Below are 57671 nucleotides of genomic sequence, written 5' to 3'. Positions count from 1 at the left end.
TCGGCGTTCTGGCTGATCGAGAAGAACCCGGTCACCGGCGCGTATTCCTGCCCCTTGGCATATGACCGTTGATAGGAGAACGCGTCATTCGAAGGGTCGGATTTCGCGAGCACCGTGCCGTCGGACGAGAGGATTGAGCCGCGGGGTGCGCCGAACTGGTAGTACAACGCCCTGCGGTTGCGTGGGTCGGCGTTGAGCTCATTGGCCCGGAACGCGGTGAACACTGTGGTGGAGCAGCCGAGAATGACGAACAGGATGACGACCACCGTGAAGATCTGCCTGAGATTCTTGTTCAACGTGCGCCTCCTTTCACCGAGCGCGGCCCTGACACCGGGAGGATCGGGGGGATGGGCGGGACGTCAAGATGCATGCCTGAAGGCTCATCGGCGGCGGCAGGGGCGTCGACATCATCCGCCGGCAGATGGCTGGTGGTCTCCATCGGGTCAGGCGCTTCACCGTCGTCCTGCCAATCCTGCCAGTCGCCCCAGTCGCCACGGTCCTCACGGGTCTGCGGCGTGATGGCTTCCGTCTGGTCGTTACTGCCCGTCTGGTTGTCGCTACCCGTCAGGTCGTTGCCGCCCGCATGGTCGGCATGGGCGGCGTGCAGACCGTGCCCGCGCCGCGCCGCGCTGTTCTTCGCCGCTTCCGCCGCGGATTTCGCACGCTCCTTGAGCTCATGGTCGCGCAGCACCGCCAGCGCCTCATACTGGAAGGTATCCGACGTCAATTCGGGTTCGGGCTTGTTGGCGGCATTCGAAATGATCAGCAGCAGCGTCACCAGGATGGAATTCGCGACCAGCGATGACCCGCCGGCCGCCATGAACGGCAGCGTCAGGCCGGTCAGGGGGATGACCAGGGTGATGCCGCCGACCACGGTGAACACCTGGACCGCCATCGTGAACACGAGGCCGGAGGCGAGCAGCTTGCCGAAACCATCCTTGATCTTCATCGCGGTGATCAGACCGGAGGCGATGATCACCATATACAATGCCAGCACCGCCAGCAGGCCGGTCAGCCCGAGCTCCTCGCCGACCGACGAGTAGATGAAGTCCGAATTCGCCAGCGGCGTCAGACTCGGATGCCCCTGGCCGAGACCCGTGCCCATCAGGCCGCCGGAAGCAAGGCCGAACAGGCCGGTCACCAGCTGTTCCGAGCCACCGGGACGGTTATACACCTTCGCGTCAAAGGGGTGCAGCCACGCGTCGATACGATTGTCCACATGCGCGAACATGCGGCTGGCGACGACAGCCCCCGCGGCGAACGCGATGATACCGATGATGATCCAGCTTTTCCGACCGGTAGCCACATACAGCATGCACACGAACATCGCGAAGAACATCAGCGACGTTCCCAGATCACGCTGGATCACCAGCACGCCCATCGAGGCCGCCCACACCACCATGATCGGCCCCAGGTCCTTGATGCGCGGCAGCTGCAGCCCCAGGACCTTCTTGCCGCCCACCGCGAGCTGGTCGCGATGGTCGAACAGGTAGGCCGCGAAGAAGAACGCGAGGAACAGCTTGGCGAACTCGCCCGGCTGCAACGAATACGAGCCTATACCGATCCAGATGCGCGCGCCACCGATTGTCCTGCCCAGCCCCGGGATCATCGGGGACAGGAGCAGCGCAATACCGACGACCATGCTCACATACGAGAAACGTCTGAGCACACGGTAATCACGAAGACACACCACCAGAATGCCGCACAGCACCAGCGCGGTGCACAGCCACACCAGCTGCCGGGAACCGGCGTGCGAGCCTTTCTGCTGGTCGATGCGCGCAATCAGCGTGATACCGATGCCGGTGAGCAGCAGCGTGCACGGCAGGATCGACTGGCTCGCATACGGCTGGAACTTCAGCAGCAGGGCCCACAACACGAGGAACAGGAACGCGACAACCCCGAGCGGCACCACATACTCGTGCGGGAACGTCCCGGCCGTACGTTCGAACATCTGGAAGAAGCCGATGAAGCTGACTCCCATGGCGAGCAGCAGCAACGACATCTGGCGCAGACGGGTGACAATCATCCGATCACCACCCCGGTGATGGCAGGCACCGGCAGCCGGAAAGGCACAGGAGCGCGCACCGAAGGCGCAGCCGCCGACGGACTCGCCGAGGAGCTGTCCGACCGGCTTGCAGAGGGGCTCGCGGAAGGGCTCGCCTTGTTGTCGCCCGCGTCATCGGTGCCCTTGTTGTTGGCTTTCTCGGTTTCCTTGAAGCTCTTCATCTCCTGTTCGATGAGCTTGACATGGCTGCGCGCCTCGTCCAGACTGTCCACGGTAATGCCTTGGGCCAGCTGGTCACGCCACGACTGCGGCAGGGACGACACCTTGATATCAGTGTCCTGGACCGCGTGGGAAAGCTCCACGCCGAACACATTGGTCGGCACGCCTTGGTAAATCGACACTACGCCGTCATGCTCGCCGATGTAATACTTGGTCTGGCTCCAGCGATACCCGGCGAACGCACATCCCACAATCGCGGCGAGCGCGAGGATGACGACGGCGGTAATACCCAGCCGCGACAGGTGCCGGCGCTTACGGTGCACCCGGTTCTGCTGCGCTTGCTCACGTTGGATGGCTTTCGCCACTTCGGGATCGTTCGGATCGGCGGACACCCGCCCGTCACGCTTCTTCACCACGGGGATCTCGCCGGTATCGGTATTCGGTATTTCCCCGTTCTCCTCACGCACCTGGGACGGCTGCGCGACCCGTGATTGCGGGCCTTGGTCCTGCTGGGCGTCGTCATCGCGCTTGCCGCGCCCCGCCCCTTGGATCAGGGCGGCCGCACGCTGGGCGGGGGAGTTCTTGCCGGCGCGCAGCACCGGGGCGGAGGCGACCGGCTTGTGCATGATGTCGGCGATTGCCTCGAGGCTGGCGCTGGCGGCGCCGCCGACCAGCGGCGTCTGGTGCGGCAGGTCGAAGGCATCGGCGTCCAACGCCAGGGTGGCATCGCCGATGACCGCGGTCACATTGTCCGTGCTGCCGGCCTTCAACGCCATGGATACCAGCCGTTGGGCGCACTCCTCCTGGTCGGAGACCGTGCCGAGCATCTCCTCGATCGTGGAATCCTCAAGCACGCCGCACAGGCCATCCGAGCACAGCAGCCAGCGGTCGGCAGGATGCGCCCGGCAGATGGCGATATCAGGATGGGGGTCGATGTCGAAATCACCCAGCACCCGCATGACCACGTTGCGCTGCGGGTGGTTGCGCGCCTCCGCGGCGGTGATACGGCCGGTATCGATGAGGTGCTGCACGTAACTGTGGTCCGTGGTCATTCTCGACAGCTTGCCGTCGCGCAGCAGGTAGGCGCGCGAATCGCCGATATGGGCCAGGACCCAGTATCCGGACACCAGGGCGACCGCGACCACGGTCGTGCCCATGCCGGCAAGCTTGCGCTCACGCTTCGCCTTGCCGACAATCGCGTCATGCGCAGCCATCACCGAGGTTTCCATCATCTTCGCCACGGTTTCCACGCTGCCCTGCTCATCATCCTGTTCGATATGGGCGAGCGAGCGGATCGCGATCGTGGACGCGGTATCGCCACCGGCATGGCCGCCCATGCCGTCGCACATGGCGATCAGGCGTTCCCCGGCGAACGAGGAGTCCTGATTGTTGCTGCGGACCGTGCCCACGTCGGAAACGGTGGTCGAGTAAAGGAACAAGGTCTGTTTGGCTGCATTCGGCATCGGCATCACCTCAGCTCAAACGTGGTGGCGCCGATACGGACAGGGATGCGCGCGGACAGCACCGTGGGCGCACTGATACGACGCTGGTTGACGACCGTGCCGTTCGTCGACCCCAGATCCTCGATAACCCACGAGCCGGAGGACGGGTCAGGGTACACGCGGGCATGGTGGGATGACACGAACTCGTCATCAAGCACGACCGTGTTGGAGGCGGCCCGGCCGAGGGTGATCGGCGCGGCGCCAAGCGGTACCGAGCTGCCGGCCAGCGGGCCGTCGATCACCACAAGCAACGACGGCTGGACCGACTGGCGGCGGACGGGAGCAGCCTGCCTGGCAGGCGAGGGGGACACGGCGGGGGTCGCCGTTTTGGCGGCTTTGCGGGCCTTGCGGTCCCTACGCCTGCTGGACAGCGACTTGCGTGGGCTGAACGTCTCGATGTCACGACGCAAAGAACGCACGACAAGCCAAAGAAACACCCACAGCAGGATGAGATACCCGTACTTGAGGATTGCAAAGGTAAGTTCGGTGGGCATAACGAAACTCGCTCTCAGGCCAGGTCAGTCCTGATCCTGCGACGAAGCCCAATACAGGATGCGGGTACGGCCGATGGTGATGGTGTTGCCGTCAAGCAACGTGGCCGCGGGAACCTGATGCCCCTCGACGAACGTGCCGTTCGTCGAACCGAGATCACGTGCGATCACGCCGTTATCGGTGATGTCGATTTCAAGATGCTTACGGGAGATGCCGGGGTCGTCGATGACGATGTCGCAGCCGGAGCCGCGGCCGATCACCGTCTTGGGCTTGGTGAGCAGGTACTGGCTGCCGTTGATCTCCAGCATCGGGCTGTCCTGCGACTGGCTGTCGGTGGTCACCGGGACGGCGTTGCCCTGCACGGATTCCGAGCTCAGCTTGAAATCGCCCTTGCTCAGGTCGAGGTCTTCCTCGAAGATCACCACGACCGGGCCCACAAACGCGTAATGCTGGCTCTTGGCGTACTGCGTGAGGTTATCGGCGAGCTCGTTGGCGAGCGCCTCGCTGCCCCACTGTTCGATGCGGTCGAAATCGGGGGTGCTCAGCTTGAACCGGTATTCGTTCGGGGCCACCGTGCGATCGCGGCCGACCGGCATGGCCTCGGTGTCGATTTCGCGCTCGAGGGCGCTTGACAGGTCAACGGGTTGCAGGTCTTTGGGCCCGAACTTCGAAAACACACCGTTGACGGCGCCTTCCACGCTCTTCTCAAAACGGTCGAGAACGCTCATAGTGATCCCTTTCTATATCCTCATCCATCCTACGCTGTGTCACCACTTCGGCCAAAATCAGGCGGCAATACTTGCAATTTCTTCATTCCGTGGTGCGTGGATGGTGATGCGGCCCAGAAAACAGTCGGGGATCGTGGCGGGGAGGACCAGAATCGGCGGGGGGCGCGCCCGGCGTACTCGGTGTGCCCGATGTGCCGCGATCGTTCCGGACAACGTGGATTGCGGCATCACCTGCATGGTGTGGAAAGGATACCGAGGAATCGGCGGCCGGGTGGAACGTGTCGCACCGGTACAGTCGTTGGTATTCCGCCGATGTTGAATCCAGGAGACCCGGGTCCGGGCCATGCGGCCTCCACGCGGCACATTTCGACCGGTGATGATGCGGGTGTGGAGGGGATAGGGGGCACCGCCGAGCGCACGACATCGCCGAGCCTTGCGCAAAACCGCATGATTCCGCCAGTGCTCCATCCTATGGTCTCGCCGCTGCCTCCTCGATTCCATGGTATCGGTTCCACACCATCGCCATCGACACTCGATACGCGCGGCACGGAGACCGGACGGGCCGGCCGAATCGCGCGCCCAACCCTTCGCAGGCCCGCACCAGAGTAGGCTGAAGGCATGAGTGAACTCCATACGCGCACCACCAACCCCAGCGGCGACACCCCGGCCAAGGCAAGCACCGACGCGCCGTCCGCCATCGAACAATTCCCCGGACGCAAGGCCCGGACCCTGCGCTTCACCTGCGGGGCACCCCGGTCGGCCACCGTCATCGGCGACGGTTCCCGCGCGTTGTTCCTGCGTTCCGACGGGCCGGAAGACACGGTCACCTCCCTGTGGCTGAGCACATTCGACCCGGCCGACGGCACCCATGACGAGATCCTGCTCGCCGATCCGCGCAATCTGCTCGCCGATGCCGACGCCGAGGAGGTCCCCGCCGAGGAACGGGCACGCCGCGAACGCGCGCGCGAGGGCGGGCAAGGCATCGTATCGTATTCGGTGGATGCGGCGGGCGACCGCGTGGTGTTCACCATCAACGGCCAGCTGTTCCTTACACAGATCGATGCGGACGGCCGCGGGGCACGCACCCGGCAGCTCGCCGCCGACGCCCTGTCCCCAGCCGACACCGCGTCCCCAGCCGACACCGAAGCCTCCAGCGCGCACGCCGCCGGACACACCTGCGCGGACGAGAACGACGAAGCCGATACCACGCCGTACGCCGATCCGAACGACCTGCTGCCGGTCCTCAACCCGCGCATCAGCCCGGACGGCCGGCACGTACTGTACACGACCGGCGAGCATCTGGTCATGGTAGACATCGCGGACCGGCCGCAAGCCGGCGAATCCCCGCTGCATGACGATATCCGTGCGATCTGGGGCGTCCACAATGACGGCACCGATCCCGCGGGACGCACATGGACCATCGGTCTCGCGGAATTCGCGGCCGGCGAGGAAATGGACCGGTACGACGGATTGTGGTGGTCGCCCGACTCGCGTTCGGTCATCTTCGAAACCTTCGACAGCGCCGCGGAACCGGTCTGGCATATCAGCGACCCTGCAAACCCGGACCACGCCACTACCGCACGGCACTATCCGCAGGCGTTGACCCGCAACGCCGACGTCTTCCTCACCCTGGTCGACCTCGAATTCGACGGGCACGGCCGGTACAGCGGCATGGACGCCCGCCGCATCGCCTGGGACCGCAAGACATACGAGTATCTCGCCGTCGTGCGGTGGACGGCAGGGCACCGCCCGCTGCTGCTCGTGCAGAACCGGCTGCAGAACCACGACCAGGTGCTCCAGGTCGAGCGCAACGACACCACCACCGTGCTCGAAGAGCACACGAATCCCCAATGGCTTGATTTGATTGCAGGCACCCCGACGTTCACGCCGGACGGGCGGCTGGTGTGTGCGTTTAACGACATGGATACCGACACCAACCGTCTCACCGTCGGCGGCTTGGCGTTCACGCCCGCCGGCTGGCAGGTGCGCACCGTGCTGGACGCCGGCGACGACGACGTGCTCGCCGTCGTGCAGCGCACACCCGACAATCCGCAGGCCGCCGACATCCCGGACGCGTGGACGGACCAGACGGACGACCATGACGCACGCAGCTTCGACGTGGTACGCCTGGGCTATGACGGCATGATCACACCGGTGACCATGACCCCCGGCGTGTGGACCGCATCCCGCGGCGCCCGGGGCATCGTCGTATCCGGCAGGGACATGGACCACGCGCAGTCCCGCATGGTCCACCTGTACGCCCTCGACGCCGACGGCGATCCGGCAACCCCCGACCGGTTCCCTTCGCTGGACAACCATGTGCGCGCCGAACTCGCCAATCATGCGGCGACCCCCGGATTCACACCGAATACGCGGTTCGTCAGGCTCGGCGAACACCGGCTGTATACCGCCATCACCCGCCCGAGCGTCGGCAGCCCGTACGCAGGCGCGCGGCGTCTGCCCGTACTGCTCAAACCGTACGGCGGTCCGGGGCATCAAGAGGTCACCCTCAGCCAGGCCGCATACTGGGATGCGCAATGGTGGGCGGACCAGGGGTTCCTGGTGGTCACCGCCGACGGGCGAGGCACCACCGGCCGCGGTCCGCGATGGGATCGTGAGATCTTCCACGACATGAAGCGGGTCACGCTCGCCGACCAGATCGAGGCCGTCCACGCCCTGCAGGAAGTGGCGCCGGAAGCCGACACCGACCGTGTGGCGATGATCGGCTGGTCCTACGGCGGGTTCCTGTCCGCGCTCGCGGTCCTGGACGCACCTGAAACGGTTCAGGCAGCGTGCGCCGGCGCCCCGCCCACCGACTGGACCCTGTACGATACGCATTACACGGAACGGTATCTCGGCCTTGACCCGCAGACATACCGCGCCAACAGCATCATCGAGGACGCGCCCCACCTGAACCGGCCCCTCATGCTGATCCACGGCTTTGCGGACGACAATGTGAGCATCGCCAATTCGCTGCGCCTGTCGCAGGCACTTATGGCCGCCGGCAGGCCGCACACCTTCCTGCCGCTCACCGGTATCACCCATATGACCAATGATCCAACCGTCGCGCGTAATCTGCTCATCCTGCAACGCGACTTCCTGATCGAGGCCCTGGGTATCACGCCGCGGGCATAACAGGCATACCGGGCATAACACCATAACGGCCAAGCCGTGGTATTGGTCATTCGGACCGTGAATGGCCAATACCACGGCAAACCGCTTCGACTACAGTAGGTGCCATGACTATTCCGCTGATCGACGAGGGCCATTATCAGGCGCAGATGGACACCGTGGTCATGCCCGCGCTGAAGCGATGCAGCATCGAAGGCTGGATGGAACCGGCGCAGGCTCCCGGGCTTGCCAAGCCGGCGACGGAAGGCGGATTGCACTACGTGTGCTATGACGCCAAGGAGTTCGACAAGCTCAACGTCGATGGCGCCACCGCGATGTTCAACGGCGCGATCGTCATTTCGCACGGCTTCACCGAATTCGCCGCCAAATACAGCGAGATGATCTGGTATTTCCTGCTTGCCGGGTATTCCGTGTGCTTCCTGGAACACCGCGGGCATGGCCGTTCCGTACGCGACGTGGACAACCCGTCCCTCGTCTGGATCGACGACTGGCATCGGTATGTCGCCGATCTCAACAAATTCGCCTTCGAAGTGGGCAGAGAGTATGCCGGCGGGCGGCCGCTGTTCCTGTACAGCCATTCGATGGGCGGCGGTATCGGCGCATCCCTGCTGGAAACCTACCCCGACACGTTCGACCGTGCCGTGCTGTCCAGCCCGATGATCGCCCCGCAGACAGGAATGCCGAACTGGATCGCCTACCTCGCCTCAAGCCTCATGTGCGCATGCGGGCAGGGCAGACACATCGTATTCGGCCAAAGCGAATTCACGCCGGAACTCGACATGAACGATTATCCGGGGGCGTGCGAGGCGCGCGTGCGCTGGTACCAGCAGCAACGGATCAATGACGTACACAACCAGACGTATGCGGCCACCTTCTCATGGGTACGGCAGTCGCTTCAGCTATCGCACGCGGTGCAGAAGCCGCACGCATGCGAGAATATCGACACCCCGCTGCTCCTGTTCCAGGCCGGGCACGACCATTGGGTGCTCAACGAGGCGCAGAACCGGTTCATCCACTGGGTGCTCAACGCCGGGGGAGACGCGAAGCTCGTGCGCATCCCCGACTCGCTGCACGAGATCTTCAGCATGCCGAACAGGATTCTTGGGCCCTATCTCGAGCGGATCCTCACGTTCTACGCGGATGCGGACGAACTGGACCACTGATTGCGGCACACTGCCGCGGTATCTGCCCGCTCTGCGATACGGCAGGCACATAGCGGGCAGATACCGACCTACCACCACGCAATCCAACCGCTCTCCGGGCGCCGTGCGACACGGCAGGCGCACCAGGGGCGGATACCGACCGGTCCTTGCTCAGACCGACCCCTGTCTACCCGCCATGCGACAGGCCGATCACACGGCGGGCGGATACCGACCGGATCGATCCCAGTCCAAATCCAATCCGCCCACCGTGCGACACGGCAGGCGCAGCGCAGAGGGATACCAACCCACCTCCGCTCAAACCAACCACTACCCAGACGTCGTGTAACGCACCAATCACACAACAGACAGATACCAGCCGAATCAATCCGAAACCAAATCGAATCTGTCCGCCGTGTAACACCCCAGCCACACCGCGAGCAGATATCAACCCGCCACCGTCCAAACCAACCATTACCTGAGCACCGTGCGACATCCCAAGCACACAACGCCCAGATAGCGGCCACAGCCAAGCCATCAGCCTTGGCAATCAGGCACTATCCGGCCGTCGTGCGACACCCTAGGCACACCGCGGACAGATACCCGACCGCCCCCCGCTCAAATAAGCACTATCCCCACGTTGTGCGACTCAGCAATCCCACGGCAGACCGATACATGACCATCACCGCCCAAACCAACCGCTATCAGTTCGTCATGCGACACTGCAGGCACACCACGGCCAGATACCAGCCTGTTATCCCTCACTCACTGTCGCCATCGTCGCCGTCGAGAATCGACTTGAACGGCGCATCCGGCAGGAACCCGTCATAGGAATGCCAGCGGCGCTCAAGCTCCTTGTTCGCCTCATCATGCTCGCGTCGGCCGCGCTTCGCGTATTCGCGCAACTCGTTCGGCCCCATCATCTTCACGTCTGCCATGCTTCCATGCTAGCCGTGACGGCCCCGGCCAGCCCGCCGCCGACAGCGAACAGCCCGGCGGCCGGCACAACGGGGCGTCAGAACACGTACGCCTTCAGCCGGCGGATCGCCTCGCGCACACGGCTTTCCGGCAACGCCACATTCATACGGATAGTGTCCGGCATATCGAACATCACACCATCCTGCCAGGCGACGCCCACATCCCAGCCGCGCTTTTCCAGCTCGCCGATGCCCACGCCATGCTCCCGGCACCAGCGCGAGCAATCCAGATACAGCATGTACGTGCCTTCCGGCCGCGCAAGCTCCACGCCGTCGATCGACGACAGATAGTCGAACATGAGCCCCACGTTGCGTGACAGCACGGCAAGCAGCTCGTCAAGCCACTGGCGGCCCTCCTGCGTATAGGCGCCGACCAGCGTGTGCATGGCAAGCACATTCGCCTCGTTGTAGTGCGATTTCGATGCCTGCGCCTCCACCCGGTCGCGCAGGTAGCGGTCGTAGATGATGTGGTAGGCGCCGACCAGACCGGACACGTTGAACGTCTTGCACGGCGCGTACAAGGCGACTGTACGCCGGCGCGCATCCTCGCCCACGGATTGCGTGGGGATGTGCCGGTGCCCGTCAAGCACCAGATCGGACCAGATCTCATCGGAGATGACCACGCAATCATTGCGGCGGAACACCTCCATCGCCCGCTCGATCTCCCAGCGCTCCCACACGCGGCCGCAAGGATTGTGCGGGCTGCAGAACACCGCCACGTGGATGTGGTGCTCCTTCAGGCGGCGGTCCATATCGTCGAAATCCATGCGCCACACGCCCTGCCCGTCACGTTTGAGCGGACTGTGTTCGATGGCGTACCCCGCGTTCTCGAGAACCATGGTGAACCCCACGTAGGTGGGGCTGTGCAGCAGGATCCTGTCGCCCGGGGCCGCGAACGCCGCGACGGCGGACATCAGGCCGCCGAGTACGCCGTTCTCGTAGCCGATCGCCTCGCGCGGAATATCGACGATGCCGTTGCGGTCGCGCTGCCAGCCGGCGATCGCGTCGAAATAGTCGTCACTCATCTGGAAATACCCGAATGCCGGGTGCTTCGCACGTTCGATAATCGCCTGCGGGATGGTGGGAACCGTGGGGAAGTTCATGTCGGCGATCCACATGGGAATGACGTCGAACCCCGGTTTCGGCGGGTCCGGGGCGAACCCGGGCATCATGCCCAGGCCGTCGACGGCGAGCGCATCCCTGCCGTGCCGTTCCATCAGCGAAGTGAAATCGTAGGTCATTCCGGATTCTCCTTGAAGCGTGGCGGGCGCCCGGAATACAGGCGCTTCTGCCGTACTAGGCGAATATCGTTTCACCGGCGTTGCCGTCATGTCACGGATTGCGGGACGGCCGGCAATCCGGTCAGTCGCCGACGTCCGCGCGATAGAAGTTGATGTATGAGCGCGACGGGGTCGGCCCGCGCTGGCCCTGGTAATGCGAACCGGTGCCCTTGGACCCGTAGGGGTGTTCTGCGGGAGAACTCAGCTGGAAGAAGCACATCTGGCCGATCTTCATGCCAGGCCACAACTTGACCGGCAAGGTGCTCACATTCGACAGCTCAAGGGTGATATGCCCCTCGAAGCCCGGGTCGATGAAACCTGCGGTGGAATGGGTGAGGATGCCCAGGCGGCCCAGCGAGCTCTTGCCTTCCAGACGGGCGGCGATGGTCGGGTCGAGCTTGACGTATTCCCACGTCGAAGCGAGCGCGAACTCGCCGGGGTGGAGGATCCACGGCTCATCGGGGCGGACTTCGAACTGTTCGGTCAGCGCGCCCTGGTTCTCCGCAGGATCGACATAGGTGTAGGCGTGGTTGTTGAACAGGCGGAAGAAGCGGTCCAGACGCACGTCGATGGAGGCGGGCTGCACCATCTCGGGCGTCCATGGGTCGAGCGAGATATGACCGTCGGCTTGTGCGGCGAGGATGTCACGGTCGGACAGCAGCATGGGATTCTCCTTGGCAACGTTCGATGATCTGATTGCGGCCGCCGGCTTACGTGCGCGGCCGTCATTCACTGTATGCCAGTGTACGCGGCTCCGCCGCCATCGGGTATTTGGCTCGCCTGTCACAACTTCGGCACGGTATTGGCAGAATTCTTTCAGGAAAACTTCGAGACACCCACAGCATCATGGGTTCTCATAGAACATGTCAGCAAACAGCTGATCGGGAACATCGGTTCCTGATAATTGAACCCCTTTTCTTCTTCTCTCTCCTTTCTCTCCTCCCCGGTGGTACCCTCCACCGGGGTTTCTTTTTTACGGATGCGGGAGATCGTCCTTATCGGTGGCGTTTCCCCATCAACCACCCGCACGCCACTCACCCGCAGCCGATTCCCGACTTCCAATACCGACATCTGAAAAACTCGCTTCCAGAGGCAGATCGCTCGAGATGTTGAGAGATTATTCCCGATATCTCCGTTTTCAGGGCGCCATGTCCGAGAAATCACGACATCGAAACCACGACATCGCGATACTGCGAGTTCAGCACGAACACACCTCACACGTCGTACCGCCAGCTCTTGTCGGTGAGCACACGCGCCATCAGCAGGCCGATCGGCAGGCAGATGATCACCATGAACGCACGGAACGCCCAGTCGAGCGCATGCAGCGTATCGAAAGCGCCGAGATAGAACATCGCGCGGTACATATACAAGCCCGGCACCATGATCACGATGGACGGCACAGTCATGCAGATACGCGGGTACCCCAAGTGCGGCGGCAGCAATCCGCGCCGGACCGAAGACCGCCACGCCGAGGCGAGCAGGCCGGCAAGCAGCGCGCCAATGAAAGCCCCGGCCTCGGCGGGCACGCCCATATCCACGATTTCCAGACGCAAGGTATCGGTGATCATGCCGATCACCGCGGCGACCAGGCACATGCGTTGCGGTGAGTTGAACATCACGGAGAAGCCCCACACGCCGATGAACGCGAACACCATGCGCAGCAGGCAGTTGACCACCGGATTGAGCCCGAGCGGCTCGAATCCCTGCGGGTTGAGGTGCACAATCGAGGCGACCATCCAACCGGCGAGTGTGGCGATCAGCACGATACACAGCACGTACGCCACCCGCTGGATGCCTGACGGGAAGTCGATCTTGGCCATATCCAGCCCGCCCGTAATCATCGGGAAGCCCGGGATGACGAACAGCATCGCCCCGATATACGCGGTGTCATGCTGCAAGGCGACGGGATCGAACAGGCCGATCAGGCGCAAGGTTCCCGTACAGGCCAGCGCGGCCACGCTCACGCACACGAAGGTCACGAAGAACTGGTTGAGATGGTGGATGAACATGCGACGCCGCAGCCAATGGCCCAGGCCCGCTCCAACGAACGCGCCGATCATGTCGTACGGGCCGCCGCCGAGCAGGAACACGAAGGCCGCGCATGCACACGCCGAGGCAAGACCCGCGAATGCCGGCGAATACAGGGGTTTACGATGCTCGATCATGTCGAGCCGCTCATGCGCCTGCCGTACGGTGACTCCGCGTCGACGCTCCGGACGTTGGCCGACATGGTCGAAATGGCTGGCATACTCGCCTTTCGGGGGATGCTGGGTGCGTTCAAGACGACGGGCACGACGGCGATCACGCGCCTCTTCGCAGTGTTCACGCCGCGATTTCGTCTCCTGCGCCTCCCCTTCCGCACGACCCGCACGTTCCGCACGATTGATGCCACGCATGTCCAGAGGCGCCGCCGTCTGGGAATCCCGGTCACCCGGGCGGGCCTGCTCGGCATGCTCAAGCGCGTCGAGCACGGGATCGTCATCGGCTTCCGCCGCCTGCTCCTGCGCTTCGAGCCGGGCCTTGTTCTCCTTGCTTTCCTTACGCAGCTGCCTGGACAGGTCCGCGGACACCTGGGAGGCGTCACGCTGGTCAAGATGCTGCATCAGCCCTTCGGAGACCTCGGTGCGGCTGTGGTACATCGACCCGGTGCCGAGGTTGACGTTGAACCAGTCGGCGAAATGCTCGAGCAGCCAGATGCGTTCGGTGTTGACGCCGGTGGTGGGCAGGTCCACCACTTCGGTGATTCGGTCACGGCCGTCCGTGCAGGCCGCCTCGATGTCGGTGAGGTTCACGTCGGCTCGCACATGCACACCCAACGGGTAGGCGATGCGGTGCATCATCTCACGCACGCGGAAGCTTCCGGTGCCGGCCCCCAGATCCAGCATGCCGACGCGAACGATGACGCTGGCTTTCGCCGCGATACCCGCTTCCGTGATCGGCTTGTCCCAATCACGCTCGATATCCTCCATGTCAAGCGGAATGGAATGCGTATGGTATTTCCTCACCGCAGCGGCGGCATTCTCGACGCTGCCTGTTTGCGCATCGTCCCGCAGTCCCGTTTCCTGATGTTCTTGCTGTTGTGAAGGCTGTTGTGAAGGCTGTTGTGAAGTCACGGTTCCATTACTATCGCAAGCCGTACCCCGTTAGGCTATGACATGATCCAGGCCGTGCGCGCAGTCGCGATGCCGATCATGCTTGGAAAACCGCCGGTTCAAGAACCTGTCCACCATATGGTCAACCCCCAGGCAGATTTCGGACATGTAACATACCTGTCGAAAACGCGGCCGTATAATGCCACTGCAACCGCTGAACCGACGGCTTTGGGTTCGCAACGGCCGGCACCACAACCGTGGAGGAGCCACGGAAGACCGGCAGACCGAACAACCGAAGGTTTGGAAAAGGAGGTTCAATGACAACAGAAAATCAGCAAATCACGCCAGCCGACGCCGGTATCGTGACGTCCGGCACGGGCACCAAAGGCCCGGAAGAGCGTGCTCTCCCTGATTCGCTGAAGCACGACATGGATCTGTGTCTGCAGATCGTGCGCGAAGTGCTTGGCGAATTCGATCCCAAACTGCTCGAGACATTTGATACCGTCCGCCAATATGTGGCCGACGCCAGCGCCGAGCATTTCACCAGTGTTCACACCGACCCGAGCGAGGGGCAGCGCGAGCTGGACAAGGCGGTCGAAACCATCGACGCGATGAATCTGCATGATGCGCAGCTGCTCGCGCGCGCGTTCACCACCTACTTCCATCTGGCGAACCTGTGCGAAGAGAACTACCGCGTATCCGTGCTGCATCAGCGCGAAGCGGCAGTCAGCGATGATGAGGCGGTCGACCCGGTCAATGAGATGACCAACGCCTATCACAAGCTCATTGTTGAAATGGGCCCGGCGAAGGCGAAGGAACTGCTCAACAAACTCGAGTTCCACCCCGTGTTCACCGCGCATCCGACCGAGGCGCGCCGCAAGGCCGTCGAAGGCAAAATCCGCCGCATCGCCCAGCTGCTGGAAAGCAGCAAGATGCTCGGCGGTTCCGACAAGAAGGAAAGCTACCGTCGTCTGTACAACGAAATCGATGCGCTGTTCCGCACCTCGCCGATCGCGCTGAAGAAGCCGACGCCTGTCGAAGAGGCCGACACCATCCTCGATATCTTCGACAACACGCTGTTCCGTACGATTCCGCTCGTCTACCGTCGTTTCGACGATTGGATCCTCGGCGACAAGGCGGGTCTCGTCCCGCCGGTGTGCCCTGCGTTCTTCCATCCGGGCAGCTGGATCGGCTCCGACCGTGATGGCAACCCGAACGTCACCGCGAAGGTCAGCCGCCAGGTCGCACGCAAGTTCAGCGACCATGTGATTGCCGCCCTTGAAGATGCCTGCCGCACCGTCGGCCGCAACCTCACCATGGAGTCCGGCACCACGCCGCCCAGCGCCGAGCTGAAGAACCTGTGGAATCACCAGAAGGAAATGAGCGAACGGCTCACGTCCAAGGCCGCACTGATCTCCACCAAGGAAATGCACCGCGCTGTCATGCTCGTGATGGCCGATCGCCTGCACTACACGATCGAACGTGACGCCGACCTCATGTACAAGTCCTGCGACGATTTCATCGCGGACCTGAAGATCGTGCAGCGTTCGCTCGCCGCAGCCGGCGACCCGCGCGCGGCCTATGGCCCGTTGCAGGACCTCATCTGGCAGGCCGAGACCTTCGGCTTCCACATGGTGGAGATGGAGTTCCGCCAGCATTCCGTCGTGCATTCCCGCGCGCTCGAGGACATCCGCGAGCACGGTCTGCATGGCGAGCGTGGCGAACTGCAGCCGATGACGCACGAGGTGCTCGACACCTTCCGCGCGTTGGGTTCCATCCAGAAGCGCAACGGTATCAAGGCCGCACGCCGCTACATCATCTCCTTCACGAAGTCCGCGCAGAACGTGCGTGACGTGTACGAGCTCAATCGTCTCGCCTTCGCCCATCCGGAGGACGTGCCGACCATCGACGTGATCCCGCTGTTCGAGCAGCTTGAGGATCTGGAGAACTCGGTGGACGTGCTCGACGAGATCATCAAGATCCCGGAGGTGCAGGCGCGCCTGAAGGCCACCGGCGGCAAGATGGAAGTCATGCTCGGCTACTCGGATTCCTCCAAGGACGCCGGCCCGACCACATCCATCCTCGCACTGCATGACACCGAAGGCCGTATCGCCAAGTGGGCCAAGGAGCACGACATCGATCTGACGCTGTTCCACGGCCGTGGCGGCGCTGTCGGCCGTGGCGGTGGCCCCGCCAACCGCGCGGTGCTCGCACAGCCTGCCGGCTCGGTCAACTGCCGATTCAAGCTCACCGAACAGGGCGAGGTCATTTTCGCCCGGTACGGCAACCCGGTGCTCGGCCTGCGCCATATCGAGTCCGTCGCCGCGGCAACGCTGTTGCAGTCCGCTCCGAGCATCGACAAGATCAACACGGAAATGACCGCAAAGTACAAGCCGATGGCAGACGCGCTCAACGAAGTCTCGCACGAGCGCTTCCTGGATCTGCTGCACACGCCGGACTTCGCCGAATGGTTCTCGACCGTCACCCCGCTTGCCGAGGTCGGCCTGCTGCCGATCGGCTCCCGTCCTGCCAAGCGCGGTCTGGGCGCCAAGTCGCTCGACGATCTGCGTACCATCCCGTGGGTGTTCGCCTGGTCCCAGGCGCGCATCAACCTGGCCGCATGGTACGGGCTGGGCACGGCGTGCGAGAAGTTCGGCGACCTGGATACGCTGCGCAAGGCGTATGAGGAGTGGCCGCTGTTCTCCACGTTCATCGACAACATCGAGATGTCGATCGCGAAGACCGATGAGCGCATCGCCAAGATGTATCTGGCTCTCGGCGATCGCGACGACCTGCGTGACAAGGTGCTCGACGAGATGCGTCTGACCCGCAAGTGGGTGCTGCGCATTGTCGGCGACGCTTGGCCGCTGCAGCACCGTCATGTGCTCGGCCAGGCCATCAGGGTGCGTTCCCCGTACGTGGACGCGCTCTCCGTCACCCAGGTGCTGGCGCTGCGTTCGCTGCGTCGCAAGGTGGACAAGGAAGAACTCAGCCAAAGCCAACAGGCGGAGTTCATCTACCTTATCCTGTGCACCGTTTCGGGTGTCGCTGCAGGCCTGCAGAATACGGGCTGATTCCGATTTCCGACCAATGCAGCGAGAAGGTCTCGTGCCCTGCGGGGTGCGGGGCCTTCCCGCGTTTTGGGCGGGTTGTTGTGATTGGCGAGCGACACACGGCAGGGTCTGGATTATCTCTAGGTAGATGCCTGTATGCGACGACATACACAACTCATCAAAGCCCATGACGATTCGAGTGAATCATCAGGAAATGTTGCGCCACGTATCTGACGACATACACAACATGCCAGTTTCCCTAATGCTTCGGCAACGACGACCGGGAAACCACCCGCCGCGTATCTGACGACATACGCGATCCGTCACATGCCTTGACTATCCAGTGCCGTTAGCCACGAATAGTCACGTTGCACATGCCCCGGCATACGCAACCCGTTGGTTGTGTCACCAATCCGATTCCGGAGCACGCAATCCGCCTCGTCGCGCATGCGATGACATACACAACCTGTCAAATACCGCAACGATTCGAAGACGATACTGCGAACGTGGTCCGCTCAGCATGCGATGACATACTCAACTCATCACATGTCATGACGATATGACTTCACTCATCAGCATTGGACTACCCGGAAAGGTAATCATCCATCACCTCTGTGGGTATACGGGTTCGGCTCCCGTCCACTGTTGGTCCGACTCATCTACCGGGAGTTTACGGATATGAGGATTCGATTCTCGCCCGACGCCTGTCCATCCGTCCACTCCGCCCACCGGGAGTTTGCTTGATATTCGACGAAGGACGCACGTTCTCCCGCATGCGCGCGGGACTTCTCACACAATGTGTGATTCGACGCGTAATCTCCCATCGGCCTGATTCGAGTCGTGTTGGTATATCAACGATTTCCTTGGCACAATATCGCCGAACCCGGCCATCACAGCCAAACTCCCGGGAGATCTCCACCACCCCCACAAATCCACCCAGAACTCCCGCGCTCTCGCCCCCATCAACAACTGTCGGAAAAGCAAGCGCCCGTCGTACGGGACGATACCCACGCGACGGGCGCGATGCCGGCCCAACAGCCGCACGAAAGAAATCAGGCTCCCAGCAGATCAAGCATCTGCGGGACCGACTTCTTGCCGAACTCAATGGTCTGCTGCGCTTCGGACGCGGCATCAGCACCGGGCCGGGTGATAACCATGCACGGCACGCTCATCACGTTGAACTTGTCCTTGAGCTGGGGGAAGTGCGCGATATCGTATGCTTCCGCCCGCACCTTCGGGTTCGCGGCGGCGATACGCTGTGTCGCGAGCACGGTTTCCGGGCACATTGTGCAGGTGAGCGACACCAGCAGCATGACATCGACCGGCTGGCCAATCGAGGCGATCCGCTCGGCGGTGTCCTGGTCGAGTGCCTGCCCCGGTCCGGCCACGTTGTACAGGGCGAGTACGAAGGAGTTGAACTCGTGCCCGCTCGGCACACCATGGAAGGCGATACCGGTCTCCTGCGGCTTACCGTCCACCCCGATGGTGCACAACCGCACATTCGGCCGCGCATCCGGCAGCGGATCATCTAGCGAGACATCGCCGCCGGTCACCGGAGCCGTATCGACCACCGTGCTCAACTTGCCATCGCTCAGCGAAGTCATTTCGCCGATGAATGCCTGCAATTCCTGGGACAGCGTGGAATCGTCAAGCTCAAGCTTCAATACCAGCGGACGCGCCATCCGCGAGAACACGACCGCCAGCTGCTGCCGGATCGCGTCATCGAAGAACGCGTGGCCACCAGCAGGCTTCGCGGCAGCAGCAGTACCGGGACGCTGTGGCGCCGGAGCCGGGGACGTGCCCGACACACTGGCGGCCTTCGCGGCCTTGGCCTCCTGCTGCTCATATGCGGAGGCCGTCGGGCGCGGCGGTACCAGTCCGGTCTTCTCGCTGAGCTGCTTGGCATACCGTTCCAGTTCGACGGCGGCGATGGCGCCATCTGCGGTCGCCGTGACCACCTGACGCAGGTTCTTGACGCGCAGATCGCCGGCCGCATACACGCCGGGGACCGAGGTCTCCAGGTAGCCGTGCGTGACCACATACCCGTGGTCGTCAAGTTCCACCACGCCACGGACCAGTTCGGTCTGCGGCACATAGCCGGCGAACACGAACACGCCGAAGGTGCCGCCATCAGCCGGCTTCCACACGCTCGTCTCACCTGTGCGTGTATCACGCAACGTCGCTTCGGTCAGCCCTCCGGAACCGGCGGCGACCCCGTCGAGCTGCGTGTGGTAGCGCACTTCGATCTTCGGGTGGTTCTTGGCTTCGGCGGCGACGGCGGCATCACAGGTGAAATCGTCCTCGCGCACGAGAATGGTCACCTTGCTGGCATACTTGGTCAGGAACACGGATTCCTCGGCCGCCGCGAACCCGCCACCGACCACGATGACCTCACGGCCGTTGAAGAACTCGCCGTCGCAGGTGGCGCAATAGGCCACGCCACGGCCCGCATATTCCTGTTCGCCGGCGAAGCCGATCTTGCGCGGCGAGGCGCCGGTGGCGATGAGAATGCCGAAGCAGCGGATATCGCCGCGATTGGTGTGCACGATCTTGATGTCGCCGTCCACATCCAGCCCGGTCGCCTCGGCGACCTTGAATTCCGCCCCGAAATTCTGCGCCTGTTTGCGCATGGTCGCGGTGAGTTTGCGGCCGTCTGTGCTTTCGACGCCCGGATAGTTGACCACTTCGGACGTGATGGTGATCTGTCCGCCGAAATCCGCCTTTTCCAGGACCAATACGCGGTATCGTGCCCGCGCCAGATACAGTCCTGCGGTCAGGCCGGCCGGGCCGCCACCGATGACCACGACATCATACAAATCGTCTTGCTGTTGCATTGCCAGCTCCTCGTCGTCGTAACGATTACAGGTGATATGACGGATGCCGCCACCTGACGCAACCGCAAACCGTTCGGGTTACGGCATGCTACGACCGGCGACGGCATCCGGAATAGGGAATCGGAAACCGCTTCAGTTCGTCAGCCGAGCGTCACAGCTGGCCGACCAGGTCAAGCGACGGGGCGATGGTCGCCTCGCCGGGCTCCCATTTGGCCGGACACACCTGGTCGCCGTGCTCGTAGACGAACTGGGATGCCTGCACACGGCGCAGGAGCTCCTCGGCGTTGCGGCCGACGTTGGAGGAGATGACCTCGTAGGCGACGACCTTGCCTTCGGGGTTGATGATGAAGTCGCCGCGCTCGGCCTGCCCCAGCTCCTCGTTGTAGGTGTCGAGGTCGCGGGCGAGCAGTGCCGTCGGGTCGGCGAGCATCGGGTACTGGATCTTGGCGATCTTCTCGTTCGCGTCATGCCACGCCTTGTGCACGAAATGCGTGTCGTGGGAGACGGAGTAGATCTCGCAGCCGATCTTCCTGAACTCCTCGTAATGGTCCGCGAGGTCCTCAAGCTCGGTCGGGCATACGAAGGTGAAGTCGGCTGGATAGAAGAAGAACAGCGACCAGTGGCCGAGTACGTCGTCCTTGGTCACTTCATGGAAATCGTTGTTCTGGAACGCCTGGACAGTGAAGTCGGTGAGTTCGTGTTGGAGCAGTGTCATGATGGTCCTCGTCGTCTCGTTGTTCGATTCCGGCGGGCTGCGCGCACGACCCGCCTATGTACGGGCCCGGAGGTTCCGACCCCGCGTGGCTCCCATGCTAGCCCATCGCAGACGGGAAATGCGGGAATTCACCTGTGGTAATCATCACATTGACATGCGTGTGGTTTCCCGCGATACTGCCGGTTGGCTGCTACATCATGTTGGCGGCGACGATGACCAGGATGATGCCGGCGAGGCTCACACACCGTGGAGATCACGGTGAGGCGTACGCTGCGTTTGCTGTCTTTCATCGGGGCGGTGCCGACGAATATCCCGACGCCGACAACCAGCAGGACGATTGCGATACCCATGATGATGTGTTCCATCGTCGGCCTTTCCGTGACGATCCTGCGGACCTTCGTTGTCCACGACCGCCACCTTGGGAAGTGAACCGGTTAATCCAAGTATTTCGTAATACCACGACACCACATGCATACCAACTCCGCCTACGGCGTAGCACCATCCGCGGTACGATGGCAACGCACATCACAGGCAGGAGGCCCCATGGCAGACCAGACATCCGACGACACCACCCAGCATGAACCGACCGCGACCTCCACATGGAGCCGGCTGCTCGCCGGCAACCGCCGGTTCGCCCAAGGCGCCATGACCCACGCGTGGCAGGACCGCGAAACCCGCGAGTCGCTCATCGATTCCCAACGCCCCGACGCCGCCGTGCTGTCCTGCTCGGATTCGCGCGTACCACCGGAAATCATCTTCGATGCCGGGCTCGGCGACATGTTCACCGTGCGTACCGCCGGGCAGATCATCGACGACAGCGTGCTCGCCTCGCTGGAATACGCCGTCGAAAGCTTGCACGTCAGCCTGCTTGTGATTCTCGGGCACCAGAACTGCGGTGCCGTCCAAGCCGCGGAAAAACAGCTTGGAGTACTGGCGTCGCGCGTGAGACACGGCGACGATTCGCCCGAAACCACACAATCGCTGGCTTCCATCATCGATGACATCGAAGCGATGGATGATGTACAAGCCGCGCAGGACACGCAAGACCGACTGGAAGCATCCTTGGAACGCCTGGTCACTGAAGCGCAGTCGCCGATCGTGCGGTCAGTCGGCCCGTCGGTATTGCAGGCGTATGAGGCGCAATTGCGCGACCCTGCCGATATTGAGCGCGTGCATATTGCCCACACCATCGAAGAGCTGGCGGACCGTTCGCAGCCGATCCGGCAGGCCCTGGCGGATGAACGCCTCGTGCTTGTCGGCACACGCTATTGCATGGATACCGGCCTCGTGGAGGTCCTGAGCTTCTGAATAGCGCGGGCCGCCACGCCCGCCAATCCCCACTCTGGCGTCACCCCCAGGCGGCCCGCACCTTGACCGGCGCATCTTCTACAGTGGAAGCCATGTCGTCACTGTGGTTGAATGTCTTGCTGATATTCGTCTTTCTGCTGCTCGGATCGGTGTTCTCAGGTACCGAGCTGGCCCTGGTGAGCCTGCGCGGGTCACAGATCGACCAGATGGAGCAGGAGGATGCCCGCGGCGCCCGTGTCGCACGCATCGCCCGTGACCCCAATACCTTCCTGTCGACCGTGCAGCTTGGTGTCACACTCTCCGGATTCCTGTCGGCGTCCTTCGGTGAATCGGCGATTTCACCGATGATCGTGCCCATGGTGATCAGCTGGGGTGTTCCGCAGCATATCGCCGCGCCTCTGACCACCATCGTGCTCACGCTCATCATCTCGTACTGTTCGATCGTCATCTCGGAGATGGTGCCGAAGCGTATCGCCATGCAACGCACCGAGCAGATCGCCCGCGCGGTGGTGCCGGCGATTGACGTGTTCGCGAAGGTCTGCAAGCCGATCATCTGGCTGATCGGCAAGAACACGAACGGCCTGGTCCGTCTGCTCGGCTTCGACCCGAACGAGACGGAAAGCGAGGTCTCCGACGAGGAGCTGCGCGTGCTGGTGAACACCAATACGCGGCTCGGCAAGGACGAACGCACGATTCTGGACGACGTGTTCGACGCGTCCGAGACGATCGTGGCCGAAGTGATGCGGCCGCGCGCCGATGTCGTGTTCCTCGAGGGCGATATGACCATCGAGGACGCCGCCGCCTACGTGCGTGAGATGCCGTATTCGCGCTACCCGGTCACCGGCAAGGATTTCGACGATGTGCTCGGTTTCGTGCACGTGCGCGACCTGCTGGACGTGCGCGACCCCAAGGCGAGGACCGTGGCGGATATCACCCGCGAGGGCATCTCCCTGCCGGGCACGTCGAAGCTTTTGCCCAGCCTTGAGCTGCTGCGCAAAAGCGGCATCCACCTCGCCGTGGTCATCGATGAATACGGTGGCACGGACGGCATTGTGACGCTCGAGGATATGACCGAGGAGCTGGTGGGCGATATCCACGACGAGTACGACCTGCCGGAAACCAAGGATGGCAAAACCGCGCCGGACACCGCGTTCGTCAACGGCGTGGCGACCATCGACGGCGGCATGACCATCGAGGATTTCGCCGATTTGACCGGCATCCAGCTCGAGGATGGCCCGTACGAGACGGTCGCCGGGTATTTCCTTGCCCACACCGGCAAAATGGGTGCTGTGGGCGATGTATTGCATTCGGATGACGGCTACGACATGATCGTCACGAAAGTCGACGGCCGGCGAATCGAGACCATCGAGGTACGCAAAAGCGGTTCGCCCGACCATGTGGATATCGATCGCATGAGTGTCACCGACGGTGGAAAGTCCTCAAGCGCCGGAGAATCAGACGGCGATGATACGGCGGCTCGCTGACTTTCTCGCACACGATCTCACAGCACGGCGTAACGGTTGAGTTCACGGCGCAGATCACGCCAGCCTGGCAGGAACCGGTCCATCAACTGCTGGAACCGTGGCCCGTGGCCACCCACCCACAAGTGGGTCATCTCATGGACCAGCACATACTCAAGGAACCGCGGTTCCATGAGTCCCAGCTGAAGATTGAGCCGGATCCGCCCTGTCGCCGGGGTGCATGACCCCCATCGCGACCGCATGATGCGAAAGGTGATCCGTGTCGGCGAGCGCCCAATCACACGCGTCCAATGGTCCAGCAGCGCCGGGAGCTGCCGTTCGAGCGATTGGCGGGCATGCCGCTGTACATCGGCAGTCCACACAGTCGCGGAGTCATGACTACCGATGTTGCGGTTGCCGATATTAGGACTACCGATTCCGGATGAATCCGGCTCACCCACGCTTGGTTGTCTTCCCGCCTGATTGTTCAGCTGCTGCGGTTGGTTTTCCGGGTGCTCCTCGCCCGTCGCCCCACCGACGAGCCGCATCGTGTCATGTTGCATCCGCTGGATTTTGCGTTGCTGGGCGCGAATCCACGTCTTGCGCGTGCTGACGAATGTCTCGATGGCCTCCGCGGATATACGCGTGGGCGCCGTCACCCGGATATCCCCGTTCGGCGGCTGGACGCGCAGATACATGTTGCGAATCGGCTTGCGAATCACCGTGACCGCCATCCCGCCGATATCGATGATGTCCGTCGAAGTGACGCGTCTTGATGCGCGGCGTCGGTAGGTCACGGCATGGTCCTTTCTGCTTCCTGCATGCGGCCACAGAGCCGGTGGACGCTATAGCCCGGCTATCAGAAGCGCAGCATCATCTCATCATACGGCTCGGTGAGTTCCGGCCCATCGCCATGCAATGGCGCGACTTCATGACTTGCGAGCAATGACTGCGACAGCCGAGCCCCATACGCGGATGCCGCGGGGAGAATCTTGTCTCCTGAAACGCTGCGATTGAGCCATTCCTGCGCGTGTTGCGGGTCGCTGAGCACCGGCATCCGGTCGTGGACTTGGGCGGCGATACCGACCGAGTCGCGCGTCAAAATGGTTGCGGTGAGTAGCCAGGTGGCATTCGCCCGTTCCCTAGACAGCCACCAGGAGTACAGCCCCAGCAGCAGCAACGGTCGGTTGTCTTTGGCATGGAAGTAGTAGGGTTTGCGTTCCGCCGTCCACTCGTAGTAGCCGGATACGGGGATGATGGCGCGATTATGCCGCGCGGCCTGCGCGAAGGTCGGCCTATCGAGCGCTGATTCAATGCGGGCGTTGAACGTGGGGTAGGGGAGTTTCTTTGATTCGGCGGTGGGCGGAATGAGCGACCAGTAGGCGGACGCGAGGTGATTGACCCCATGTGCGTCCTGCCCGATGACGGCGATGGTCTGCGTGGGGCTGACATTCCATGATTTCCCGGGCAATCCGGCGGACGGTTGCGCATGCAGCATCTGCGCAATCTCGGGGTAATCAAGCTCCGCGGCGAATCGTCCACACATGCCCATCAGCGTAGTCGCCATCAAAGAAGTGCGCACGACCGCGTACGGTTTCCCTCTTCGACACGCCGGATATACACGGGTTGACGGAAGTGCCAAATATGGTACTATATCTGCTTGTGCGCTTTTAGCGTGCGGATCGGGCCCGTAGCTCAGGTGGTTAGAGCGCATCCCTGATAAGGATGAGGTCGGAGGTTCAAGTCCTCCCGGGCCCACGTCGAAAAATCAAGCGGCCTGCGAGCCGCTCTTTTTTTCACATGGGGCTATAGCGCAGCTGGTAGCGCATCTGCTTTGCAAGCAGAGGGTCGCCGGTTCGAACCCGGCTAGCTCCACAACAGAACACCCCCGGAATCCTTCAATCATCTGGATTCCGGGGGTGTCGCACTATTGGGGTTCAGCGCACGCCGGACGGGGTGTCGGCAGCGCTGTCACCGTTCTGCTTGGCGAGCTGGTCGCGGATCTCACTGAGCAGCAGCACGGTCTGTTCCTCGGTGCTGAGCTTCTGTTCCGCCTCTTCCGCAGCCTTGGCGTCCTCTTCGCCCTTGGCCTTGGCGATCAGCGCCTCGGACATATCCCGCAGCTTGTTGATCGGCACCAGGATGCAGAAGTACACGGCCGCCGCAACAATCAGGAAGTTCAGCAGCGCGCTGAGAATCGCGCCGAAGGACACGGTCGCGCCATTGAAGGTGAACGCGAGCAGGCCGTCCATATTCGGTTTGCCGAAGATCATGGCGATGAGCGGGTTGATCAGGTTGTTGACGATGGAGTTCACCACGGCAGTGACCGCAGCGCCCATCACCACGCCGACAGCCATGTCGATCATGTTGCCGCGTGCGATGAATTTCTTGAATCCGTCTATCATCTTGTTCTCGATTCTTGGAATGGGTTGGAAGTCATATGACTGGCAGGCGCATGATATCAATCGTTTGCCGTTGGTCAGGATGACGGTCCGTTGTGTGTAGCGCCGTCGCGTCCGCCAGGGGAAGATGCAGTCGACGTGGGCTGTGGGATACAGTGCCCGTGTTCATCGTACCCTGCACCGTGCATCGTTTGATGATATGACACGCCTGCCGGTTCCACACAGCCGGCCAATCCGCCGCGCCCGGTATCTGTCCCAAAGGATGGGAAAATCATGGGGCACGGTCTTAAAATCATGGGGCATAGTCTTGCCGGCATATGCGCCCGCGCTTAGAATAAAACCGTCTTATCAATAACCCGACCAACGAGGGGAGAGCTATGCTCACCGAAGAGTATGTCAAGCGCGTGTACGCGCAAGTGGAACGCCGTGACGGCGACCAGCCTGAATTCCTGCAGGCGGTCCGTGAGGTGTTCGAAAGCCTGGAACCGGTTGTCGCCAAGCATCCGGAATATGAGCGCAATGGTGTGCTCGAACGGTTCGTCGAGCCGGAACGTCTGGTGAAGTTCCGTGTCGCATGGACGGACGACGAGGGGCATGTCCAGGTGAACCGCGGCTACCGCGTACAGTTCAATTCCGCAATCGGCCCGTACAAGGGCGGTTTGCGCTTCCACCCGACGGTCAACGAGTCCGTCATCAAGTTCCTCGGCTTCGAGCAGATTCTGAAGAATTCCCTGACAGGCCTGCCGATGGGCGGAGGCAAGGGCGGTTCCGATTTCGATCCGAAGGGCCGTTCCGACGGCGAGGTGATGCGCTTCTGCCAGGCGTTCATGACCGAGCTACAGCGTCATATCGGCCAGTTCACCGATGTTCCGGCAGGCGATATCAACGTCGGTGCGCGTGAGATCGGCTATCTGTTCGGCCAGTATAAGCGTATCCGTGACGAATACTCCGGCGTGCTCACCGGCAAGGGCCTGGAATTCGGCGGCTCACTGGCCCGCACCGAGGCGACCGGCTACGGGCTGTGCTACTACACGCAGGAGGCGCTGCGCGTGCTGCGCAATGACTCCTTCCAAGGCAAGACCGTGGTTGTCTCCGGTTCCGGCAATGTCGCGATCTTCGCGATCGAGAAGGCGCAACGGCTGGGCGCGAAGGTCGTCACCTGCTCCGATTCCAACGGCTACGTCTACGACCCCCAGGGCATTGATCTCGATGTGGTCAAGGATATCAAGCTCGGTCATCGCGGCCGTATCAAGGAATATGCCGACCGCGTGCCCGGTTCCGAATACCACGAGGGTTGTCGTGACGTGTGGACCGTCCCGTGCGATATCGCGCTGCCGTGCGCCACGCAGAACGAGATCGACGGCGAATCCGCCCGCACGTTGGTGGACAACGGCTGCACGGTCGTGTGCGAAGGTGCGAATATGCCCAGCACGCCGGAGGCGATTGCCGTATATCAGGGCGCGAAGCTGCTGTACGGCCCCGCAAAGGCCACCAATGCGGGCGGTGTGGCCGTTTCTGGCTTGGAGATGAGTCAGAACTCGTATCGGCTGAGCTGGACCTTCGACGAGGTCGATGCCAAGCTCAAGCAAATCATGGAGGATATCGTGGCGAACTCCCTGGACGCCGCGAAAGAATACGGCCGTGAGGGCGACCTGATGCTGGGCGCGAACGCCGCCGGCTTCGTCAAAGTCGCGAACGCCATGGTCGCGCAGGGCATCTTCTGACACGTTCCCCGCTGTCTGTCTGCGCCGGCAGGTCGTCTGACACAACAGACAGCGGGGATTTTCATTCGGTTCCTGCCCAGGAATCACCGATTTTGCCCGCTATTGTGCTGATTTCACTACTGCCGGTTCTGGGATATGGGCGACGCCGGTGCGTTGACGGCGTTCTCAGTGAGAGCAGTGACAGCAGCGCCATCAGTAGTGCCAACAGCGCCGCCAGCATCTTCGGCATCACCAGCATCGCTGACATCACCGACGCCATCAGTATCAGCGCGCTCCGATTCGGCGTCACCCGGAGCGTAATCCCAAGGCATCTGCTTGAATATCAGCGCAAACACCACGACCGCAATGACCAGCAACCCGCTGTGTGTATCCTTCTGCAGCAGCGTGAGCAGGAACCATCCACCGATAATCGCCGTGCGGATCGCATAGAACAACACTCGCCGCCATCCGTGGCGTTCACGGGTTTCCATACTCATGTGGGTGAACATGCCGCCGAGCGTCTGCCCACGATGCGCCGCCGGAATCCACAATTCGAACACGAGGAACGACACCATGCCGAGCACGGTGACTACGATATTCAGGGATTCGACGTGCACAATGGCGCCTGCCAGCTGGAACGTCCCATCGGGCAGCGGTTTGGCGAGCGCATGGAACAGCCACACCATGGCGATGCCCAACGGATAGTAGCCCAAAGTGACCATAATCATGTCAATCGCGAAGGTCACCCCGCGGTGCACAATGCCGGGCAGGTGGTTGATTTCCGCCCGGTCAACCGGTTTTTGCGGCCACCGCCGGTCGCACAGTTTCGCGATGCCGTACCCGATGAGAGCGCCCAAGGTGTTGGTCAGCAAGTCATCGACATCAAATTGCCGATACGAGCACGGGTAGATACCCCAAAATCCGCTCAGCTGCGTCAATTCGATTGCCAGTGACAGCAGAAAACCGACGATGACGGTATGGCCGATATTGCGCCGCAGGAACCGCATAAGCAGGAATCCGAGCGGCATGAACAGCACGATGTTGAGCAGCAGCTGCATCACCGCCGATACCCCGCCGGTGGCGACGTCCTGTATGAATTCAAGCGGGTTGAGCTGCGGCGAAAGATGGTGCGTGGCGCAATATCGGTCCGGTTCATCCGGCATCGGGTACTGCGTGAAAGTGAGCAGACCGACCACATACAGCACGCTCAGATACGAGCCGATGGTCGAGGCGAACCGCAGACGATGCTCATGGTGATAGAGCAGCGCCAGAATCGGCAGGGTCAGGAACGCTGAAATGAACGGCCAGAGCAACAGCGCAATCAGCAGCGGTGTGCCGAAGGTCTTGGCGTACAGGGTTACGATACTCATCGTGCAACAACACTAGCGCAAGGGCTGGGGGATATATTTCAAGCGGCATGGCGATTCCTGAGAGCATGCCGACGAGCGAGGCTCGCGAAGAAATCAGAGTTTCGCCAAAGCTTCATCCACCCACTTGGTGGGAATGACACGCCGCCACGCCATCATCGACGCCCACATGGTGACGATGCGGAAATACTTGCGCCGCGCATCCGGCTTGGACATACTCAAATCATGCAAACCGCCGCGAATCGTCGCCAGCGCGACCACATCACCCAGATGCAGCGCCGCCTGACGGATCGCGGTGATGTCCAGCACGCTGTCGGCTTCGCGCATGCCTTCATCCCATGTGGATTGCAGCATCATCGACTTGTCTGAAGTGCACACAAGGACCGGGATCTGGATGTCAAGATTCTTCGCAATCTCGTCCTGCCCGTTGTAGATTGCCTGCATCCAGCCTGCCCGCGTGAGAAATTCAACACCCGGATTGAGCGGGTGGTCAAGATAGTCCCATTCGCCTCCGGTCGACCGTTTGATGCACCGGGCGTAGAATCCCGGGTCGCGCATCGGCATGACGGTCTTGCCGCCGCGCAGCCGGTACACTTGCACGACCGGCGTGGACAGCAGGCGGAACATGCGGTTGCCCTGCAACTCAAGCCAAGGGGAATTCAGCGCGAGTGCCTCAACATGGTGGGGACGTTCGGTGTTGACCCACAGTGAAGCGCTCAGTCCGCCTTGGGAGTGGGCAATCATCAGAATGCGGACGTCCTTGCCTTGCTCTTTGACGATTTGGTCACGCAAGGCGTTGAATTCCAGACGATATTCATGCAGATCCTCGATATACCCGGGGGTCTGGTAGGGACGGTAGGATCGCCCGAATTTGCGCAAATCCACGGCGTAGAAGGGGATCCCCAGCGATTCCCAGTATTCGGATGCGTGCCGGCGGTAGAAATAGTCGTTCCACCCGTGCACGTACATGATGGCCAGACGATGGCCGCGCACGCTGAAATGCCAGCGCCGCCACCGTTCTTGCAAGGTGAGTTTCGATGGGTCCTTGCGCACAAAGGTTGCCACAATCTCGCCCTCGGCGTCCTCACCGAGGTGGACGGTGGCCTGTTGATACCCTTCGAGCACGGAATCAGGCTTCCATGGGTCAACGTAGGAGTAGGAGGCCTGAGGGTCTTTCGAGGATGATCCCATCGAAGATGATGCCGTCCGAGTGGTCAATGCGCTGTCCGGCAATACCGCCGCAGAGGTGTCTTCCGTTGCGGTCTCATCATCCGGGACGCGGGACACTGGGGGCTGTCCGGTATCCGACATGGTCGCCTCCTTGTTCGTATGACCTGCTCTTCGGTCATCTTACGCAGGGCATGATGACGTTCGCCGTCGGCATGTCCCGCCAGTAGTTTGAGCAATCACGTGTTCCGAGGAACGCTGCGGCCGTAGGCGTGTCGGGGGCATTCCGCGCAAGGCACCGTACAATGCAGCGTCTCGGTTGCGCGACCGTAGGCGTGGCAGGCATTGAACCTGCGTTCCGTGTTTTTCCCACCATCGCGAACGCGATCAGGGCCGTCATAGCACCAAGGTGGTGTCAGTTGCGTATGCCGGGACATACGCCGAGCGCCAGAAACAAACGCCCTACGGACCATACGCGCCGCAGACACGATGCTGCGCATGTCCGAACATACGCAACTCAGCAGATGCCGGGAGATTCCACCGCTTCTCCATGCCTTCCATCCGGTCACACATGCCCAGACATACACAACCCAGCAGATACCAGGGGATTCCGTCATCTCTCCGCACCTTCTGTCCGGTTGCGCATGCCATCGCATACATCACCTGACGGAACGTTTCCGGCAATACCTTTGGCCCGGAAATACTCGATATCCGACAAGCCGTTACGTCCCTAGGCCGCATGCCCTAGGCGGCATATACAATCAGGGGCGGCCCGGAGTACCGGAACCGCCCCTGATTGGCCAAAAAGACCACAAATGATAGGGAATGGCCGTCAGTCGTCGCCCAAGGTCACATGGACGCCACCGACAAGCGAGCTGACCACGTTGTACAGGAGCGCGAAGATCGTCGCCAGCAGGGTGAACAGCACCACACCGATGATGGCGAGGATGGTCACCGTGCTCAGCACCGTGCTCAGCGAAAGCACGTCGGCGAGGTTGAACCCGCTGGAGTCAAGGCCTGTCGAGGAGACGATCTGCGTGACCTGGTCGAACACGCCCGCCATGTTGAGCACCAGCCATACGAGCGCCGCCGCCACGATCTGGATGATGCCGCCTGCCACACTGAGCAGGAAGGTGACCTTGGCCACCGACCATGCGTCCACACGGGTCAGGGACAGGCTCATACGCCGTGCACGCGGCGTATGGTGCCGGCGCTTGTTCGCTGCGGCCGCCCTCGCGGCGGACGGCATCGGGGCCTCGTTGCCGGTGCTGATCGGCTGGTTCGAGACGGTCCTGCCTACACGCGGCTCGGGGCGCCCTTCTTCGTCGACGTTTTCGCTCATTGTTTCTCCTTGGACGTTTCCGACTGCCTTCGCCTGATTAGTGAACCTACCAGTGTTCGGGGACGATTTTCACCATGGCGACAAGGTCTGCACACTATCCGGCGGGCCGTACCGTGTCACCGGCACGACCCGCCGTCAGCTCACTGCTGTGCACCTTGTGCGGCTGTAGCCTGATCCGCAGGCTGGTTCTGTTCGCCGGAACCGGCCTGATCGTCCTCGTCATCATCGTCCTTTTCGGCGTTGCGCGCGATGGCGAGGATCTCATCGCCCTTGTCGGGCTTGGCGAAGGTCACGCCCTGCGTGGTCCTGCCAGTCCGTTTGACCTCGGCCACGTCGGACCGGATGACCTTGCCGGACTTCATGATCGCCATGACCTGGTCGTCCTCGCTGACCACGAGCGCGCCGATGAGCGAACCGCGGCCTTCGGCCAGCTGCAGGGCCTTGACACCGAAGCCGTTGCGGCCTTGCAGACGATATTCGCTGATGGCCGTACGCTTGGCGAAGCCCTCGTTGGTGACCACGAACAGGTCTTTGTCGCTGTCGCCCCAGATGACGTCCATGGACAGCAGTTCGTCGCCGTCGCGGAACTTCATGCCCTGCACGCCGGCGGTCTGGCGTCCCATCGGGCGCAGCTGCTCGTCGTCCGCACGGAACTTGAGGCTCATGCCATGCTTGGACACGAGAATGATGTCGTCGTCCGGGTTGCACAGCGCGGCGCCGATCAGCTCGTCGGTCGGCTCCCCGGTCTCTGGGTCGGCGGCAAGACGCACCGCGATCAGGCCGCCTTGGCGCGGTGAATCGTATTCGGCAAGGCTGGTTTTCTTGACTTTACCGGACCGTGTGGCGAGCACCAGGTACTTGGCGACCTCATAGTTCGGGATCGACAGCACTGCCTGGATGGTCTCGTCCGGGGCGAACTGCAGCAGGTTGGCCACGTGCTGGCCCTTGGAATCCCTGGACCCTTCGGGCAGCTCGTAGGCTTTGAGCCGGTAGACACGTCCCTTGTTGGTGAAGAACAGCAGCCAGTTGTGCGTGCTGGTGAGGAAGAAGTGGTCGACCACGTCGTCCTCGCGCAGCTTGGTGCCCTTGATGCCTTTGCCGCCGCGGTGCTGGGCGCGGTATTCATCGGCCTTGGTGCGCTTGATGAACCCGGAGTGGGTGACCGTCACGACCACGTTCTCCTCGGCGATCAGGTCCTCGACGTTCATCTCGCCCGAATACGGCAGGATGCGGGTACGGCGTTCGTCACCGTACTTCTCGACGATTTCGTCGAGCTCGTCACCCACGATCTGGCGCTGGCGTTCCGGCTTGGCCAGGATGTCGTTGTAATCGGCGATCTTGCGCTGGAGTTCCTCGTGTTCGTCGAGGATCTTCTGCCGTTCGAGCGCGGCGAGGCGGCGCAGCTGCATCGCGAGGATCGCGTCCGCCTGCACATCGTCGACGTCAAGCAGGTCTTTGAGGCCTTCACGGGCGGTGTCCACGTCCTTGGAGGAGCGGATGAGGGCGATGACCTCGTCGATCATGTCGAGGGCCTTGAGATAGCCCTGCAGGATGTGGTCGCGTTCTTCGGCTTCACGCTTCAAATACCGGGTGCGGCGTTCGACGACGTCGAGCTGGTGGGAGACCCAGTGGCGGATGAACGCGTCCAGGCTGAGCGTGCGCGGCACGCCGTCGACGAGGGCGAGCATGTTGGCGCCGAAGGTCTGCTGGAGCTGGGAATGCTTGTACAGGTTGTTGAGCACGACCTTGGGGACCGCGTCACGCTTGAGCACGAGCACCAGACGCTGGCCGGTACGGCCCGAGGTCTCGTCGCGCATGTCGGCGATGCCCTGGATCTTGCCGTCACGCACCGCCTCGCGGATGGAGACGACCAGACGGTCCGGGTTGACCTGGTAGGGCAGTTCGGTGACCACCAGGCACATGCGCCCGTTGATTTCCTCGGTGTTGACCACGGCCCGCATGGTGATCAGGCCGCGGCCGGTACGGTATGCCTGTTCGATGCCCTTGTGGCCGAGGATGGTCGCGCCGGTCGGGAAGTCCGGTCCCTTGATCCGTTCGATGAGCGCGTTGAGCAGCTCCTCACGGCTCGCGTCCGGATGGTCGAGCGCCCAGTGCACGCCATCCGCCACCTCGCGCAGGTTGTGCGGCGGGATGTTGGTGGCCATGCCGACGGCGATGCCGGCGGAACCGTTGACCAACAGGTTCGGGAAACGGCTCGGGAGCACGGTCGGCTCCTGGGTCTTGCCGTCGTAGTTGGGCACGAAATCGACGGTGTCCTTGTCGATGTCGCGCACCATTTCCATGGCGAGCGGCGCCATACGGCATTCGGTGTAACGCATGGCCGCCGCGGGGTCGTCGCCGGGGGAGCCGAAATTGCCCTGCCCGTCCACGAGCGGGTAGCGCATGGACCACGGCTGGGCCATGCGCACGAGCGTGTCATAGATGGCGGCGTCGCCGTGCGGGTGGTACTTGCCCATGACGTCGCCGACGACGCGCGAGCACTTGTTGTAGCCGCGGTCCGGGCGGTAACCGCCGTCGTACATCGCGTAGATGACGCGGCGGTGGACTGGCTTCATGCCGTCACGCACGTCAGGCAGCGCGCGCTCCACGATGACGGACAGCGCGTAGGCGAGGTAGGATTCGCGCATTTCCTGCTGCAAATCGATCGGCTGGACGCGCTGACCTTTCATCAGGCCGTAATCGGTGTTGTCGGCCTCCTGGGGGCTCAGCGGCTCATGGTTGTTGTCCAGGCCGTTGAGCTGGTCGTCGTTGCTGGCCCCGCTGTCTTCCGGATTGTTGGTGTTGGTTTCGTCTGCCAAGATACATCCTTCGTGTTCTTGTCCATCCTCGTGGGATGGCTAGTTGAAGTGTGCTGGTTTGCCGGCGGTCACGCGTCGATGAATCGCGCGTCGTGCGCGTTGCGCTGGATGAACAGGCGTCGGGGTTCGACCTCGTCGCCCATGAGCATGGAGAAGGTCTCGTCCGCCTGGGCCGCGTCCTCGATGTGGATCTGCTTGAGGATGCGGTGGTCGGGGTCCATGGTTGTCTCCCACAGCTCCTGATAGGTCATCTCGCCAAGACCCTTGTAGCGCTGGATGCCTTCGCCCTTCGGCAGCTGGCGGCCGGACTCCTTGCCTTCGCGCAGTACGCGGTCGCGTTCGGCGTCCGTGTACACGAATGAGTGCGGGCCCTTGGTCCATTTGATGCGGTACAGCGGCGGCATGGCCACGTAGACGTACCCTGCGGTGATCATCGGCCGCATATAGCGGAAGAACAGGGTCAGATTCAGCGTGGCGATATGCGCACCGTCGACATCGGCATCGGCCATGATGATGATCTTGTGGTAGCGCACCTTGTTCACGTCGAAGTCTTCGCCGTAGCCGCCGCCGATCGCGGTGATCAGTGACTCGATGGTGTCGGACTTGAGCATGCGGTCGATGGAGGCGCGCTCGGTGTTGAGGATCTTGCCTCGCAGCGGCAGGATCGCCTGGGTGATCGGGTTGCGCCCCTGGATGGCGGAGCCGCCTGCGGAATCACCCTCGACGATGAACAGCTCGCATTCCTCCGGATTGTTGGACTGGCAGTCCTTGAGCTTGTCGGGCATGCCGGCGGATTCGAAGATCGACTTGCGCCGGGTCGATTCGCGGGCCTTCTTCGCGGCGATACGGGCGCGGGAGGCCTCAATCGCCTTCTGGATGATGCTTTTGGCCTCGGCAGGGTGTGCGTCGAACCAGTCGCCGAGTTTGTCGGTCATCACACGCTGTACGAAGGTCTTCGCCTCGGAGTTGCCGAGCTTGGTCTTGGTCTGGCCTTCGAACTGCGGGTTGGTGAGCTTGACGGATACGACGGCGGTCAGGCCTTCGCGCACGTCATCGCCGGAGAGGTTGTCGTCCTTCTCCTTGAGGATGTTCTTCTCGCGCGCATACCGGTTGACAAGCGTGGTGAGCGCCGTGCGGAAGCCCTCTTCATGGGTGCCGCCCTCGGTCGTGGAGATGGTGTTGGCGAAGGTGTGCACGGATTCGGAGTAGGCGGTCGTCCATTGCATGGCGATTTCAGCGGAGATGCCGATGCTGAGGTCTTCGGCCTCGAAATCGATGACTTCCTCTTCGATCGGGTTGGTTTTGCGGCTTTTGACCAGATATGCCACGTAATCCTTGATACCGTGCTCGTAGCAGTACGTCACGGAACGATGGAGTTCCTGCACCGGGTTGTCGCCGTCGCCGGTCACCTCGTCTCCCGCTTGGTCGATTTCACGCAGGTCGGTCAGGGAGATGCGCAGGCCGCGATTAAGGAAGGCCATCTGCTGGAAACGCGAACGCAGGGTCTCGAAATCGTAGACCGTGGTTTCAAAAATCTTCGGGTCAGCCCAGAAGGTCACGGAGGTGCCGGTCGATTCGCCGTCCTCCATGGGCTTGCCTTGGGCGAGCGGTGCCGTCGGATGCTGGTCGATGTATGTCTGGGTCCAATGGAAGCCCTGACGACGCACCTCAATCTCCATACGCGTGGACAGCGCGTTGACTACGGAGATGCCCACGCCGTGCAGACCGCCGGAGACCGCGTAGCCGCCGCCTCCGAACTTGCCGCCCGCGTGCAGCTTGGTCATGACCGTCTCGACACCGGAGACGCCTTCGCCCGGCACGATATCGACCGGGATGCCTCGGCCGTCGTCCACCACGCGGATGCCGTTGTCCGGCAGGATGGTCACTTCGATATGGGTGGCGAAGCCGGCCAGGGCCTCATCCACCGAGTTGTCGACGATCTCGTAGACCAGATGGTGCAGGCCGCGCGGCCCGGTCGAGCCGATGTACATGCCCGGGCGGATACGCACCGCCTCGAGGCCTTCCAGCACGCGCAGGTCGCTGGCGTCGTAGTGGTCCGGCGACAGCGAATCGTCGAGCTGGGCGTCTTCGAGCTTGTCGTTGGCGATGGCTTCGTTGACTTTGTTGTTCAGCTCCGCCTTGGATCCGGTTGCGGGCTGTGATGGCTTCCCGGACTGTCCGGGCATATTGGTGTTCAGCGAATCAGCTTCAGCGTCTGCCACTCAATTTCCTTCCCGTGCCCTGCGCAGCGCCCCTGCTCGCGCAGTCGGTATACCCTAGAACGTAAATAATGGGGGCTTCTAGGCGTTCAATAGTACTGCACGTGATTCTACACATCAAGAGGGACTTTGCGGCTCTCAGGGCAATGCAGGCATTCCCGGCTTTCAAACCCCGGGGGCGCTTGTGATTCCCCGCCATGGCCTTCTCACCGGCGGTGACGGTATCTGCCCCCGAACGGGTGGGCCTGTGGTCCGGTCACTTTGATCTCGCGGATATCAAGACCGTCGAGACGTTCCCGGATCGTATCGGTCAGCTGGGGGACCATATAGGTCAGCGTCGTGGTCCATGACGGCGATGCCGTGCGGATGGTGAGCACCCCGTCATGCCATGAGGCGACCTGCGAATGCTGCGCGATCTGGGGGCCTACCACCTGGTCCCAATGGTTGCGCAGCTGGGCGAGCTTGAGATGCGGCATCCAGTTGTCGTGCCGGGCGAGCACGGTAACCAGACTCGCCAAGGTGTTGGGGTCTCTGCCAGGCTTGCCGAAATTCTCCCAGGCCTCAGCCTCCCTGCGCTCTCTGTCGCGCATGATCCCCGCCCGTGCCGTATACCGTTCGAATACCTGGGCAGGCAGTTTGCGCGGGTCCAGCTTGAGTCTGGAGGCAATCGGCTCTTTCATGCCGGCACCCCAGCCGCGGGCGTCCCGGCAGACAATGCGTCGGCAGACGACGTTCCGGCGTTTGGTACCTCATCGACGCCGCCGGACGCTGAACGTGTTTCCGGGTCGTTCCGCAGGCGCGCAGCCTTGATCCGCGCTATCGCGTCATCATCCAGCAACCGGTCGGCCCGCTCGCGATCAGACTGACTGCGCAGCGCGGCCACGTCGATAATCCGGGCATCCTTGCCATAGGCCGACACGTCCGGGACATCCCCGGCCGCCGCGGCGGTGATCAGCACCTGGTTCTGTCGTACGGCGAAGTCGAGGATCTGCCGACGACGCGTCTCGTCCAGCTGGGCGAACACATCGTCGAGGATCACGATGGGGGCGGTGCCAGTAGTCTGACGGATGACACCGAACAACGCCATTTTCAGTGCGAGCGCCATCGTCCACATCTCGCCGTTGGAGGCGAATTCCTTTGCGGGCACGCCGTCCAGGGTGACGGCCATGTCGTCGCGGTGGGGGCCGATGAGGTTCTGCCCGCGCGCCACCTCTCCCGGGTAGATGCGCTGGAAGTGCCGGCTGATGGCTTGGTTTGGCTGGTCTTCGGCCAGTACCTCCTCAAATGATGGTACGTAGGCGATGGCGGCATGCTGGGCCGACCCTGCCAGTTCGTCGTAGATCGAGGCGAAGGGGCCGGCAAGTGCCTTAAGTATGCGCGCGCGCATCCGGGTCAGTTCGACACCCGCCTCGATGAACTGTCCGGTCCAGATCTCCAGCCCGCTCAGATTCGGCCCGCCCATGGTACCGGAATCGGCTGTCGTCTTCCCTATTTGCTTGAGCAGAGCCGCCCGCTGCCTGGCGATCTTCGCGCACCGCTGGTGGACTTCGGCGTATCCGGGCACCAGCATCGCCCCGGCCTGGTTGATGAAGCCGCGTCGTGCCGCCGGATCGCCGGATATCAGCCGCTGGTCCTCAGGGGTGAACGACATGCTGGGCACCCTGCCGAGAATGTCACGCAGATACAGCGAACGGCCGCTGTCTATCCGCGCCCGGTTCGCCCCATGGGCGCGGATGGTCACCTCGATGGTCGTCGCGGTTGCCGCATCGGGGTGCTTCCGAGCTTCGCCGCCATCACACTCCGGCAAATCCTGAATTGGATTCAGATTTCCTGAATTATCTTGATCCGCCGCCGATTCGGATTCCGAGTGCGCCCCAAGATTCGCCGGATACTCTGGAATTCCCGGCCGCCCGACGCCGGTGTCGGTGACATTGACGCGGATGGTCGCCGCTTCCTGGCCGCGCTCGATCAACGGCATGGAGCTTGAAACCCTATGGCTTGAGCCGGTTGACAGCACCTCGATGGCCTCGACGAGATTCGTTTTCCCCTGTCCGTTCGCCCCCTGGATGACAGTGACCCCGGGGTCGAGATCGACGACGCAATGTTGCCATGACCGGAAATGGTCAAGTGCCAGCCGGGTAAGGATTACACCCATATGGCACCGTCCTCTCTTCCATGCTTCCGGTGATGATTGTCATGAATCCTGGTATTGTGGATAACTCTAGCAATCTTGTTTTTCGTCGCCTCGCGCGATCGTCCTGGACATCATGCCCTGCAAACCATCGTAGTGCAAGGCCGATCAGGGGCATCGCCGTCCGGGACAATCGCGTACACAGCAGGATTCCGCCACGCGCAAGGTTATCCACACCCTTGTGAGCGTCGGAATCCATGGAAACCGATCAGTTGGTGAACCGCATCGGCACCAGCAGGTACCGGTAGTCCATCGATTCGTCGGAATCCTGTTCCTGTTGCCCGTTGAATTCAACCGGCTTGATCGCGGTCGTCATCTTCATACGCACGAACGGTTCGGCGATCGCGCTCAATCCTTCGATTAGATAGGCCGGGTTGAAGGCGACCGTGATGTCGTCGCCGTCAAAATCGACATCGATCACGTCGCTGGCCTGGTTCTCGTCGGCAACGCCGGCGCTCAGGGTCAGCGAGCTGCCCGAAAACGCCATGCGAATCGGCGCGTTGCGTTCCGCCACCAGGGATACGCGCTTGATTGAACCGATGAGCTGCTGTTTGTCGATGACCGCCTGGATCGGGTATTCATCGGCGAACAGACGGTCGATCGCCGGAAACTCGCCATCGATAAGCTGTGAAGTCGAGATGCGGCCGGCGTTTTCGAACGCGATGAGCGACGGGTTGTCATCGTCGAAGTCGATGACGACGTTCTGGCTGTCGTTCAGGGTGCGGGCGACATCGCGCAGCAAGGAGCCGCGCAGCAGTGTGGAAGTCGAGACGTCCGGGTTTTCGGGGGACCAGGTGAAGGTCGCACGGGACAGGCGGAACCGGTCGGTCGATGTCATGACCACCTTGTCACCTTCGAACTGCATGTAGACACCGGTGAGTACCGGCCGCGTTTCTTCACGCGATACGGCGACGCAAGCCTGGTCTACGGCCTGATGGAAGGTTTCTCCGTCAACTTTGCCTAAAATTCGGGGAACGGACGGCAGATCGGGATATTCGCTTTCTGGCATGAGCTGCATCGTGAACCTCGCCTTGCCCGACGTGATGATCAGCGTCGAGTTCTCGGTGGCCAGATATGTCTTTTCCGAAGGCAGCGATTTGGTGATATCCGCCAGGATCTTGCCCTGGACCACACTGCTGCCGGCTTCGTCGACGCCCGCCTCGATATGGTCGCGTGCGGAGATTTCGAAATTGAACGTCGATAGCTGAAGCGTCCCGTCAATGGCTTCAAGCTTGATGCCGGCAAGGATCGGACTGGCCGGGCGGGCGTCGATGACCCGCGTGGTCCACGCGACGGCATCGGCGAGTGAGGTCGTATTTACTTCGACTTTCATGGTTCCTCATTTCGCTTGGTGTTCTGTGGCTATTCTAGCCGGACCCGGACGGGACGGTTTTCGAGCTGGAGCCGGCCGGTTGTCATGGTGATGATGAAACGTAAGTGAGAACAACAGTCTTCGTAATATAGCCTGTGGATGATGTGGATAAGTGGACGGATGTCAAGTACGAGAAGCGCTCAGACCCCGCTCAATGATGTGGATAACTTCCGGATATCGTGTGCATAACTGGGAGGGTTATCCACAGCGGAAACGACTCCGAAAAGTTATCCACACGATGGTTGAATCCATCCACGAGTTATCCACCGCCCAGACGCGGTTGCCCACGAGTTATCCGCAGCTTTTGCCCACAATTGTGCACAAACCTGTGGATAACTTTTCCTGATTTTTTCCACCACACGGTGTGTCGCCATCCACAATCGTGGACAAACAAAAAACCACGGAAAACCTGCGCCAGGCGGTCCTGTACCGGCCGGACAGCGCGGAAAACGGCGGGGAACCCTGTCTACTCGGCCGAGGAATGATGCTTGAGACGGACCGTCAGTTCCATGACGTAGTTGTACGTCTCCTGCTTCTCCTTCATCTCGTCGCTGATGCGGGTGTACGCATGCATGACGGTCGTATGGTCGCGGCCGCCGAATACCTCGCCGATATCGACCAGGCTCATGCTGGTCATCTCGCGGGCAAGATACATCGCAATCTGCCGCGCCAGGGCGACGTTCTTGGTACGCGCACGCCCCACCAGATCGTCGAAGGTCAGGTGGAAATACTTCGCCACCTGGGTGATGATGTCCGTCGGCTTGATCTCGACGTCGGTCGAGAAGAAATCCTGCAGGGTCTGCTCGGCCAAGGCGCGGGTCACCGGCTGGTTGTTGAGCGAGGCGACCGCGGACACGCGCGTCAGGGCGCCTTCGAGCTCGCGGATATTCTCCGTGAACCGTTCGGCGATCAGGTCAAGCACGTCGTTGGGGATCTTCATGTTGTTCATCATGGCGATCATGCGCAGGATGGCGATGCGGGTCTCCAGATCCGGCGGCTTGACATCGACGGTCAGACCGGATTCGAACCGGGAGATCAGCCGTGCCTCGAAGCCCTTGAGGTTCTTCGGCGCGACATCCGAGGCGATGACGATGCGCTTATTGGCCTGATACAGGGTGTTGAACGTGTGGAAGAAGCTGTCGAGTGTCGCTTCCTTGCCGCCCAGGAACTGGATGTCGTCGATGAGCAGGACGTCGACCTCGCGGTACCGCCGGTTGAACGCGGCGATTTGCCCCTGGGACTGGTTCGGGTTCTGCAGGGCCTCGATGAACTCGTTCGTGAACTCCTCGCTGGTGACATACCGCACCTTGAGCGAGGGGTCCTTGATCAGCGCGTAATTGCCGATGGCGTTCAGCAGGTGGGTCTTGCCCAGGCCCGAACCGCCGTAGATACACAACGGATTGAAATCACGTCCCGACCCCTCGGCGACCGCCATGGCCACCGTACGTGCGAAACGGTTGGAATCGCCGGGAACGAAGGTCTCGAAGGTGGCGTTCTTGTTCAGGTGGGTCTCCGGATCGAGCGCAGGACGATGCTGGTCGATATCGAAGTTCTCGCGCGGCTGCTGCCGCTCATATGAGCCTTGGTCGGCCGGCGGCTGCACGGCGGCGCCCGCCTGGTGTCCGGCGTATCCCGGCACATACTGGCCGTAGCGGTCGGCATGCTGCTGCCCGGTAAGCGGCTGCGCCGGCACATACCCGGTGTGGTACATGGCTGTCTGGGACTGCGGGTGTCCCGCTTGGCCCTGCCGGATTGTCGGGCTCTGCTGGGGCTGTGGCATCATCGGCGATGTCACCGGGGGTTCTGGTGATGCGAATTCCGCGAATTGCGGCTGGGACGCCTGCTGGGACCGCCATGCGACCGGCTGCTGGGGCGTCGCCTGCTCGGCGGCCGGGGAGACCGGGCTCTGGTGCTCGGCGTAGACGGGATTGTTCTGCGGCGCATAGTGCTCGCGGTCGTCCGGCATCGTGATCTCGGGTTCCGGCGCCAACGGCTCCGGGTGCGGCTCGATCTTGAACGCCGGGAACATGTCGCTTCCCGTGCTCAGCTTCAGCGCCTTGAGCAACGGTTGGTTCAGATCGGTCTGCAACGCCTTCTGCGTCGCGGCGTTGGCGACGGTCAGGACGATGGTCGTACCGAACACGGCTTCCGGGATGACCCCTTCGAACCAACCCTTGTCGCGGGCGGTCAGCGATTTGTCATGTTTGAGTACGGCAAGGGTATCCGACCAGATGCGCACGGCCTGGGTCGCCGGATCCTGCGAGCTGTTCGCCATGCGGCCCCGTCCTTTCCTGCGTATCATGTCGTTCCGCGTGTTGCGGATATATATCGTAGTGTATGTTTACACCGATGTCGCGAAGTTATCCACAGCCTTGCGTGTTGAAATGGCTGAATTGTGAATAACATTGATGTAATTTGTGGATAACTTCCGGCCGTATTTCGTTGTCATTGCAACGGTTTTGGAGCAATGTCGGGGTCATGGCGGCATGTGGAAAACTTCGGTGATTTATCCACATCCACCACCTGCCCGTTCCCCGGATGATGTGTCGTGTTGACGAATGGCCAGGGGTGAGAGTAGGTTAGTAGAGCTTGACTCATGAGGAGCCGTGCTTTTGCATGGCTGAAAAAACCGGGAGCATACATTATGAAGAGGACATTCCAGCCGAATAACCGCCGCCGTCACATGAAGCACGGGTTCCGCGCACGCATGCGCACCCGTTCCGGCCGCGCCGTCATCAACCGTCGTCGCGCCAAGGGCCGCAAGACCCTGTCTGCCTGAACCGGCGACTCCAGAGTGGAGCGGCTGAAAAGTCACCGTGACTTCGTCACCGTGCTGAAACGTCGCAACAAAGTCAGCGACCATGACATCGTCGTGCACTATTTGGTGCGCGACGATTCACATTCACGCCCAAAATCGCCGGATTCCGGCGATCCGGCGCAGACACTCACGCTGACACGAACCGGGCGTCCGCGGCCGGAACATGCCGACAGCCGGTCCGGGCGGCGTCTGGGACTGGCCGTATCCAAGGCGGTCGGCCATGCTGTTACCCGCAACGGCGTCAAACGGCGGTTTCGTGTGCTTGCACGGCAATACGAGCACCTGCTGCCGGAGCATTGCGATATCGTGATGCGGGCAAAACCGTCTGCCGCACGCGCGTCATACGCCTCGCTGGAGTATCAGGTCGCACACCTGTTCGCCGCGGTCGGCAAACGCGCCATACAAGGCAGGTGAATCGTGGCATCCCAGGCAGCACAGGCCGCCCGGCGGGCGATCCGCTGGTATCAACGGGTGATTTCCGCCAATAATCCGCCCTGCTGCCGGTATTATCCGACATGTTCGCATTATGCGTTGCAGGCCATTGAACGCTTCGGTCTGGTGCGCGGCGGTTTTCTGGCGCTGCTGCGCCTGTTGCGGTGCCGCCCGTGGAGCCGTGGCGGAATCGATGATGTTCCGCAGCGCTTTTCCCCGTTCTATCGCTATTCGTGGTCGAAGGCCCATGAGGGGCCTCGAGTTACGCCACTGGCCTCGCACACAAAGGAGATGGCCTGATCGATGAATACCAATACCGACCAGTTCTTGCTTGACAACGGCTTCTGGGGCTGGCTGTACAAGCTGCTGACCCCGGTCGAATGGCTGATGACCCAGATCATGGCCATCTTCCACAAGTTCCTGACCATGCTCGGCATGCCGGCAGTCGGTGCGTCATGGGTGCTGTCCATCATCTTCCTGGTGATCGTGGTGCACGCGTGCATCCTGCCGATTTTCGTCAGGCAGATGCGTTCGATGCGCAAGATGCAGGCGCTCCAGCCGCAGATGCAGCACATCCAGAACAAATACAAGGGCAAGAACGACCAGGCCAGCAAGGACGCCATGAGCCGGGAGCTGATGAAGCTCTACCAGGACAACGACGCCAACCCGGCCGGCTCCTGCCTGCCGATGCTCATCCAGGGCCCGGTGTTCATGTGCATGTTCTACGTGCTCTCCGCCATCGAATACATCGCCAAAGGCAAACGAGCCCCGCTCGGCGCGTTCGACAAGGCCACCGCCCAGCAGTTCTCCGACAGCTCGCAGTTCGGTGTGAACATCACCACGCGCTTCATGCATGCCGACACCCACGCGAAGATCGTCATCGGCATCTTCATCGCGCTCATGTGCTTCTTCATGTGGCTCATGCAGTTCTACAACATGCGCCGCAACCTGCCGCGCGCCTCCATGCAGGGCCAACAGTACCGCATGCAGCAGGCCATGACCTGGATGTTCCCGATCATGTACATCTTCTCCGGTCTGAACTTCCCGTTCGCCGTACTGATCTACTGGCTGACCAACAACGTGTGCAACTTCCTGCGCTCCCTGTGGCAGATCTACACCTTCCCCACGCCCGGTTCCCCGGCCGCGGAAGACAAGGAGGTCCGCGACCACAAGCGCGAGAACGCCCGTCGCAAGCGCGCAGGCGAGCCTTCGCTCGAGGAGGAGCAGCTCGAGAAGGCGAAGGCCGAGGCGGCCCGCCGTGAGATCGAAGGGTTCCAGCGGCAGCAACCCAAGCGCAAGAAGAAGAAATGACCTATCCGCCGCCGGTGTGTGGTCCATCCGCACGCCGGCGGCGTCTGTCGTGTTCCTTTCCCGCATCGATTAGACTTGACCCCATACAGCCAACAAGGAGTACTACATGGCACAGGATGATGAAAAGACGATCGACCAGCTCAATGACGAAGCTGATATCGCCGCCGACTATCTTGAGGGCCTGCTCGATATCGCCGATTACGACGGGGACATCGAGATGGGCATCCGCAACAACCGTCCCGTTGTGCAGATTGTCGCCGATGATGACAGCGATATCAAGCATCTGGTAGGCAAGAACGGCGAGGTGGTCGACGCGCTGCAGCAGCTGTCGAGGCTCGCGGTGCAGCAGAAGACGGGGGAGCGGTCGCATCTGATCGTCGACGTCGACGGCTTCCTCAAGCACAAGCGCCAGCACCTGCGTGACATCGCCTTGGACGCCATCGACGAGGTCCGTGAAACCGGCGAGCCGGTGGATCTGCAGCCGATGAACTCCTTCGAACGCAAGGTGGTGCACGATCTGGTCCGCGAGGAAGGACTGAAATCCCGTTCGCATGGCGAGGAACCGAACCGTCATGTCACCATCTATCTCAAGGCCGCTGCCAATGATGAGGATGATCAGGTCGACGAGAATCAGATTGGGCAGGACGAGTATGCCGATGCCGATGACGACCGGATTGATGCCTGATTCCTCGGTCCAGGCCGCGCTGGAACAGGAGATCTGATCCCTGGCATATGACAGGCTGTCCGTGTCACCGAGGTGTGGCGTGGGCAGCCTGTGGCATATGTGCAGGGCCGTGATGTGGATGGTGGTGCGGACGCCAGTGCGGGCGATGAGCCATAATCTAAATATCTACTGAACGTATACTGAATGTATGTTGAACGCCGCGGCTCGACAGGGGCTGACGGCCGCGGGTGGTTTGCCGCCGGGCTCATCCGTGGTGTGGGATACATTGATACCGTTGACGAAGGACGATGATCATGAAACCAAGCGAAATCGATACAGCCGCTGATTCCCCCGAAGAACCGTACGATGAGCTCGATGGTTCGCCGATTGTACAGCAGGTGCTTGGCTCGGCGTTCCCCGCGCTTACCGTGTTCCATGACAAACTCATGGCTGAAGGTGAGCCGAGGGGATTGATCGGGCCGAGGGATATCCATATCATCTGGGAACGGCATATCCTTAATTCTGCTGCCATCGTCCCGTTCGTCCGCAAGGCGGTCGCCCACGATGTCGACAAGGCCGTCGCCGATGTCGGCAGCGGCGGCGGATTCCCTGGGTTGGTGGCGGCGGCATGCCTACCCGAATGTACCTTCACACTCATCGAGCCGATGGAGCGTCGCGTGGCGTGGCTTGAGGAGTGCGTCGGCAAGATGGGTCTCGAGAATGTCGTTATTATCCGCGCTCGCTCCGAAGAGGTCATTGACCGGATCCGGAAGCACACACTCAAGCCGTTCGCCGCCGTGACGTGTCGCGCTGTCGCCCCGATGACCAAGCTGTCGGGATGGACGCTGCCGCTGCTCAAACCTCATGGCCAGCTCATCGCGCTCAAGGGGCGTTCCGCGGAGGCGGAGATCGAGAAGGCGGACAAACAGATTCGACGCTTCCATGGGGTGCATCCACGTGTATGCCTCGCTCCGGTGGGGGAGGGTCTTGAACCAACCCATGTGGTGTTGGTCGATAAGCAATAGCATCGGTATGGGAATCGGCGGATGTTTCACGTGAAACATCCGCCGATATGTATCTGCAACTGTGTACGCACCGAAACGTAGACGATGCGGGTGTTTCACGTGAAACACCCTACGGAATTGGTCCAGACACTTCATGTCTGTGGAGTGCCGCCGCATTCTTGTCTGCTTGATGTTTCACGTGAAACATCTGCTGGATGCTGCGACGTCAGCGAATGAGTGCTGACGTAGGCGCGGGAATTATCATGTGGATGATGGTTTCACATGAAACATCATGATGTGAGGGTGGAGTGTGAGGTGCATGCTGTAGCTCTATGGTGAAGGCTATCGCGTAGGTCTCTTGTCGGGGTGAGTGTTTCACGTGAAACAATCACCTCTGCTGAATTGTGGGGAAGTGTGGACGGTGACGCGGGCGCTAGGTATGTCTTGATGTTTCACGTGAAACATCATTGGCGTTATATGACGGCGATGGGACGGATATGGTCGCAGATCGCTGTGAAGCAGAGTAGAATCGTTGCGTGTGCCGAATGAGGTTATCCACAATATGTGGGGTGCCGAAAAGTTGTGCACATCCGGGCGTTAACCTATTGGACATGGAGAAAGTGCGGAAAATAGAGCGTTTGGTGAGTCAAGATCTGGGTTATCCACAGAGTTGATAGACATTATCCACAATTATCCACATGTCCGTGGATAGCGTACCGGGCATGTCCAGTACCGTGGCGAAACTGGAACAATCACGTATCAAGGAGGAGCTGTGTCGTCAGCCGTACACCGTTCATCAGGTTCTGAGCAAGGGGGACAATCGATGGATTCCGCATCAGATATCATCCGGCGCATTTTCGGCGATCAAATCGATACGCTGGGTGGTGAGATTGCAGAGGCGACGACACGGTACGATGCACTGCATATGGTCGAATTCCCCAAGCCTGCGCAGACCAGGCGTATCGCAGTCGCCAACCAAAAGGGCGGGGTAGGGAAGACCACGACGACGGTCAACCTGGCTGCGGCGTTTGCGGAAAGCGGTGCGCATGTACTGGTCCTTGACATGGATCCGCAGGGCAATGCATCGACGGCACTTGGTGCCAAGCACATCTCAGGCGAACCCTCGATCTATGATGTCATTGAAGGGCGCATGTCGATCGCCGAAGCCATCCAGCGGTGCCCGTCGTTCGAGACGCTTGACGTGGTGCCGGCCTCCATCGACCTCAGCGGCGCTGAGTTGGAGATCGCCGATCTGGGGAATCGTACCGAACTGCTCAAGCAGGCTCTCGATACCTATCTCGAATCGAGCGACCAACGCTATGATTATGTGTTTATCGACTGTCCTCCGAGCCTGGGGCTGCTGGTCATCAACGCGATGTGCGCGGTGACTGAAGTGCTGATTCCGATCCAGGCCGAATATTATGCGCTCGAAGGGCTCGGCCAGCTCATCAACACCATCGGGCTGGTGCAGGAGCATTACAATCCAGTGCTGCTGGTGTCCACCATGCTGGTGACGATGTTCGATCGCCGCACCATCCTGAGCAGGCAGGTCTATGACGAGGTCAAGAGCCATTATCCGAATATCGTGCTGGATACGACGATTCCCCGTTCGGTGAAGATATCGGAAGCGCCGAGCTTCCAGCAAAGCGTCATCTCCTATGATGCCCATGGCATGGGAGCTATCGCCTATGGGGAAGCGGCGTTGGAAATGGCAAGACGTTCTCCCGCTGTTCTGGCGACTTTGGAAGCGAAACGAGGTGAGCACTGATCATGGCATCGAAATCACGGCTTGGCAAGGGGCTGGGTGCACTGTTCCCTACACTTCCCGGAGATCCCAATCAGACAGCGCAAGCGTCTGACGCCCAGAAAGCGGCAACGAAGAATACGGCAGACAACGCTGCGGCGAGGAACGGTGTTTCACGTGAAACATCGGAAATGAAGCATGTTTCACGTGAAACACCGCATGATGTCTCAAGCAATTCCGCAGGGCAACAAGAACATGTTTCACGTGAAACATCCCACAAGGCCGGTGGGCAGTCACAACGTGGTTCACGCGAGCCGCAACAATCCTCCGGTCATACCAAGAAACGGATGAGTATTCCGTCGTTGCAGACGATGGCGCATCCGAGCGACCTGTTCTTCGGTGGATCGGATGACGCGCAGGCGGCTGAACGGCGGCCGGCTGGCGCATCGTCATCTGCATCGAATCGCACCAAGGATATGCGGCGGATGACACAGGTCATCACCGATGCAGTGCAGACATTAGGCCAGCATGAGAGCGCGATGACTGCCGACCATGCTGAAGCGAAGGCGGACGCGTTATCATCGTCGTCAACAGTGGAAACCGAGAGCGGAATCGATGTTTCACGTGAAACATCGACTGAACCGACACCGGAAACCGAGGATGGTGCGGGCAAAGAACAGGAATCCGAGGAACTCAAGCCGGTCCAAGGCGGGTATCTTGCCGAACTGAAACTGAGCGATATCGGTCCGAACAAGGAACAGCCGCGTACGATCTTCGATGAGGACGAGCTGCGTGAACTCGCCGATTCCATCCGTGAAGTCGGGGTACTGCAACCCATCGTGGTCAGAAAGAGACCTGTGGAACAGATCAAGGCGAGCCGACATGATGCTGACTCTTCCGAGCACTCGGACACGCCGACGGAACTGCATCCCCTCGCCTTGCATATGGACAGCCCGTACGAGCTCATCATGGGGGAGCGTCGCTGGCGCGCCTCCCAGCTTGCTGGTCTGGAGACCATTCCTGCGATTGTGAAAACGACGTCGGACAACCATATGCTTCGCGACGCCCTGTTGGAGAATCTTCACAGGGTCGCCCTCAATCCGTTGGAAGAGGCGGCGGCCTACCAGCAGATGATTGACGAGTTCGGGCTGACCCAAGCGCAGCTGTCGACTTCAGTCTCGAAGTCGCGGCCGCAGATCGCCAATACCCTGCGACTGCTGAATCTGCCGGCCGCCGTCCAGAAGAAAGTCGCCGCAGGCGTGCTGTCAGCAGGCCATGCCCGGGCGTTACTGGGATTGGGTAGCGAGGAGGAGATGGAACAGCTCGCCAACCGGATCATCGCCGAAGGCCTGTCCGTTCGTAGCACCGAAGAAATCGTCGCTATGAAAACCGTCGAGGGTGACCAGGCGAAGCAAGAGAAAGCCAAGGCGCCGAATCCCTGGAAGGATTCCCCGATCCGCCAGAATCTCGAACAGCATTTTGATACGAAAGTCTCGATCAAAGGCAACCAGAAACACGGCAGAATCGAGATATCGTTCTCATCTCCCGACGATATGCAGCGCATCCTGGATCTTCTCATGCCCGGGCAGAACAAGACAGCCGACCAGACGTCGGAATCGTCATGGGTGTGATCTGCGAACGCGATAATCCGTGAACGCGGTGGTTGCACATCCGGTGACGGCAAGGATTGCCGGGAAGCAATCGTGACGACAATGGGGGCTTGATACCAATGCAGTGCATTGGTATCAAGCCCCCATGTTGATGCGCCGTTTCAGGCGGTTGAAGGTGTATCAGGACCGCTGGTGCTGGTGCCGGTATGGTCCTGATACGGCACTCATCCGAGATCGGTGAGGTACGTCTGGGCATCGAGCGCAGCGCGGCAGCCCATGCCTGCAGCCGAAATCGCCTGCCGATAGACACTGTCCACCACATCGCCGGCGGCGAAGACGCCGGGTACATTGGTGTGCGTCGAAGCGCCGTCGACCATGATGAAGCCGTGCTCATCAAGCTGAAGCGCTCCGTCAAGGAACTCGGTGGCCGGTGTGTGCCCGATGGCGACGAATACGCCATTCGCCGCCAATGCCGATTCGGAACCGTCAACCGTGTCGCGAAGAATCACGGACTGGACACCGGTATCGTCACCTTCGATACGTTCCACTACAGCGTTCATCCGCAGGGCGATACGCTCATTCGCCTGGGCACGGTCGACCAGGATCTTCGAAGCACGGAACGTGTCACGTCGGTGCACCACGGTGACCGATGACCCGAATCTGCTGAGGAAGTCGGCATCGGTCAATGCGCTATCGCCTCCGCCGACGACGACGATGGGCTTGCCGCGGAAGAAGAATCCGTCGCAGGTCGCGCAATAGGATACTCCACGTCCCGCGAACTGCTCCTCTCCGGGCACTCCCAGCTTACGTACCCGGGAACCGGTGGCGACCACCACGGCACGGGCGGTGATGGTATCTGCGCCATCCAAGGTGAGCGTCTTGGCATTGCCCGTGAAATCAACGCTGACCACGTCATCGTAGATGATGTTGGCCCCGAAGCGTTCCGCCTGCTTGCGCATGGCATCCATGAGATCCGGACCCATAATGCCCTCGGGGAACCCCGGGTAGTTCTCCACCTCCGTGGTGTTCACCAGTTGTCCGCCGGGGGTGAGAGCGCCGGCGATCACCGTCGGCCGGTATCCGGCTCGACCCAGGTAGATCGCGGCCGTATACCCGGCCGGGCCCGAACCGATAATCGCAACGTCTGTCATCTGTGCTGTCATGCGTCCTAACCTAGCACGAATCGGCTGAAATGCTTGCGCTGGCAGCTGAGTGTGGACACCTTGGTATTCCTGCAATCGGGCGCGCAATACCGTCACAATACCGTTCGGCCCCCGATCCTTTGGGAATCGGGGGCCGAACAAGGCATCCACCACGGTCAGTACAGCTCCACCTTGTTGATATACAGCTGGTTGCCCGGAAGACTGTCACGCGGGACCCACATCAGGAAATCCTGGCTCTTGACGGTCTTGGTCAGTTTGACCTCGGTCGTGCCGCTGGCATCGAAGGAGAACTGAGCGACCTGCTCGCCCTGGGTCGGGTCGGCGGTCGTGTTCGCATACAGGTAGCCGGTGCCGCCGGACGACCTGATCGACACCACGAAACGGTATACGCTTTCGGGTTCGCTCAGATGCATGTAATAGCCGAAGCCATCCTGCCCGCCGGGCCTGGTAAGGAATTCCTGCTTGTCGATGGTATACGGGGTGTTGTTTTCGGGAACCGTCGGGCTTGGGACCGCCGAAGCGTCCTTGTCGGCAGTGATGACCTTGCCTTTGCCGGAGCTTGCCGAAGAGCTCGTGGCGTCGCTGGTGGGGGTGCTGCTGCCGAAGGGGACCTTGTCCAGATTCTGGGAAGGCCATGCGCTCGACTGCTTCGCCGTCCCGATAGAGGTGCCTCCGGAAAGGCTGTGCAAGGCAAGTCCGGCCGCGGCGGCCACAACCACAATGACGATGACGATGGCGACGACCTTGGTGCTGAACCGGCCGAACAGCGTCTCGTCAGCGACATCGTCCTGCGCTGCCGGATTGTAGGAGCTATGCTCCTCGTGCTCCGGCTCGACAGTCGGGGTGAAACTCGGCGGGCGGCTGATTGGCGTACTTGCTGCGAGAATCTGTGTCTGTTCGTCTTCAAGGGCGCGCCGGGATTCATCACCCGGCTCCACCGGCAGGCCGTTCGCGTCGAATACCGGAATCCGGCTGGTTGATTCAACGGTTGACGGCGGCTGGAGACGGTGGGCGTTCTTCGCCGCCTTGCGGGCGAAATCGAAGCGCATGGTCGCCTGCGTATCCGTATACGGGTCGGACGGCACGTTGAAATTGGGGAAAATCGCGTTATCCGGGTCGGGGACCGAAGGGGCCATGATATTGGCGACTTCGGCTGCGGCGATGTCGTGGAAATCATAGTCGCTGCTATCCGACGGATCGGGATGGGGCAGCGGCGGCTGCCGGTTCGGGTTGCGTGGTGCGGCCTGGCTGTTTTTCATCCATTCCGCGGACTCCTGTTGCATGGCCTGTTGCATGGCCTGCTGACGTGCGGCGAGATCCTTGGCGTGCTGGTCGTCCGTCTCCTTCTGGGACGGCAGCGGCACCGCAGCGGGGATCGCACCGACCTGGGCGGCCTGCGCCTGGGCGTACGCGTGCTGCTCAAAAGACGAGGAAAGATCCTGCGGGAAATCGAGGATATGCTCGGGCACCGGGGCACGGAGCGCCGCTGCGGCGATGGAACATTCCGCGTCGACGCTCGGCAGCGCGATATCGCTGTTGTGCAGTTCGGTGAGGGGCTTCCAGTTGCCCAGCAACGCGGTCAGCTCGGCGAGGGATTCCATGGGGACAACGCCGGGCTCGCCTGCGGCGCCGAGACCGCGATGGCAGATCAGGCGGAATTCGCCCGGGACATCCGGCCCGAGCCGGTTGAGGTCGATCGGGGTTTCCGTGGAGGATGGTGTGCGGGTGATCAGCGCGTACAGCACTGCGGCGAGCTGCCGCGTGGCGAGGCGTTCCGGGCTGAGCCCGGCCGGCGCGTGCGAGGTGTCGGCGAGCATCGGGCTGATGGTCGCGTCGGCGAGCTGGACGCCGTTGGCCGTCAGACGGATGGTGTCGGTGCTCAGCGAATAGTGGGACAATCCATCGACCAGCAGCTGGCGCATGGCCGAAGCGGTCTCGCCGAGAATCGAGCGAATCGCGGCCTGGCTGAGCGTCTTGGATGCCGGGCCGTGGAAGTAGTCGGTCAGGGACAGGCCGTTATCGACCGCTGTGATGATGATCGACACGTCCCCGCGATGTTGGAGCTGGAGCACCTGGGTATACCGCCGGTTGCGCGACAATGCCAGTGAGGATGCGATGGCGTCGACCATGGGGATGGCGTCGGCGTCGGTGACGATGAACAGCTGGCAGTCGCGGGCGAGGACGCGGTCGTTCGCCTTCCATGCTTGCAGGCCGGGTTCGTCGCGCAGCAATGACACCAACGTGTACCGGTTGATAATGGTGTCTCCCAGTTGTGGCTTCATAGGTTCCTTCGGCTCCATATCGAGAACATCGCGAGATCGTGGTGCAATAGTTGTCATTCTACTGACGGGAGTGGTCGAAACCGCGGCAGGGGCCGCCGCGGTTCCGTGCCCGTCGAATACCGGCGTATCGGGCTGGCCATGGGACGCGGTGGACGGTTGTTCCACGCTGTCCTCGGCGGTATGCTCGGCGCGGCTTGTGACGGCTGCCGCTGCCGGTGTGGCTGCCGCTGCCGTGGAACGGCGGTTCAGACGGTTGCCCAGCGATGCCATCAGGCCGATCAATTCCTCGGTGTGCATCCCCCACAGCGCCCCGACGAATATCACGGTGACGATGATGGCGAGCAGGGCGCAGGCCGCCACGGCCTGGATCCAGTTCATGTGGCGCGCATTGCCGTTCAGGTCGGCGCCGACCAGATGGTAGATCGGCGTGCGCAGCCACAGGCCGACCACGATCGCCGCCACGGTGGCGACGCCGGCCTTGATGAAGGACATCGCGATACGACGTCCGTCCAGACGGTTCTCGAAGCGTTTGCGCAGCATCCATACGAGCAGCGGGAACGACAGCACGTAGGCGATGGTCACCGCGACCCCGCGCATCATGGTCCAATGCAGCGGCGACATGGTGTGCGTGACGATCAGCAGGACGAGCATCTGAATACTGAGCTGGACAGCCATGAACACGAACGGTGAACGCCCGTCCTCGAAGGCGTAGAAGGTGCGCTGGATGATCAGATAGGCGCTTGACAGCGGCAATGACAGGGACAGCGCAATCATCGGCCCAGACATGAGCTGGGCTTCGCCGACGCTGATCGAGGGTAGCAGAGCCAGGGAGACCGGCACGGACATCACCACGAAGACGGCGGTGAAATAGCTCATCAGCAGTGAGACGTTACGCAGCGCGTCACTCAGATCCGCACGGGCGGTATCCATATCATTGTCAGCGACTGCTCGGGAAATTTTCGGGAATACCGCAGTCGCCACAGAAACCGCAATCAGGGAATACGGCAGGATATAGATGGTGAACGCGTTCTGGTATGTGGCATTGCCCGCCACCAGCGTTTCATCGATGCCATACAGCTGATGCGCGCGCAGCGGGGCGTTCGTCGTGATACGGGTCGAGATGATGGTCAGCAGCTGGTCGACACCGACAATGCCGAGACTCCACGCCGCGACCGATCCCATGGACCGCAGGCCGATGCCGTGCACGCCCCAACGCCAGCGGTAGCGCAAGCCCAGACGGAACAAAGGGATGAACAACACCAGCGCCTGGATTGCCACGCCCAGCGTCCATGTGCCGGCGGTCAACATGATCTTGTCCGATGTCCAGAAGCTCAACGGCTGCCTGTCAGCCTTGCCGAACAGCACGATGAACAGCGTGAACCCGGCGCAGCTGACGATATTCGCCGCGACCGAACTCCACGCATACATGCCGAAATGGTTCTTCGCCGCCAGAATCTGGCCGAGCACCGTATACAGGCCGTAGAAGAAGATCTGCGGCATGCACCACAGCGCGAAGGCATTGGTCAGCGCGAGCATATCCTGGCCGCCGTTCGCATACAGGCGGGTGAACGCCGGCGTCGTGGCGGTCAGCAGCATCATCACGATGGTGATGCCGGCAAGCAGGGCGATCGCGAAGGTGATGAGCTTGTTCAGGCGATCCTCGGCGTCCTCCTCCTTGAGCGTGCGCACGATCTGGGGAACAAGCACCGCGTTGAAAATGCCGCCGGAAATCAGCGTGAAGATCACCTGCGGGATCATCGAGCCGGCCTGATAGGCGTTTGCCGCCATGCCGGTCGTACCGACCGCGGCGGCAAGGAGAATGGTGCGGATCTGGCCGGTCAGTCGCGAGGCGGCCGTACCGATGGCCATAACCAGGGAGTTATGCCCTATTGAGGAACTCATTCGTCAGGATCTTTCTTCCGGTTGAATTGGCGCCAAAGGCCGAGGACGCCCAGCAGGACAGCTGCGATGATGAAGGCGATGCCCGTCTTGTCGCTGATCTGCAGGGAGCTGGTGATGGTCGTGGTCTGCGGCGAGGAGAAGTCGTTGCCGGCGCGATCCTGCAAGGTCAGATGGACGTTGGTGGTTCCCGAAGTGGCCACGCGGATTGTGAATGTCACCTGTGCCTCGCCTCGCGCCGGTACGGTGATGTAAGCGTAGCGGCTGGTGACGATTTCCATCGAATCGGTCAGCGACGAGACCCTGACCCGGACCGGATACGGTCCGGCGTTGCTGATGGTGACCGGCAATTTCGCCGTCTCGCTGACCACCGTGACCGTATCGGTCGGGGTGATGGTGATATTGCCGAACAGCTTCGAGGACAATCCGGCGGCGGCATCGCTCATGCGCTGGGCGAGTGCCGTGTGCCCGGAGAGTGCGAACAGCGCCATACGCGATTGCAGGGAGGACAGGCAGGCGGTCCATGCGTCGGGTCCTTCGGCACTGGTCTGTGCGATCCTGCTCGCGTCGTGGCGGGCGAGGGACTGCTCGTCGCCGCTGCGCGACGTGCTTGCGGCGGCGCTGCCCGAGGCGGACGGCGAGGAACCGGGCGTGTCGGATGACAGGATGTCGTCCTTGAATCGCTTGAGATTGTCGACATCCTGGGCGAACGCCGCAAGCACGGCTTCCAGACGTTTGCGGCATGCGGCGCTGATGCCGGATGATTGCGGGACGAGCTCAGCCGCCGACTGCCCGCTGCGGTACGCGTCCGCCGCCATCAGGGTGCCCAGGTCGGTCAGGTTGAGCCAGCTCGCCTGTTCGACGGCGCTCATCAGCGAGTCGATGAACCCGGTGGACGCTCCGATATCAAGGCACACCAGCAGGTTGCGGGACGTGTACGGTTGTTCCATCTGGTAGAACGCGCTCTGCGCGATGAACCGCGCGAGTCTGCCGGCATCGCTGGTCTCGCTGTCCGCCTCGCTGCTGGTCGCCTTGCCCCGGGCCAGGCCGGTCAGCTCCTGCTGGGCGACCAGTACGGTGATATCGCCGGCATCCGTGGACACCACGTACTTGCCGGTGTGTACGGTGCCCGAGGTGCCGGCGCCATAGCCGGATGTGGCGATTACGGTGTCATAGCCGGCCTGGCGTGCGGTGGCCAAGGCGCTTTGGGTCCACCGGGCATGGCCCTGCATCGCAATCGTCTGGCGTTTCGCCGTCGTGCTGCCCACGGCGGAACGGTACGCCGACAGGCCGGCCGACGCATCCCAGTCCGAGGTCTTCACCCCGGCTTTCGTGTAGCTGTCCGGCGAATCGAGTGCCGCATACGCGGTGATGTCGAACATGCCCGGCTGCATGATTGCCGCGGTCTGGGTGGGCATGGACATGGCTTGCAGATACGACGGATCGGCGAGGACCTGAAGTTTGGTGTGCTTGGTGAGCAGCTGTGACTGGGCGCGTTCGGTCTTGGCGATGTCGCCGGCAGGGGAGACCGCCCCGGCGACGGAGCCGCTGTTCAGCCAGGAGGTTTCCGCATTGAGGATATTGGTGACGCTGGCGCTGTTGGCCTGCCATGTCTTCGACCCGAGCGGTTGCACGATGGTGATCCCCATGGCAGGGGTGTCGGCCGTCTTCAGGCCGTCCGACGAGCGTGTCAGGAAGGTGTGCAGCGATGCCTCCTTCGCCCGCGTCCCGTCGGCCTGCACGCCGGGGGCGTAGGTGATGCGCACAGGTTTCGGCCCCCAGCTGGTGATGGCGGCCAATTGCTGGGAGGTGGCATCGATATCAATGGTGACCGTGGCTGTGCCGTGGGCCGCGATGGTGCCGACGTCGGCCTGCGCGAGCCGGTCCGTCATCGGGATCCTGGATTGCCCTTGCGCCCAATCCTGGATGTCCGTACGGGACACGAATGTGTAGAAGGCGTTCGTGGACACGGTGACGGTGCCCGCTTCACTCGCCGTGGTGCCGGTATTGTGCACGGTCAGGCGCAGATGATACCCGGAGGATGCCGTGACGACGGGGGTGACGCTGTCGATGGTCATCGTGGTGCCGGCGGCCGACACGGAGGACGCCGCGGCGGTGCTGTTCGCCGTTGCGTTGCGGGCATGTCTGGCGGCCGGCGCCTGCGTACTGGCCACGGCGGCGGCACAGCCGAAGACGGACGGCAGCATGACCGCGAGCACGATGGCG

General features: G+C 61.8%; 39 protein-coding genes, 2 tRNA genes and 1 pseudogene (2 of these 42 cut by a window edge). 16 read left to right on the top strand and 26 right to left on the bottom strand.

Annotated elements, in window-relative coordinates; all coding sequences use genetic code 11:
- The 5 genes in view from WD012_RS03190 to WD012_RS03170 are tightly spaced (at most 24 nt apart) and all read right to left on the bottom strand, a layout consistent with a single transcriptional unit that may run on beyond the window.
- Positions 1-296: the 5' portion of a peptidoglycan D,D-transpeptidase FtsI family protein gene (locus tag WD012_RS03190; RefSeq protein WP_339562351.1), read on the bottom strand. Its footprint begins 1177 nt before the window's first position; only the first 296 of its 1473 coding nucleotides appear in the window; its start codon is at positions 294-296; the stop codon falls past the left edge of the window.
- Positions 293-2026, bottom strand: a complete 1734-nt coding sequence (locus WD012_RS03185; protein WP_339562350.1) for an FtsW/RodA/SpoVE family cell cycle protein — start codon at positions 2024-2026, stop codon at positions 293-295. Before WD012_RS03185 ends, WD012_RS03190 begins: the two co-directional genes overlap by 4 nt.
- Positions 2023-3687, bottom strand: coding sequence for a PP2C family protein-serine/threonine phosphatase (locus tag WD012_RS03180; protein WP_339562349.1), 1665 nt, complete (start codon positions 3685-3687; stop codon positions 2023-2025). Before WD012_RS03180 ends, WD012_RS03185 begins: the two co-directional genes overlap by 4 nt.
- A gap of 5 nt (positions 3688-3692) precedes the next feature.
- Positions 3693-4220, bottom strand: coding sequence for an FHA domain-containing protein FhaB/FipA (locus tag WD012_RS03175; RefSeq protein WP_339562348.1), 528 nt, complete (start codon positions 4218-4220; stop codon positions 3693-3695).
- Between the two features lie 24 nt (positions 4221-4244).
- A complete protein-coding gene (locus tag WD012_RS03170; protein ID WP_339562347.1) occupies positions 4245-4946 on the bottom strand; it encodes an FhaA domain-containing protein in 702 nt (233 codons plus the stop codon).
- A 618-nt stretch (positions 4947-5564) separates the two neighbouring features.
- Between WD012_RS03170 and WD012_RS03165 the strand changes: the two genes are divergently transcribed.
- On the top strand, positions 5565-8081 hold the full coding sequence (locus WD012_RS03165; RefSeq protein ID WP_339562346.1) for a S9 family peptidase: 2517 nt from the start codon (positions 5565-5567) through the stop codon (positions 8079-8081).
- A 104-nt stretch (positions 8082-8185) separates the two neighbouring features.
- Positions 8186-9241 (top strand): alpha/beta fold hydrolase, encoded by a 1056-nt coding sequence (locus WD012_RS03160; protein WP_339562345.1) that lies wholly within the window; start codon positions 8186-8188, stop codon positions 9239-9241.
- Between the two features lie 737 nt (positions 9242-9978).
- Here the strand turns inward: WD012_RS03160 and WD012_RS03155 are convergent.
- The 4 genes from WD012_RS03155 to WD012_RS03140 form a co-directional block, all read right to left on the bottom strand.
- Positions 9979-10155, bottom strand: a complete 177-nt coding sequence (locus WD012_RS03155; RefSeq protein WP_339562344.1) for a hypothetical protein — start codon at positions 10153-10155, stop codon at positions 9979-9981.
- A 77-nt stretch (positions 10156-10232) separates the two neighbouring features.
- Positions 10233-11435: a MalY/PatB family protein gene (locus WD012_RS03150; protein WP_339562343.1), complete on the bottom strand. Its 1203-nt coding sequence runs from the start codon at positions 11433-11435 to the stop codon at positions 10233-10235.
- 121 nt (positions 11436-11556) lie between these two features.
- On the bottom strand, positions 11557-12138 hold the full coding sequence (dcd, locus tag WD012_RS03145) for a dCTP deaminase (RefSeq protein WP_339562342.1): 582 nt from the start codon (positions 12136-12138) through the stop codon (positions 11557-11559).
- A gap of 550 nt (positions 12139-12688) precedes the next feature.
- Complete coding sequence (locus WD012_RS03140) at positions 12689-14443, bottom strand: threonine/serine exporter family protein (protein WP_339562595.1); 1755 nt, start codon at positions 14441-14443, stop codon at positions 12689-12691.
- A gap of 440 nt (positions 14444-14883) precedes the next feature.
- Between WD012_RS03140 and WD012_RS03135 the strand changes: the two genes are divergently transcribed.
- Positions 14884-17640: a phosphoenolpyruvate carboxylase gene (locus WD012_RS03135; RefSeq protein ID WP_339562341.1), complete on the top strand. Its 2757-nt coding sequence runs from the start codon at positions 14884-14886 to the stop codon at positions 17638-17640.
- A gap of 1031 nt (positions 17641-18671) precedes the next feature.
- Here WD012_RS03135 and WD012_RS03130 read toward each other — a convergent pair.
- Positions 18672-20453, bottom strand: coding sequence for an FAD-dependent oxidoreductase (locus WD012_RS03130; RefSeq protein WP_339562340.1), 1782 nt, complete (start codon positions 20451-20453; stop codon positions 18672-18674).
- Positions 20454-20604: 151 nt separating this feature from the next.
- Entirely contained in the window at positions 20605-21168 is a 564-nt protein-coding gene (gene ahpC, locus WD012_RS03125; RefSeq protein ID WP_339562339.1) for an alkyl hydroperoxide reductase subunit C, read from the bottom strand.
- Between the two features lie 543 nt (positions 21169-21711).
- Between ahpC and WD012_RS03120 the strand changes: the two genes are divergently transcribed.
- Complete coding sequence (locus WD012_RS03120; RefSeq protein ID WP_339562338.1) at positions 21712-22476, top strand: carbonic anhydrase; 765 nt, start codon at positions 21712-21714, stop codon at positions 22474-22476.
- Between the two features lie 92 nt (positions 22477-22568).
- The gene (locus WD012_RS03115; protein WP_339562337.1) at positions 22569-23960 is read left to right on the top strand and encodes a hemolysin family protein; all 1392 of its coding nucleotides are present in this window, start codon (positions 22569-22571) and stop codon (positions 23958-23960) included.
- A 17-nt stretch (positions 23961-23977) separates the two neighbouring features.
- Here the strand turns inward: WD012_RS03115 and WD012_RS03110 are convergent, their stop codons facing one another.
- Together WD012_RS03110 and WD012_RS03105 are read right to left on the bottom strand one after the other, a co-directional pair.
- Positions 23978-24733, bottom strand: a complete 756-nt coding sequence (locus WD012_RS03110) for a M48 family metallopeptidase (RefSeq protein ID WP_339562336.1) — start codon at positions 24731-24733, stop codon at positions 23978-23980.
- 62 nt (positions 24734-24795) lie between these two features.
- Positions 24796-25518 carry an SOS response-associated peptidase gene (locus WD012_RS03105; RefSeq protein ID WP_339562335.1) on the bottom strand — a complete coding sequence of 241 codons (723 nt, stop codon included), beginning with the start codon at positions 25516-25518 and terminating at the stop codon, positions 24796-24798.
- A gap of 102 nt (positions 25519-25620) precedes the next feature.
- Between WD012_RS03105 and WD012_RS03100 the strand changes: the two genes are divergently transcribed.
- Positions 25621-25694: transfer RNA gene (locus WD012_RS03100), tRNA-Ile, on the top strand.
- Between the two features lie 44 nt (positions 25695-25738).
- Positions 25739-25811, top strand: a tRNA-Ala gene (locus tag WD012_RS03095).
- A gap of 62 nt (positions 25812-25873) precedes the next feature.
- On the opposite strand, the gene mscL is transcribed toward WD012_RS03095, so the two are convergent.
- A complete protein-coding gene (gene mscL, locus WD012_RS03090; protein ID WP_339562334.1) occupies positions 25874-26341 on the bottom strand; it encodes a large conductance mechanosensitive channel protein MscL in 468 nt (155 codons plus the stop codon).
- Positions 26342-26715: 374 nt separating this feature from the next.
- Between mscL and gdhA the strand changes: the two genes are divergently transcribed.
- Positions 26716-28062 carry an NADP-specific glutamate dehydrogenase gene (gdhA, locus tag WD012_RS03085; RefSeq protein ID WP_339562333.1) on the top strand — a complete coding sequence of 449 codons (1347 nt, stop codon included), beginning with the start codon at positions 26716-26718 and terminating at the stop codon, positions 28060-28062.
- 116 nt (positions 28063-28178) lie between these two features.
- Here gdhA and WD012_RS03080 read toward each other — a convergent pair whose 3' ends face one another.
- The 9 genes and pseudogenes from WD012_RS03080 to dnaA form a co-directional block, all read right to left on the bottom strand.
- Entirely contained in the window at positions 28179-29411 is a 1233-nt protein-coding gene (locus WD012_RS03080; RefSeq protein WP_339562332.1) for a VanZ family protein, read from the bottom strand.
- A gap of 93 nt (positions 29412-29504) precedes the next feature.
- Positions 29505-30719, bottom strand: a complete 1215-nt coding sequence (locus WD012_RS03075) for an alpha/beta hydrolase (protein WP_339562331.1) — start codon at positions 30717-30719, stop codon at positions 29505-29507.
- A gap of 688 nt (positions 30720-31407) precedes the next feature.
- Positions 31408-31917 carry a DUF3566 domain-containing protein gene (locus tag WD012_RS03070; RefSeq protein ID WP_339562330.1) on the bottom strand — a complete coding sequence of 170 codons (510 nt, stop codon included), beginning with the start codon at positions 31915-31917 and terminating at the stop codon, positions 31408-31410.
- Between the two features lie 140 nt (positions 31918-32057).
- Positions 32058-34736, bottom strand: a complete 2679-nt coding sequence (gyrA, locus tag WD012_RS03065; RefSeq protein ID WP_339562329.1) for a DNA gyrase subunit A — start codon at positions 34734-34736, stop codon at positions 32058-32060.
- 68 nt (positions 34737-34804) lie between these two features.
- Positions 34805-36922, bottom strand: coding sequence for a DNA topoisomerase (ATP-hydrolyzing) subunit B (gene gyrB / locus WD012_RS03060; protein ID WP_422614354.1), 2118 nt, complete (start codon positions 36920-36922; stop codon positions 34805-34807).
- A 239-nt stretch (positions 36923-37161) separates the two neighbouring features.
- Positions 37162-37635, bottom strand: a complete 474-nt coding sequence (locus WD012_RS03055; RefSeq protein WP_339562327.1) for a DciA family protein — start codon at positions 37633-37635, stop codon at positions 37162-37164.
- Positions 37636-37826: 191 nt separating this feature from the next.
- Positions 37827-39110: pseudogene (gene recF / locus WD012_RS03050) on the bottom strand (DNA replication/repair protein RecF); the annotation flags it as partial.
- A gap of 244 nt (positions 39111-39354) precedes the next feature.
- Positions 39355-40479 carry a DNA polymerase III subunit beta gene (gene dnaN / locus WD012_RS03045; RefSeq protein WP_339562325.1) on the bottom strand — a complete coding sequence of 375 codons (1125 nt, stop codon included), beginning with the start codon at positions 40477-40479 and terminating at the stop codon, positions 39355-39357.
- Positions 40480-40984: 505 nt separating this feature from the next.
- Positions 40985-42793 carry a chromosomal replication initiator protein DnaA gene (gene dnaA / locus WD012_RS03040; RefSeq protein ID WP_339562324.1) on the bottom strand — a complete coding sequence of 603 codons (1809 nt, stop codon included), beginning with the start codon at positions 42791-42793 and terminating at the stop codon, positions 40985-40987.
- Positions 42794-43162: 369 nt separating this feature from the next.
- Between dnaA and rpmH the strand changes: the two genes are divergently transcribed.
- From rpmH to WD012_RS03000, 8 genes are all read left to right on the top strand, one after another.
- Positions 43163-43297, top strand: coding sequence for a 50S ribosomal protein L34 (rpmH, locus tag WD012_RS03035; RefSeq protein ID WP_015451361.1), 135 nt, complete (start codon positions 43163-43165; stop codon positions 43295-43297).
- Between the two features lie 15 nt (positions 43298-43312).
- On the top strand, positions 43313-43750 hold the full coding sequence (gene rnpA, locus WD012_RS03030) for a ribonuclease P protein component (protein WP_339562323.1): 438 nt from the start codon (positions 43313-43315) through the stop codon (positions 43748-43750).
- A gap of 3 nt (positions 43751-43753) precedes the next feature.
- Entirely contained in the window at positions 43754-44068 is a 315-nt protein-coding gene (yidD, locus tag WD012_RS03025; protein WP_339562322.1) for a membrane protein insertion efficiency factor YidD, read from the top strand.
- A gap of 3 nt (positions 44069-44071) precedes the next feature.
- Positions 44072-45079 carry a membrane protein insertase YidC gene (gene yidC, locus WD012_RS03020; protein ID WP_339562321.1) on the top strand — a complete coding sequence of 336 codons (1008 nt, stop codon included), beginning with the start codon at positions 44072-44074 and terminating at the stop codon, positions 45077-45079.
- Between the two features lie 106 nt (positions 45080-45185).
- On the top strand, positions 45186-45764 hold the full coding sequence (locus WD012_RS03015; protein WP_339562320.1) for a Jag family protein: 579 nt from the start codon (positions 45186-45188) through the stop codon (positions 45762-45764).
- Positions 45765-46057: 293 nt separating this feature from the next.
- Positions 46058-46768, top strand: coding sequence for a 16S rRNA (guanine(527)-N(7))-methyltransferase RsmG (gene rsmG / locus WD012_RS03010; protein WP_339562319.1), 711 nt, complete (start codon positions 46058-46060; stop codon positions 46766-46768).
- Between the two features lie 802 nt (positions 46769-47570).
- Positions 47571-48515, top strand: a complete 945-nt coding sequence (locus WD012_RS03005; protein WP_339562318.1) for a ParA family protein — start codon at positions 47571-47573, stop codon at positions 48513-48515.
- A gap of 323 nt (positions 48516-48838) precedes the next feature.
- A complete protein-coding gene (locus WD012_RS03000) occupies positions 48839-50122 on the top strand; it encodes a ParB/RepB/Spo0J family partition protein (RefSeq protein WP_339562317.1) in 1284 nt (427 codons plus the stop codon).
- Positions 50123-50325: 203 nt separating this feature from the next.
- Here WD012_RS03000 and trxB read toward each other — a convergent pair whose 3' ends face one another.
- From trxB to WD012_RS02985, 3 genes are all read right to left on the bottom strand, one after another.
- Complete coding sequence (gene trxB / locus WD012_RS02995) at positions 50326-51264, bottom strand: thioredoxin-disulfide reductase (protein WP_339562316.1); 939 nt, start codon at positions 51262-51264, stop codon at positions 50326-50328.
- Between the two features lie 155 nt (positions 51265-51419).
- On the bottom strand, positions 51420-55448 hold the full coding sequence (locus tag WD012_RS02990; RefSeq protein WP_339562315.1) for a lipid II flippase MurJ: 4029 nt from the start codon (positions 55446-55448) through the stop codon (positions 51420-51422).
- Positions 55445-57671: the 3' portion of a DUF6049 family protein gene (locus tag WD012_RS02985; protein WP_339562314.1), read on the bottom strand. Its footprint extends 104 nt past the window's final position; the window shows 2227 of its 2331 coding nt (coding positions 105-2331); its start codon lies off the right edge, out of view; its stop codon occupies positions 55445-55447. Before WD012_RS02985 ends, WD012_RS02990 begins: the two co-directional genes overlap by 4 nt.

The sequence above is a fragment of the Bifidobacterium thermophilum genome (genome assembly GCF_037482445.1).
GTDB classification, from domain to species: Bacteria; Actinomycetota; Actinomycetes; order Actinomycetales; family Bifidobacteriaceae; genus Bifidobacterium; species Bifidobacterium thermophilum_B.
The sequence above is the reverse complement of the archived record's forward strand: the minus strand, read 5'-3'. Positions and strand labels throughout refer to the sequence as shown.

What these genes read in the sequence shown, in the direction of transcription:
- WD012_RS03185 (WP_339562350.1), bottom strand. Translation starts at nt 2,026, where the DNA reads ATGATTGTCACCCGTCTGCGCCAGATGTCGTTGCTGCTGCTCGCCATG.
- WD012_RS03180 (WP_339562349.1), bottom strand. Translation starts at nt 3,687, where the DNA reads ATGCCGAATGCAGCCAAACAGACCTTGTTCCTTTACTCGACCACCGTT.
- WD012_RS03175 (WP_339562348.1), bottom strand. Translation starts at nt 4,220, where the DNA reads ATGCCCACCGAACTTACCTTTGCAATCCTCAAGTACGGGTATCTCATC.
- WD012_RS03170 (WP_339562347.1), bottom strand. Translation starts at nt 4,946, where the DNA reads ATGAGCGTTCTCGACCGTTTTGAGAAGAGCGTGGAAGGCGCCGTCAAC.
- WD012_RS03165 (WP_339562346.1), top strand. Translation starts at nt 5,565, where the DNA reads ATGAGTGAACTCCATACGCGCACCACCAACCCCAGCGGCGACACCCCG.
- WD012_RS03160 (WP_339562345.1), top strand. Translation starts at nt 8,186, where the DNA reads ATGACTATTCCGCTGATCGACGAGGGCCATTATCAGGCGCAGATGGAC.
- WD012_RS03155 (WP_339562344.1), bottom strand. Translation starts at nt 10,155, where the DNA reads ATGGCAGACGTGAAGATGATGGGGCCGAACGAGTTGCGCGAATACGCG.
- WD012_RS03150 (WP_339562343.1), bottom strand. Translation starts at nt 11,435, where the DNA reads ATGACCTACGATTTCACTTCGCTGATGGAACGGCACGGCAGGGATGCG.
- dcd (WP_339562342.1), bottom strand. Translation starts at nt 12,138, where the DNA reads ATGCTGCTGTCCGACCGTGACATCCTCGCCGCACAAGCCGACGGTCAT.
- WD012_RS03140 (WP_339562595.1), bottom strand. Translation starts at nt 14,443, where the DNA reads ATGGAGGATATCGAGCGTGATTGGGACAAGCCGATCACGGAAGCGGGT.
- WD012_RS03135 (WP_339562341.1), top strand. Translation starts at nt 14,884, where the DNA reads ATGACAACAGAAAATCAGCAAATCACGCCAGCCGACGCCGGTATCGTG.
- WD012_RS03130 (WP_339562340.1), bottom strand. Translation starts at nt 20,453, where the DNA reads ATGCAACAGCAAGACGATTTGTATGATGTCGTGGTCATCGGTGGCGGC.
- ahpC (WP_339562339.1), bottom strand. Translation starts at nt 21,168, where the DNA reads ATGACACTGCTCCAACACGAACTCACCGACTTCACTGTCCAGGCGTTC.
- WD012_RS03120 (WP_339562338.1), top strand. Translation starts at nt 21,712, where the DNA reads ATGGCAGACCAGACATCCGACGACACCACCCAGCATGAACCGACCGCG.
- WD012_RS03115 (WP_339562337.1), top strand. Translation starts at nt 22,569, where the DNA reads ATGTCGTCACTGTGGTTGAATGTCTTGCTGATATTCGTCTTTCTGCTG.
- mscL (WP_339562334.1), bottom strand. Translation starts at nt 26,341, where the DNA reads ATGATAGACGGATTCAAGAAATTCATCGCACGCGGCAACATGATCGAC.
- gdhA (WP_339562333.1), top strand. Translation starts at nt 26,716, where the DNA reads ATGCTCACCGAAGAGTATGTCAAGCGCGTGTACGCGCAAGTGGAACGC.
- WD012_RS03080 (WP_339562332.1), bottom strand. Translation starts at nt 29,411, where the DNA reads ATGAGTATCGTAACCCTGTACGCCAAGACCTTCGGCACACCGCTGCTG.
- WD012_RS03075 (WP_339562331.1), bottom strand. Translation starts at nt 30,719, where the DNA reads ATGTCGGATACCGGACAGCCCCCAGTGTCCCGCGTCCCGGATGATGAG.
- WD012_RS03070 (WP_339562330.1), bottom strand. Translation starts at nt 31,917, where the DNA reads ATGAGCGAAAACGTCGACGAAGAAGGGCGCCCCGAGCCGCGTGTAGGC.
- gyrB (WP_422614354.1), bottom strand. Translation starts at nt 36,922, where the DNA reads ATGCCCGGACAGTCCGGGAAGCCATCACAGCCCGCAACCGGATCCAAG.
- WD012_RS03055 (WP_339562327.1), bottom strand. Translation starts at nt 37,635, where the DNA reads ATGAAAGAGCCGATTGCCTCCAGACTCAAGCTGGACCCGCGCAAACTG.
- dnaN (WP_339562325.1), bottom strand. Translation starts at nt 40,479, where the DNA reads ATGAAAGTCGAAGTAAATACGACCTCACTCGCCGATGCCGTCGCGTGG.
- dnaA (WP_339562324.1), bottom strand. Translation starts at nt 42,793, where the DNA reads ATGGCGAACAGCTCGCAGGATCCGGCGACCCAGGCCGTGCGCATCTGG.
- rpmH (WP_015451361.1), top strand. Translation starts at nt 43,163, where the DNA reads ATGAAGAGGACATTCCAGCCGAATAACCGCCGCCGTCACATGAAGCAC.
- yidC (WP_339562321.1), top strand. Translation starts at nt 44,072, where the DNA reads ATGAATACCAATACCGACCAGTTCTTGCTTGACAACGGCTTCTGGGGC.
- WD012_RS03015 (WP_339562320.1), top strand. Translation starts at nt 45,186, where the DNA reads ATGGCACAGGATGATGAAAAGACGATCGACCAGCTCAATGACGAAGCT.
- rsmG (WP_339562319.1), top strand. Translation starts at nt 46,058, where the DNA reads ATGAAACCAAGCGAAATCGATACAGCCGCTGATTCCCCCGAAGAACCG.
- WD012_RS03005 (WP_339562318.1), top strand. Translation starts at nt 47,571, where the DNA reads ATGGATTCCGCATCAGATATCATCCGGCGCATTTTCGGCGATCAAATC.
- WD012_RS03000 (WP_339562317.1), top strand. Translation starts at nt 48,839, where the DNA reads ATGAGTATTCCGTCGTTGCAGACGATGGCGCATCCGAGCGACCTGTTC.
- trxB (WP_339562316.1), bottom strand. Translation starts at nt 51,264, where the DNA reads ATGACAGCACAGATGACAGACGTTGCGATTATCGGTTCGGGCCCGGCC.
- WD012_RS02990 (WP_339562315.1), bottom strand. Translation starts at nt 55,448, where the DNA reads ATGAGTTCCTCAATAGGGCATAACTCCCTGGTTATGGCCATCGGTACG.